This is a genomic window from Zoogloea sp., assembly GCF_041914405.1.
Classification (GTDB): Bacteria; Pseudomonadota; Gammaproteobacteria; order Burkholderiales; family Rhodocyclaceae; genus Zoogloea.
This window is the reverse complement of sequence record NZ_JAYSDK010000013.1, coordinates 76127-117637: the sequence shown is the minus strand read 5'-3', so window position 1 is coordinate 117637 and position 41511 is coordinate 76127. Positions and strand designations below refer to the sequence as shown.

At 59.5% G+C, this 41511-nt stretch carries 39 protein-coding genes and 1 tRNA gene; 3 read left to right on the top strand and 37 right to left on the bottom strand.

Annotated features, from left to right (window positions below):
- Positions 1-87: 87 nt before the first annotated feature.
- From ACE3RX_RS10325 to ACE3RX_RS10300, 6 genes are all read right to left on the bottom strand, one after another.
- A complete protein-coding gene (locus tag ACE3RX_RS10325) occupies positions 88-360 on the bottom strand; it encodes an HU family DNA-binding protein (RefSeq protein ID WP_374483029.1) in 273 nt (90 codons plus the stop codon).
- A gap of 263 nt (positions 361-623) precedes the next feature.
- Positions 624-902: a 30S ribosomal protein S20 gene (gene rpsT, locus ACE3RX_RS10320; protein ID WP_374483027.1), complete on the bottom strand. Its 279-nt coding sequence runs from the start codon at positions 900-902 to the stop codon at positions 624-626.
- Positions 903-1049: 147 nt separating this feature from the next.
- Positions 1050-2234 carry an acetyl-CoA C-acyltransferase family protein gene (locus tag ACE3RX_RS10315; protein WP_374483025.1) on the bottom strand — a complete coding sequence of 395 codons (1185 nt, stop codon included), beginning with the start codon at positions 2232-2234 and terminating at the stop codon, positions 1050-1052.
- Positions 2235-2261: 27 nt separating this feature from the next.
- Positions 2262-3191 carry a CobD/CbiB family protein gene (locus ACE3RX_RS10310; protein WP_374483023.1) on the bottom strand — a complete coding sequence of 310 codons (930 nt, stop codon included), beginning with the start codon at positions 3189-3191 and terminating at the stop codon, positions 2262-2264.
- A gap of 93 nt (positions 3192-3284) precedes the next feature.
- A complete protein-coding gene (locus ACE3RX_RS10305) occupies positions 3285-3902 on the bottom strand; it encodes a CoA pyrophosphatase (protein WP_374483021.1) in 618 nt (205 codons plus the stop codon).
- Positions 3902-4579: a TIGR02281 family clan AA aspartic protease gene (locus tag ACE3RX_RS10300; RefSeq protein WP_374483019.1), complete on the bottom strand. Its 678-nt coding sequence runs from the start codon at positions 4577-4579 to the stop codon at positions 3902-3904. Before ACE3RX_RS10300 ends, ACE3RX_RS10305 begins: the two co-directional genes overlap by 1 nt.
- On the opposite strand from ACE3RX_RS10300, the gene ACE3RX_RS10295 reads away from it, so the two are divergent.
- Complete coding sequence (locus tag ACE3RX_RS10295; RefSeq protein WP_374483017.1) at positions 4503-5282, top strand: type 1 glutamine amidotransferase; 780 nt, start codon at positions 4503-4505, stop codon at positions 5280-5282. The two genes, ACE3RX_RS10300 and ACE3RX_RS10295, sit on opposite strands and share 77 nt — an antisense overlap.
- Positions 5283-5333: 51 nt before the next feature.
- Here the strand turns inward: ACE3RX_RS10295 and ACE3RX_RS10290 are convergent, their stop codons facing one another.
- The 28 genes from ACE3RX_RS10290 to ACE3RX_RS10155 form a co-directional block, all read right to left on the bottom strand.
- A complete protein-coding gene (locus tag ACE3RX_RS10290) occupies positions 5334-5522 on the bottom strand; it encodes a putative motility protein (protein ID WP_374483015.1) in 189 nt (62 codons plus the stop codon).
- A 3-nt stretch (positions 5523-5525) separates the two neighbouring features.
- Positions 5526-6011, bottom strand: a complete 486-nt coding sequence (locus ACE3RX_RS10285) for a YajQ family cyclic di-GMP-binding protein (RefSeq protein ID WP_374483013.1) — start codon at positions 6009-6011, stop codon at positions 5526-5528.
- Between the two features lie 13 nt (positions 6012-6024).
- Complete coding sequence (locus ACE3RX_RS10280; protein WP_374483011.1) at positions 6025-6348, bottom strand: pyrimidine/purine nucleoside phosphorylase; 324 nt, start codon at positions 6346-6348, stop codon at positions 6025-6027.
- An 18-nt stretch (positions 6349-6366) separates the two neighbouring features.
- Complete coding sequence (locus tag ACE3RX_RS10275; RefSeq protein WP_374483009.1) at positions 6367-6600, bottom strand: DUF2788 domain-containing protein; 234 nt, start codon at positions 6598-6600, stop codon at positions 6367-6369.
- Positions 6601-6610: 10 nt separating this feature from the next.
- Complete coding sequence (locus tag ACE3RX_RS10270; protein WP_374483007.1) at positions 6611-7840, bottom strand: argininosuccinate synthase; 1230 nt, start codon at positions 7838-7840, stop codon at positions 6611-6613.
- 50 nt (positions 7841-7890) lie between these two features.
- Positions 7891-8823: an ornithine carbamoyltransferase gene (gene argF, locus ACE3RX_RS10265; protein ID WP_374483005.1), complete on the bottom strand. Its 933-nt coding sequence runs from the start codon at positions 8821-8823 to the stop codon at positions 7891-7893.
- A 15-nt stretch (positions 8824-8838) separates the two neighbouring features.
- Positions 8839-10014: an aspartate aminotransferase family protein gene (locus ACE3RX_RS10260; RefSeq protein ID WP_374483043.1), complete on the bottom strand. Its 1176-nt coding sequence runs from the start codon at positions 10012-10014 to the stop codon at positions 8839-8841.
- A 160-nt stretch (positions 10015-10174) separates the two neighbouring features.
- Complete coding sequence (locus tag ACE3RX_RS10255; RefSeq protein ID WP_374483003.1) at positions 10175-11674, bottom strand: polysaccharide lyase; 1500 nt, start codon at positions 11672-11674, stop codon at positions 10175-10177.
- A 2-nt stretch (positions 11675-11676) separates the two neighbouring features.
- Complete coding sequence (locus ACE3RX_RS10250; protein WP_374483001.1) at positions 11677-12456, bottom strand: hypothetical protein; 780 nt, start codon at positions 12454-12456, stop codon at positions 11677-11679.
- 35 nt (positions 12457-12491) lie between these two features.
- Entirely contained in the window at positions 12492-13490 is a 999-nt protein-coding gene (locus tag ACE3RX_RS10245; protein ID WP_374482999.1) for a polysaccharide deacetylase family protein, read from the bottom strand.
- A gap of 74 nt (positions 13491-13564) precedes the next feature.
- Positions 13565-14917, bottom strand: coding sequence for a phenylacetate--CoA ligase family protein (locus ACE3RX_RS10240; protein ID WP_374482997.1), 1353 nt, complete (start codon positions 14915-14917; stop codon positions 13565-13567).
- A 7-nt stretch (positions 14918-14924) separates the two neighbouring features.
- Positions 14925-16208 carry a glycosyltransferase gene (locus tag ACE3RX_RS10235; RefSeq protein ID WP_374482995.1) on the bottom strand — a complete coding sequence of 428 codons (1284 nt, stop codon included), beginning with the start codon at positions 16206-16208 and terminating at the stop codon, positions 14925-14927.
- Entirely contained in the window at positions 16198-17127 is a 930-nt protein-coding gene (locus tag ACE3RX_RS10230) for a transglutaminase domain-containing protein (RefSeq protein WP_374482993.1), read from the bottom strand. Before ACE3RX_RS10230 ends, ACE3RX_RS10235 begins: the two co-directional genes overlap by 11 nt.
- 92 nt (positions 17128-17219) lie before the next feature.
- Positions 17220-18536, bottom strand: a complete 1317-nt coding sequence (locus ACE3RX_RS10225; RefSeq protein WP_374482991.1) for a nucleotide sugar dehydrogenase — start codon at positions 18534-18536, stop codon at positions 17220-17222.
- Positions 18533-19747, bottom strand: a complete 1215-nt coding sequence (locus ACE3RX_RS10220) for a TIGR03087 family PEP-CTERM/XrtA system glycosyltransferase (RefSeq protein ID WP_374482989.1) — start codon at positions 19745-19747, stop codon at positions 18533-18535. The genes ACE3RX_RS10225 and ACE3RX_RS10220 overlap by 4 nt, the downstream gene beginning before the upstream one ends.
- Positions 19744-21669, bottom strand: coding sequence for an asparagine synthase (glutamine-hydrolyzing) (gene asnB, locus ACE3RX_RS10215; RefSeq protein WP_374482987.1), 1926 nt, complete (start codon positions 21667-21669; stop codon positions 19744-19746). The genes ACE3RX_RS10220 and asnB overlap by 4 nt, the downstream gene beginning before the upstream one ends.
- A 9-nt stretch (positions 21670-21678) precedes the next feature.
- Positions 21679-22884, bottom strand: coding sequence for a TIGR04063 family PEP-CTERM/XrtA system glycosyltransferase (locus tag ACE3RX_RS10210; RefSeq protein ID WP_374483041.1), 1206 nt, complete (start codon positions 22882-22884; stop codon positions 21679-21681).
- A gap of 2 nt (positions 22885-22886) precedes the next feature.
- Entirely contained in the window at positions 22887-24812 is a 1926-nt protein-coding gene (locus ACE3RX_RS10205; protein WP_374482985.1) for an XrtA/PEP-CTERM system amidotransferase, read from the bottom strand.
- Between the two features lie 164 nt (positions 24813-24976).
- Positions 24977-26482, bottom strand: a complete 1506-nt coding sequence (gene xrtA / locus ACE3RX_RS10200; RefSeq protein WP_374482983.1) for an exosortase A — start codon at positions 26480-26482, stop codon at positions 24977-24979.
- A 56-nt stretch (positions 26483-26538) separates the two neighbouring features.
- Positions 26539-27573: a FemAB family XrtA/PEP-CTERM system-associated protein gene (locus ACE3RX_RS10195; RefSeq protein ID WP_374482981.1), complete on the bottom strand. Its 1035-nt coding sequence runs from the start codon at positions 27571-27573 to the stop codon at positions 26539-26541.
- 9 nt (positions 27574-27582) lie between these two features.
- Complete coding sequence (locus ACE3RX_RS10190) at positions 27583-28446, bottom strand: XrtA system polysaccharide deacetylase (protein ID WP_374482979.1); 864 nt, start codon at positions 28444-28446, stop codon at positions 27583-27585.
- The gene (locus ACE3RX_RS10185) at positions 28443-29510 is read right to left on the bottom strand and encodes an XrtA/PEP-CTERM system-associated ATPase (protein ID WP_374482977.1); all 1068 of its coding nucleotides are present in this window, start codon (positions 29508-29510) and stop codon (positions 28443-28445) included. The genes ACE3RX_RS10190 and ACE3RX_RS10185 overlap by 4 nt, the downstream gene beginning before the upstream one ends.
- A 9-nt stretch (positions 29511-29519) precedes the next feature.
- A complete protein-coding gene (locus ACE3RX_RS10180; protein WP_374482975.1) occupies positions 29520-31148 on the bottom strand; it encodes a TIGR03016 family PEP-CTERM system-associated outer membrane protein in 1629 nt (542 codons plus the stop codon).
- Positions 31145-32125 carry an XrtA-associated tyrosine autokinase gene (locus ACE3RX_RS10175; RefSeq protein ID WP_374482973.1) on the bottom strand — a complete coding sequence of 327 codons (981 nt, stop codon included), beginning with the start codon at positions 32123-32125 and terminating at the stop codon, positions 31145-31147. The genes ACE3RX_RS10180 and ACE3RX_RS10175 overlap by 4 nt, the downstream gene beginning before the upstream one ends.
- Positions 32126-32134: 9 nt before the next feature.
- Positions 32135-33703, bottom strand: coding sequence for an XrtA system polysaccharide chain length determinant (locus ACE3RX_RS10170; protein ID WP_374482971.1), 1569 nt, complete (start codon positions 33701-33703; stop codon positions 32135-32137).
- Positions 33704-33763: 60 nt separating this feature from the next.
- On the bottom strand, positions 33764-34369 hold the full coding sequence (locus ACE3RX_RS10165; RefSeq protein ID WP_374482969.1) for an XrtA/PEP-CTERM system exopolysaccharide export protein: 606 nt from the start codon (positions 34367-34369) through the stop codon (positions 33764-33766).
- Between the two features lie 192 nt (positions 34370-34561).
- Positions 34562-35857: a DUF1302 family protein gene (locus ACE3RX_RS10160; RefSeq protein ID WP_374482967.1), complete on the bottom strand. Its 1296-nt coding sequence runs from the start codon at positions 35855-35857 to the stop codon at positions 34562-34564.
- A gap of 32 nt (positions 35858-35889) precedes the next feature.
- The gene (locus ACE3RX_RS10155; RefSeq protein ID WP_374482965.1) at positions 35890-36636 is read right to left on the bottom strand and encodes an ABC transporter ATP-binding protein; all 747 of its coding nucleotides are present in this window, start codon (positions 36634-36636) and stop codon (positions 35890-35892) included.
- Positions 36637-36678: 42 nt separating this feature from the next.
- Here ACE3RX_RS10155 and ACE3RX_RS10150 point away from each other — a divergent pair, with 42 nt between their 5' ends.
- On the top strand, positions 36679-37464 hold the full coding sequence (locus tag ACE3RX_RS10150; RefSeq protein ID WP_374482963.1) for an outer membrane lipoprotein-sorting protein: 786 nt from the start codon (positions 36679-36681) through the stop codon (positions 37462-37464).
- Positions 37465-37466: 2 nt separating this feature from the next.
- Here ACE3RX_RS10150 and ACE3RX_RS10145 read toward each other — a convergent pair whose 3' ends face one another.
- From ACE3RX_RS10145 to rnr, 3 genes are read right to left on the bottom strand one after another with little or no spacing between them, the layout of a single operon-like run.
- On the bottom strand, positions 37467-38144 hold the full coding sequence (locus tag ACE3RX_RS10145) for a HugZ family protein (protein ID WP_374483039.1): 678 nt from the start codon (positions 38142-38144) through the stop codon (positions 37467-37469).
- Positions 38145-38146: 2 nt separating this feature from the next.
- Positions 38147-38896, bottom strand: coding sequence for a 23S rRNA (guanosine(2251)-2'-O)-methyltransferase RlmB (rlmB, locus tag ACE3RX_RS10140; RefSeq protein WP_374482961.1), 750 nt, complete (start codon positions 38894-38896; stop codon positions 38147-38149).
- On the bottom strand, positions 38889-41276 hold the full coding sequence (gene rnr, locus ACE3RX_RS10135) for a ribonuclease R (protein ID WP_374483037.1): 2388 nt from the start codon (positions 41274-41276) through the stop codon (positions 38889-38891). The genes rlmB and rnr overlap by 8 nt, the downstream gene beginning before the upstream one ends.
- Positions 41277-41426: 150 nt before the next feature.
- On the opposite strand from rnr, the gene ACE3RX_RS10130 reads away from it, so the two are divergent.
- Positions 41427-41511 (top strand) — tRNA-Leu (locus tag ACE3RX_RS10130).

The following is a 41511-nucleotide window of genomic DNA, read 5'->3' as shown; positions in this document are numbered from 1 at the left end:
ACCGCCGACATTCGCCTTGTAAGGGCGACGCTCTACCAACTGAGCTAAGCACCCAACTATCGAAGAATTCTCGAAATCAAGAGCTGATTATTGTAGCGCATCTTTCAACGCTTTGCCAGGCCTAAATTTAGGAATTTTTGCCGACTCAATCTTGATTGCGGCCCCTGTCCTGGGATTGCGACCACTCCGAGCCGCCCGCTCCCCCACATGGAAGGTTCCAAAACCCACCAACGTTACGGAGCCACCCTTCTTTAGAGCCTGCTTGACTGCACCAATCGCAGCATCCAATGCCCGCCCCGCAGCAGCTTTCGAAATATCGGCACCAACGGCAATTTGATCGATCAGTTCGGATTTGTTCATACCAGCCCCCTCGTTATCTAAGAAACAAACAGGAAACTCCGACGACAAATGCTGGCGCAATATTACCGGACTGCAGATGCGCCCAGGGATTGGTTCTATATAACGCGCTAAAAATCAGGATGTCAAGACGAGAACTGCTGATAGCCCCGAAACAGCCCAAACCCTTCCCGCTAAATACAAAAGGCCGCATTTGCGGCCTTTTGTATCTGAACCTTGCTGCAACGCATGATCTTCATGATCATGCAGCACACCTAACGATGCACTTAAGCTGCGGCAACAGCGCCCATCGCCTTGATGGCGGCAGACAGGCGGCTCTTGTGACGGGCAGCCTTGTTCTTGTGAATGATCTTCTTGTCAGCGATGCTGTCGATCGTGCTCTGGGAGGTCACGAAAACCTGCTGAGCCACTTGCTTGTCACCAGCCACAACAGCCTTGCGAACAGCCTTGATAGCGGTACGCAGACGCGAACGCAGGCTCATGTTGAGGGCGCGGGCCTTGACTGCTTGACGGGCGCGCTTACGGGCTTGTGCCGAGTTGGCCATCTTTGAGTAATCCTAAAATGAATGCAATAAAACGCGGATTTTAATGGCAAGCACCTTCTCTGGCAAGACTTTTTGCGAGCGCAGATTTTAATGAAAATGCCCTGCACTCACGCGTGCAGGGCATTCATGGGTACTGCCAGTCGCCGCTTAGATGCGCTCGAAGATCGTTGCGATACCCTGACCACCGCCGATGCACATGGTCACCAGTGCATAGCGGCCGCCGACACGCTGCAGTTCATACAGAGCCTTGGTGGCAATGAAGGCGCCGGAACAACCAACAGGGTGACCAAGAGCAATAGCCCCACCGTTCGGATTCGTCTTGGCCGGATCGAGACCCAGCACCTTCGAAACTGCCAGCGCTTGCGCCGCAAAGGCTTCATTGGACTCAATGACGTCCATTTGGTCCAGGGACAGGCCAGCCTTCTTGAGTGCGAGACGCGATGCCGGGATCGGCCCCTCACCCATGACATCGTTGGGCACGCCAGCAACCGCATAGGAAACCAGGCGAGCGATAGGCTTATAACCGGCATTGACCGCAGTAGAACCATCCGCCAGCACGAAGAATGCAGCGCCGTCATTGATGCCGGAGGCGTTGCCAGCCGTCACGGTACCGTCCTTCTTGAAGGCCGGCTTCATCTTCGCCAGGGACTCCATCGTAGTTCCGCGCTTAAGGTGCTCGTCGGTATCAAAAACAACCTCGCCCTTACGAGTCTGCTTCACGATGGGAACGATCTGGGACTTGAAGCGCCCTTCATCGATGGCCAGCGCGGCACGCCGCTGGGACTCAACAGCGAACGCATCCTGCTCTTCACGGGTAATACCGTGCTTGGCCGCGAGGTTCTCAGCAGTGATGCCCATATGGCCAACACCGAACGGGTCGGTCAGAACAGCAACCATGCTGTCGATAGCCTTGGTATCACCCATGCGCGCGCCGGAACGCAGAGCCGGCAGCAGATAAGCCGCCTTGGACATGACTTCAACGCCACCGCCGACACCGTAATCGGCATCACCCAACAGAATGTTCTGGGCGGTCGTTACGATGCCCTGCAGGCCGGAGGAGCACAGGCGACCCACCTGCATGGCCACAGACTCCATCGGCAGACCTGCCTGAATGGAAGCCACGCGGGGCACGTAGGCATAACGGGAATCGGTAGGCATACAGTTGCCCACGGTGACGTAGTTGATCAGCTGAGGATCGACCCCAGAGCGAACAACCGATTCCTTCATCACGATACCGGCCAAATCACTGGCATCGAATTCTGCCAGCGCGCCTCCAAAGGCACCAATAGCAGAACGTACTGCACTCAGAACCACCACTTCACGATTAGCCATGTGACCTCCTCCTCAGAATTGCTACGGTTAATTACCAACCCATCCAGCTACGCCCAGCAGCGCTAGCATAAGAAACAGCAGCACCAGCGTACGCCAGACCAGGCCGATAGTACTTTGCATGAAATCGGCATCGGCTTCGTCACCAACCCCCATTTCCGGGCGTTCAATGACCTCTCCGGATTCGTGTATCGGCATACCCAGCCGTACTCCCAAGGCCCCCCCGCCACTGGCAAGGAGTATACCGGACGCCTTGTCTTTCCATTGTGAGGCCTGCGCCCGCCAACAATACACTCCATCCTCAAAATCGCCGACGATCGAAAATGCTATGGCGGTCAAGCGAACGGGCAACCAGTCGAGAATGGCGAAGATCTTGCTGGAGAATTCACCAAAATCACCGAAGTCATCACTCTGCCCTCTATTGCCCCAAGTCTCGTTGAAGAAATGCGCGAGCCGATAGAAAACGGCGCCGCTGGGGCCCGGCAACAAAATGAACCAGAAGGCTACTGCAAAAACATTACGGTGCGCAGCGACGAGGGCCTCCTCAATCGCCAGCCTTGCAACCTCGCCAGAGCTCGCACCATCATGGTTCCGGCCCCGCCATTCGGCGATCAGGCGGCGTGCCCGCGGAAGCTCTCCCATGCGCAAGGCAAGTTGGATATCCGTAAAGAAATGACTGACCTGCCGAAACCCCATCGTCAAGTAAAGGACCATCACATTGAAAGCGAAGGCCAGAACCGGATGGATGTGCCAGAGGACAAAATAAACCAAGGCCGAGCTGAAGCAGGCAATGGCTATCGCAACCCACCAGGCAACCGCGCCGTGGCGCGCCTCACCATCGTTGAAGCGATCCTCAAGAAAACGGGCAAAAACGCCTAAAGGGGCTTTTACGAAACGCTCCACAGGGAGCGGACGAAGTTGCTCCAGGAGCAAGGCGGCAATCAGCGAAAACAGGGTCATGCGGCGGGGGGCTTTGGCGGGCCCTCATGGTTCAAACCTACAAAATATTGCCTCAAGATACCACCAAACCGTCTCAACACAAACGGAGAGCGCTCATCTGCGTAGGAATCGGTGAAGACTGACCAACATTCCCGCCGTGGCACCCCAAATAAAGTAATCACCATACGGCATTGCGTAATATTCACGATTCACTCCACGCACTTCGACTGAATGCAGGCGGTGGTTTGCGCTATCCAGCAGGAACGAGAGTGGTACTTCGAAAGCCTCTGCCACCTCGAACGCATCCAGCACCAGATCAAACGGAGGGCTCACTAGCCCAACAACGGGCGTCACATCAAAGCCTGTTCCCGTCCGATACTGGGGCAAACATCCCAACAGCTCAACCTTATCCCGTACGAGTCCGATTTCCTCCTCGGTTTCCCGCAGGGCGGTATCAATCGGTGACATGTCGCCGGCCTCTACGCGGCCTCCAGGGAAACTGACCTGCCCTGGATGGTGATGCAGATGATCAGTGCGCCGTGTCAACAATACCGTTGGGGCCTGCTGCCGCAATATGATGGGTACCAGCACTGCCGCCGGTGTCAAGGGCTCCGCGGCGCCGCTCTCCTTGACGGAGGCATCGTGCACAACGCCCTCTGCAAAGCAGGTGCGCAACCATTCCACTGAAGCAACTTTTGACAAATCGGAAGAGGTCGTCATCGGCACAATCATCAGTAACGTTGCCGCAACTGGAGACTAGGCCCTTCGTGGCGCATCTCCATGCGATTGAGAAAACTCATGCCCAGCAGCGCAAAAGGCATATCCATCCCCTGAACAACACCATCCACGTTTCGCAGAACCACATCACCAACACGCACCGAATCCAGCTTGACCTTCCAGGCCTGCGCTACGCCGTTGGCAGTCTGCATCATCACGGGCTCCCCCCTACTTATATCAATGCCTGCCCGCGACGCATCGCCGCGCCCTAGGGAAACATAAGTCGCCCCCGTATCAACCACAAAGTGGATCGCCGAACCGTTGATAGACCCGGGTGCGTGAAATTGCCCTCGACTGTCAGCGTGCACGGTAACCGTCGGCACCCTCCGGCCGTCGCCCCCCAGATTTATAGCCTGCTGCCCGACCACGAGGCGCTGACGACGCCCATCGACCTCAATCACGGCGCCGTCGCCATCCGCAGAGATGATCCTGACCCCTTCCTGTGTCGTCGCACCGACTGCCAGAGCGCGCGGGCTGCCGCCGTTGACTACCACCAGCACCTTCCCAGGGAAAACGCCTGCCAGGGCCACTTCGGTCGCGTTCACGGGAACGGCTATGCAGCCCAGGATGACGCCGATACACTGCAGCCAACGATCAATCGTGAGATTTTTGATGAAACCGGTAGCAATCATTCGACATAGCAGAACTGAAGGTCCGGGTCATTTTGCCACATTCCTGGATCGCCACTCGCTGCCATGGACCCTGTTCCGCATCGATGCCGGCGACGCTCTCCCTGCGCCATCGCAAATCAATGAATTTTCCGGACTCTGTCTGATGGGAGGGCCTATGAGCGTCAATGACGACCTACCATGGATTCCCCGATTGCTCGAACTTATACGGCTCATGATAGCGGCAGATCGTCCGGTGATCGGCCACTGCCTGGGAGGGCAGCTGATAAGCAAAGCTCTGGGTGGAGTTGTCAGCCGAAATCCAGTCAAGGAGATAGGCTGGGGCCTGGTAAGTACCGACGACACCCCGCAGGCATTCCAATGGCTGGGCGATATCAAGCAATTCGAAAGCTTCCACTGGCACGGAGAAACGTTCACGATTCCCCCCGGCGGAGAACGCATTCTCGCCAGCGCAGCGTGCCCCAATCAGGCCTACGTGGTAAATGGCAAACACCTGGGAATGCAGTGCCATGTGGAAATGACCGCAGCCATGATTCACGACTGGTGCGAGAGCGGAGCCGACGAAATCGAAGCCAGCCTCTCCTCCCCCGCAGTTCAGACGCCCAAGCAAATCACAGAGAACCTTGAGAATCGCCTGCATGCCCTAAACACTGCCGCCGAGCAGCTCTACTCGCGCTGGATCACGGGACTAAAGGCAGAAGACTGATGTACAGACAAACAAAAACCGGCTCTCAGCCGGTTTTTGTTTGAGACCCGTTCAAGCGAACGTATCGATGCTTCGCCCGAGTGTTGCCGTCGGATCGGGCGCCGGGGTCGGCGCAGGCAAGGCTTCCAGCATTTGAGCCGCATTCTGCTGCTGCTGATCCAGGGCCTTGCGCAGCATCAGGATAGAAACGGAATCCTGCGCCTGAACCTGCGACGTAGATGCCAGCGCGGAGATACTCATTGCTCAGTCCCGGAAGTTACCGTACTGCAAAGGATAGTCCGTCACTTCCTTTCGGACTAGGGCAATACAATCTTGCAGGATATCCCGCTTCGCCCCGCTGACCCGTACCGCCTCACCTTGAATGCTGGCCTGGAGCTTGAGCTTGCTATCCTTGATCAGCTTGACGATCTTCTTGGACTGCTCCTGTTCAATGCCGACGCGAACAGTGAGTTCCTGTTTGACCTTGTTGCCGCCCACTTTCTGGATGTCGCCGTGCTTGAGACAGCGGACATCTATCTTCTTCGCAGTCATCTCGGGCAGCAGGATCGCCAACATCTGCTCAAGCTGAAAGTTGCTGTCGCCATGCAGGACAAGAAGCTTTTCCTGCTGCTCGACGCGGGCGTCCGTGCCCTTGAAGTCGTACCGACCGGAAATCTTGCGATTCGCCCCTTCGACAGCATTCTTCAGGGCAACCATGTCGACTTCGGACGTGATGTCGAAAGATGGCATGGATGCCTCCCGATCAGCCGAAGTAACAGACGTAGTGGTAGGGCTCGCCACTCACTTCAATATCGAAGCTGGAGTTACCCGGCACATTGAAGCTCTCGCCAGCAGCGGACACTTTCCACTCGCTCTCACCCTTGAGGCGATAGCGGCAGGCGCCCGCCACCGTTTCCATCACTTCCGGCTCCCCGGTGTTGAAGGTCAGGCTGGCGGGCAGAATCACACCAACGGTCTTTTTGCTGCCATCAGCAAAAATGACGGTGTGGCTCACGCACTTACCATCGAAATATACGTTGGCCTTCTTGATGACGGAGACGCCGTCGAACTGAACAGACTGGGTCATAGCTCAACCTTCAAAAATTTATTCAATGCCTAACAGCTTCTGGATGATGCCTTTGGCCATGAAGCCGATAAAACCAACGCCAAGCCCCACGAACATCCAGATCGCACCGTATTTCCCCGCCTTTGACTCCCAGGCAAGCTGGCCAATGATAAAGACCATGTAGGCAATTAGGCCGCCAACGCACAGCTTGAGCGAGATGTCCTCGAACTCGGCGATCGTAAGACCGAATATTAGTGGGGCATTAGGGTCCATTTTTGCTTAGTCAGCCCCGCTTTGCTTTGGCGTTGGCGGCGATCCGCATACGGAGTGCGTTGAGGCGGATGAAGCCGTGGGCATCCTTTTGATTGTACGCACCCTGATCATCTTCGAACGTAGCAATCGTCGGATCAAACAGGGAGTCGGTCTTGGAGTCTCGCGCAACCACGATCACATTGCCCTTGTAGAGCTTGATGCGAACCCAACCGTTAACACTCTGCTGAGTGTGGTCGATCAGGGCCTGCATGGCCTGACGCTCCGGGCTCCACCAGTAGCCGGTGTAAATCAGGCTGGCGTAGCGGGCCAGCAGATCGTCCTTGAGGTGAGCCACTTCACGGTCGAGAGTAATGGATTCGATGGCGCGGTGAGCACGCAGCAGGATGGTTCCGCCCGGCGTTTCATAACAACCGCGGGACTTCATGCCCACGTAGCGGTTCTCGACCAGATCCAGACGACCGATGCCGTGCTTGCCGCCCAGTTCGTTGAGCTTGGCGAGCAGCTCGTGAGCCTTCATGCGGGTACCGTTGATGGCAACCAAGTCGCCCTTCTCGAATTCAAGATCCACATACTCGGCGGCATCGGGAGCGGCTTCCGGCGATACCGTCCAGCGCCACATGGACTCCTCAGCCTCGGCAGCCGGGTTCTCAAGATGGCGGCCTTCGAAGGAGATGTGCAGCAGATTGGCATCCATGGAATACGGGGAGCCACCCTGCTTGTGCTTCATTTCGATGGGAATGCCGTTCTTTTCAGCATAGGCCAGCAGCTTTTCGCGGGAGAGCAGGTCCCACTCACGCCACGGTGCAATGACCTTCACGTTCGGCATCAGCGCGTAGTAGCCCAGCTCGAAACGAACCTGATCGTTACCCTTGCCGGTGGCGCCATGGGAAACCGCATCGGCGCCGGTCTGGCGTGCGATCTCGATCTGGCGCTTGGCGATGAGCGGACGCGCAATAGAGGTGCCGAGCAGGTATTCGCCTTCGTAGATCGCATTACAGCGAAACATCGGGAACACGAAGTCGCGCACGAACTCTTCGCGCAGATCGTCAATGAAGATGTTCTCGGGTTTGATGCCGAATTGCAGCGCCTTGGCTCGCGCCGGCTCGAGTTCCTCGCCCTGACCGAGATCGGCCGTGAACGTAACCACTTCGCACTGGTAGGTGTCCTGCAGCCACTTGAGGATTACCGATGTATCCAGCCCGCCCGAGTAGGCAAGCACAACCTTCTTTACGTCGCTCATGTCCCGCTTTCCGAATATGAGTAAATGAGTCCTAACCGCTTCCGACCGCGCTACGCGCAGTCACCCTCGATCTTCCCGATCAGGAGATATTCCATTAATGCCTTCTGCACATGCAGACGATTTTCCGCTTCATCCCAGACCACTGATTGGGGGCCATCGATGACTTCCGCAGATACTTCCTCACCCCGATGGGCAGGCAGGCAATGCATGAACAAAGCGCCTGGATTGGCGATCTTCATCATGTCCTCGTCCACCTGCCAGTCAGCGAAGTCGCGCATCCGCTCTTCGTTCTCCGCCTCGAAGCCCATGCTGGTCCATACGTCGGTGGTCACAAGGTCAGCCCCACGGCAGGCCTCCATCGGATCATCGAAGTGCGCATAGTGACCCGTTCCATACAACCCAGCCCGCTCAGGTTCGACTTCATAACCCGGTGGGGTAGATACATGTACATGGAAATCCAGCACCTCGGCGGCCTGCAGCCACGTATTGCAGACGTTGTTCGAATCCCCGACCCAGGCCACCGTTTTGCCCTTGATCGAGCCACGATGCTCGATGAAGGTGTAGATGTCGGCGAGAATCTGGCAAGGGTGATATTCGTTGGTCAGCCCATTGATCACGGGTACGCGGGAATATTCCGCGAAGCGCTCGATGATCGACTGCTCGAAGGTGCGGATCATGACGATATCGCTCATACGCGAAATCACCTGCGCCGCATCCTCGACCGGCTCACCGCGACCGAGCTGAGAGTCCCGCGTATTCAGATAGATCGCGGAACCACCGAGCTGCTGCATCCCGGCTTCGAAAGACAGCCGCGTGCGCGTGCTGGCCTTCTCGAAAATCATCACCAGTGTGCGATCGAACAACGGATGATGAGGCTCGTAACGCTTGAAACGTTCCTTTATCCAGCGGGTGCGGGAAAAAAGATAATCGTATTCGTCACGAGAAAAATCGTTGAACTGTAAGTAATGTCTCGGTGCGTTCATGGCACTCGTTCTTGGTTATTGTGCTGCTAGAAATCCCTTGATCAGCGGCGCCAACCCGTCCACCAACGCAGCTGCTTCCCGTTCGCTGAAGTTCAGCGACGGCAACAAGCGTACAACCTTGTCCGCAGTCACATTGATCAGATAGCCCGCATCAAGAGCCTGCCCTACCAAAACACCACAGGGCCGATCGAGCTCGACGCCGATCATAAGACCCGCGCCCCGGATATCGAGCACGCCAGGAACGCCTTCAAGGGCCTTGGCCAGACCATCGCGGATGCTTTGACCGATTCGCTCCGCATTGGCGAGAAGGTTTTCCTCGTCGATGACCTCCAGGGTAGTCAGCGCAGCCGCGCAGGCCAGAGGATTGCCACCGAAGGTGGACCCGTGATTGCCAGGCTGAAAAACCCCCGCTGCGCGGCCAGCGGCCAAACAAGCTCCGATCGGAACCCCGGAACCCAACCCCTTGGCGAGGGACATCACGTCAGGCTTCACCTCGGCGTGCTGATGACCAAACCACTTGCCGGTACGTCCAACACCGCACTGCACCTCATCGAACATCAGCAGCAATTCCCGGTCATCGCACAGCTTGCGCAAGGCGCCGAGATAGGCCTGCTGGGCGATGTGAATGCCGCCTTCGCCCTGAACCGGCTCAAGCAGAATACCCACTACATCCGCACGGCCATCGAGAATACGCTCAACAGCGGCCAGGTCGTCAAACGGAACCCGGAGGAACCCGCCGACCAATGGGCCAAACCCAAGCTGCACCTTCTTGTTGCCTGTTGCCGACAAGGTTGCGAGAGTCCGCCCGTGGAAGGATTGCTCCATCACGACGATGACCGGCTCGGCAATGCCGCGCTTGTGTCCGTAAAGACGCGCTAGCTTGATGGCGGCTTCGTTTGCTTCACACCCCGAATTACAGAAGAACACTTCATCCATGCCTGACCGCTCGGCAAGCTTGTCGGACAAGGCTTCCTGCAACGGGATCTGGTACAGATTCGACGTATGAATGACGCGTGAAGCCTGCTCCGAGATTGCACGCACCAGACGGGGGTGATTGTGACCGAGCGTCGATACGGCAATGCCTGACAGGGCATCGAGATAACGCTTGCCGGAAACGTCAAACAGCCAAGAACCCTCCCCATGGCTAAATGCCACCGGAAGCCGTCCGTAAGTGTTCATCAGGTGAGACATGAAGCAACCTTGTTCCGATTTTCGCCAATCGCCGACATAGCGCGCCACGTCAGCACCAGAAAGGCGAAACGGCGACTCGCGCCGCCGTTGAATTTAGAAAACCGCTACAGGATTCTACTGGACAACAACCCGCCTGTACAGCGCACGCTCCACGGCCCCATCACCTGGTCGCGGGCTGACGCATCGGACCGATATATGACTTCGCAATGACCACATTGTCGATGTATAGATCCATGTCTCGCGGCGGCGGCGTCATGCCCCCGTGATAGATATCAAACCATACGGTCTCGATCTTCAGTTCGGGGACGTTGCGCAGCCTCAAATCCTTTTTCTCAAATGCCAGACGGCCATCGATCCATGCCCGCAGGACCCCATCTTTCTGACCCGGCGTATTCAATTTCAGATACTGCTCAACGCAATACCAGCGATTACGCTGCAGGGCCGCCAGACGGCCGAGTCCCCACCTAAGACCGTCCCCAGACGGTTCCGCCATATCCGCATGATACGCATACGTTCCAATCGGCGTGGTACCAACCAACGGATTCTCACGCCCCGCCATCACCGAGAACGAACCCCGAAGCGACCAGCCGTTGTCACCCGTGCTCTTCCTCATACCCCAGCCGGCCTTCCCATAGGTGCCGGCGAAACCCGGCAACTTTCCACCATCCACATCAGGAGACCAATTACTGCCAAAACGCAGGTAATAACGGAAATACGCCTCCTCCGGCTCCCGCCCCTGCTTGCCGCTGAATGCATAACGCAGATCCGCACCGAGATTCACTCCCTTTTTTAAGCGAATCTTCAGTGCATGCCCTTTGAGTGGCGCAAATCCACTTTCAAGGTCTTCCGTTACACGGGACATCGCCATGCGCAGATCAACAAATGACCACTCACTTGCCCATGCGACACTTTCGAAGCCAGTCTGAAAATAGACATCGGGATCTTTGCCCAAAGACTCTTCATCAACATACTTAGCCGCAAGGCCAAGCCGCGCAGTCGCATCAGGGCTAACCGGAGGACTCACCGCAAACACTCCCAGGGTGACCTCCCCCCCATACTGCCTGCCCAGCGTCAAGCTCAGCGTCATGCGACGAACACTTTTCTCTCGTACCGTTTGCGGCAGTGCGAAGCCAAAAACACCACGAGCACCACCACCGAGTTTGACGCGCGTCTCCCGCCCCAAGCCCTTTACAGTACTGCAATCCAAGTATGCGTCCGCAGTTGGAAAGGCGATATCTCCACTCCCGTCGGCGAATTCGATGGTCAGGATCGGGCGGGAGGCCATTTCTGGACTTTCCCTGCTGACAACATCCAGGATGCCGTTGCCCTTTATTGCTGAAATCATCGTACCTTTTGAAAGATCGGCCCTGCCAGTTATCCAGTCCTTGAACAGCGCCGTCAAATCCAGCTGGATCGTTCGCCCCTGATAATTGGCAGGCACAACCGTTGTGGAATACGGCTGACTGCCAAATTTTTGATGTGCCGCATCCTGCCAGTCACCGCCCTTGCGTGCCCATTCGCCACCGGCTCCCGCATTGAACGCCTGGCACGTCACGCCATCAGAACTATCCGACAATGAATCAGCAGCCCGAGCATTACCGACTGCGGACAAGGACAATAGCGCAGCGAGAAGAACGCGGCCAGACCGGAAGTAAATCACACTCACTCCTCGCGCGGCTGGTCAGCCTTTGGATCGCCGGCCTTTTCAGTCCTTTCGGCGGCTTTTTCCTCTCCGCTCCCGACTATCGGGGTTTCGGCCGCCTTGGCCGGCAGCGGACGCCATTTCCCTGCCTTTTCGAGCTTCTGCCGAAGGCCAGGCAGCGGGTACCCCAACCCATAGGCAATATGGGCCGCCGTCAATGCATCATCATACCGGCCCAGAGTGATCCAGCCGAGTCCGAGGTTATACTGAAAATTTGCATTGCCTTGGGGCGCATTCTCTCGGGCCCTCTCCAGGCGCGCAGCCGCGCCTTTCGTATCGGCAAGATCGGCCAACCACATGCCATACAGCAATTCAACAACCCCATCGTCCGGCGCAATCTGCAGACCGGCCTCAAAAGAGCACTCGACTGTTCTATCTGTCCCCCGCGGACGATTGGTCTTTTCCCGCTTGGCAAGTCTCACCAACGTCGCGAGCGCACGATGATGATTGGGGAAATACCTAAGCGTATAAGCCAAATCGCCGCCAAAAAAGACTGTCGTAGCTGCCTTTGTAAGACTCTCGACCCCCGGCCCAAAATGATAGGCCTCGACAACCCGGATGACATTTGGAGGCGCCACGCGATAATCGTAAACTGCGTGGCTCTGCGGCCCCTCGGACGGGCACGATACAACACCCGCGGCAGATGCTGCGCCGCCCCCGACTACGAGCATCACCGCAACCGTAGCCCTCACGACCTTACCCCGCCAATACGACATCAATTCCGCCTGAGATTTGCGCATGAATACCTCGAATAATCGATTGCGTGCTTGCAAAGTCACGACGCCAGTGCAGGAGTTGCCAACTGGGGCGCATTGACCCTCAAAAAGTTCTGAGCTATGCGCAGACAGAATCTGCCAGGCTGCCTCTCCCACGGAGTAAATCTTGGCAATTCATAAATACCGGATTCACGCCCCACAGATCCCCATGACGTTGTAAAGGCCGCTTCATAGCCGGCCCGCTCTATCATGCGCACGTTCTGCGCAGTATAGTCCGTCCCCGGCTTACCATTTGGATAGGCAAAAAAACGGGGCGCTTCACCGAGTAGGTCCGCAAGTTGCAGGCGGTTCTTGACAACTTCGTCCATTGCCTGATCTTCATCTAGAACCGCTAGAATTGGATGATGGGTCGTATGACCGCCAATCGCCATACCGCCTCCAGATAAGCCGCGCAACTGTCCGGTCGTCAACATCAAGTCTGCGGGCAGCGCGACGGCAGCCTCTTCCCGCAGTCTATCAAGTGCTTCACAGCGCCCGTCCAGCGAAAGGTACTTGATGCGTTGCAGCAAGGTCTGAATCAACGTGCGCCGCTGGGCTACCGTGGAAAGCGCATATCGCCCCAGCCCCATCCAGTCTAGATCCAGTTCATTCAGTTCCGTCCGACGCACTGTTTCGATAACTGCATCATTGAACATCACTCCACCATCGAGATAGCCGGAAGCAATGAAAAAAAGTGCTCGCACCCCATGTTTGCGCAAGATGGGATAAGCGATGGTGAAATTATCCGCATAGCCATCATCAAATGTGATGACGAGCGTACGGGGAGGCAACTTACCCGCCTGCCACGCCTCAATGGCCTCTTCCGCAGAAAGAATATTGAAATACCTTACGAGTACGCCGATCAGTTCGTCGAACTGGGCCGCGCATATCTCACCAGGCTGCAACGGATCAGGTTCGGGTACGACGCGGTGAAATATAAGGGTCCCAAAGCGTGACGACCGCCCCCCGAACAGAGACGCAAGGCCGCCTAACATCAATGGGAGATCACGGGTAATCACGCGGCACGGCCTCAATAAAGAAAACAAGTTGCGAACGAATCAATAGGACCGCTCGATTGACTGGATGCCGTAGCCTACGGTTTTACGTGGCTGACGACATAGCGCGTCTTGCCCGATTTCTCAGGGGGGATTTCGGACACGGAACTGATGTCAACCTGTACCGACGCCCCCAAACGAGCAGCGAAATCACTTCGGATGCGCTGACGTTCATGCTCTCCAAAACGCTCGTCGGCGACGACAAGAACTTCGGTGCGTTCGATGCTGTGCTGAACGATCTTGAACCGCTGCACCCCGGGCAAATCCCTGACCGTATAGATCAGGGCCAGTGCATGGATGACGGTACCGTCTGCACCAGTAATGAAATCGGTGGTCCGCCCCTGCACTTCTGCAAGAACCGGCAGCTTGATTCCGCAGGAGCACGGCTTATTGGCAAGCACCCCTACGTCGCCAGTCTTGTAGCGTACGAAAGGAAAATCCCTCGTCGCCATGTGCGTCACCACAATCTCACCGGGCACGCCTGGCGGTACCGGCGAGCCATCGGGCGCAACGGTTTCGACGACTATATCCTCCGCCGAAATGTGCAGGCTTCCATGAGGACATTGATGCGCAATGAAGCCGGCATCCCGGGCGCCATAGCCATTCGCCACCGGGCATCCGAAAATCTCGCTGATTGACTGCTTCTGATGGTCATACAGCATCTCCGACGTAACGAATGCCACCTTGATCCCGAGATCGTTCAAGGGGATCTGCCACAGACGCGCCCGCTCGGCGAGGTGCGCCAGCGCCGAGGGATAGCCGAACAACATCTTCGGCCGGACCTTGCGGATCTGCGCAAGCATTGCCCGTACCTTGTCGTCAGACATCTCGAAAGCCGGCAACAGCCATGACCGGAGCAGTCGGTCACGCAAAGCCTTCACCCGATCCTGGGCGCCTAATTCAATAGGCGACCCCCACAACACGATCTCCGGATCACCGATATCCACGCCCCACCAACGGGTGGCTCGCCACTTGGCCGCGACATCATGGCTCTTGCGCGCCTTCCCAATGTAAAAAATCAGTGGCTCGCCACTCGATCCTCCGGTGTTGTAGCGCGTCACCGGCCCCGAATCATCGGCCCTTAATTTGTCCACGTTCTCACGGATAAGTGGCTTGGTTAGAAATGGTAAGCGCTGCAGATCTTCCAGCCCCCGGTACGCGGCCGGATCAAACCCCTGCTCGCGAAACAGATCCCGATAGTAGGGAACGTGAGTTCCGATATCCATCAGGAAGCGCTTCAGTCGCTCGTTGCGTAGCGCCAGTATCTGCTCTCGCGGCAGATACTGGGTCTTCTCAAGGTCCTTCCGGCGTGCAACCGAATCGTGGGACTTCAAGTGCTCATGCAACGGAAAAATCGCGCCCGAAGCGACACTGGTATAGATGGAACCCATATTCTGACTAACCCTTTCTTGCGGACCGAGCGCCAGCACTCAAAGCACGAAAACGCTCGACCAGAATGCGCACACGCGCTTCCCATGCGTTTTCCCGCGCATAGGACATGATGTACTGGCGATCCCAATCCCGCACCAGCGCGGCAGCAGTTGCATCACGCAAGGCTGCCCTGTCTCCGAAGGGAACCACCGTTCCCAGATCAGCGGAACACACGACCTCGGCATTACCTCCGACGGCCGTTGTCACGACAGGCAAGCCACACCCCATGGCCTCGAGGAACACGTTGGCCCACCCCTCATTCCGCGTGGACAAGACAAACACATCGGCACAACTCAAGGGGAGTGCCAACTGCTCCGGCGGCAGAGGCCCGGTGAAGATCACGTGCCCGGAAAGACCAAGGTCGCGAACCTGTCCACGCAAGGCATCCGACATGTCCCCTTCCGGACTACCTCCCCCTACGATGACATACCGAAGCTGCGGGAACTGCCCGATCAACTCGGGCAGAATCTCCAGCACCCGGTGAAATCCCTTGCGCTCGACGAGCCCGCCCACGGAAATCAGCACCGATGCATCCGCCGGGATATCCATGCGCCGCCGCGCCTCATCGCGAGGGATCGCGGTGAACTTGCCGATGTCCACACCATTCCCGACCACCTCGATATGATCGGCTGCGGCCCCTGCCCCCACCAGCAGTTGGCGCAGGGAGTCCGACACGCTGATCACCTGGTCCGCCTCCCGGACTGCGGACACGACTTGAGGCGCCAAGGCGGGATCCTTCAGCTGGCGTGTCTCGGTACCGCGTAACGTAATAGATGTCGGCCAGCCGAGCCACCTTCCAAGCAGAACTCCAGCCCGTCCATTCGGATAGGCAAAATGGGCGTCAAGAATGCCCTCCCCGTAGCACCGCCGGAGCCTCAGCAACAAAGGCAGGGTGCACAAGGCCATCGACAGGCCGTCCAGGCGCCGCAGCACGCCGGGCAGCGAGAAAAATCGCGGAAAAAACACCTCCACGCCATCCTGCTTCTCAAAGCGCCCCGTGTCAGGTCGATAACCCGGACGGAACCAGCGGATCAGCGACTGCAACGGAAACCAGGGCTGCGGGGAGATCACGACAAGCCGAAAAGCGGGCCGCAGACGAAACACGCGCTCCCGTACAAACAGCCCAGCCGTCGGCTGAATGCGGCTGGGAAAGAGGGAGGACAACACGTAGATCGTCCTGCTCCCCTGCTCCTCCGGTGCAACGGGGAGTTCGGTATCGTTTCCGATCGTCACTTGCGCCTCACCCGGCATGCACCGCTTTCCTGCGTTGACGCGCCGCCCACCACCAGCTCACCGCGGCGCCGGCCGCAAACACCCCGGCCACCAGCAGAGTGACGAGGCGCAAGCGGATATTCTCCAGCTGCTGGCGCTGAACCTCATTGTCGCGGCTCTCCAGAATCCGGATATGGGGATACAAGCCTGCCCCGAGCGCCAGTAGCTGCTCTGCGCTCCGGCCGGCTTTCGAGGCCAACCGGACCAGACTTGAGCGATCGTTCTCGAAGACATTGTTCCCCCACCACAAATACCACTCAGGCAAGCCTCGGCGGTAGTAGTCGATAGCCTTCTCGGGATAGCGGTAACCCGGCGGAGACGCCGGTGCAACAGGAATCATCCTCGGAGCTCCGCCCGACAACAGGACGTCACGAACCTCGAGCGCCGACAACGGACGTCCGGCTGCATCCACGAAATAGAAGTTGTTGAACACGTCGAGCATGATCCAACGGCCGCTGCGCCGGTCCCAGATCTCATTGAAGACGTGGCCATGCCCGCCGAAGCCATCGAACGAAAAGGCCCAGGAGCGGGAAAACACCCCGGAGGCCTGGGCAAGCGCAGTGAACACATCCGAAAAATCGGCGCAGTAGCCTTCCGCGTTGTCCGTGATGCGACGGTAGGTCTCCGAAAGGCTCGACTGAATGGGATTTCCGGGAGCGCGACCCGGCTGACGCAGAATCTGGCCAATCCGCAATGCCGTGCCCCAGTCATCCCCCTCGATGCGTAAACTGAAACGCCGGGCCAGATCAGCAAACTTCGGATCCGTGCTGGCAGGTGATCCAGCACGAAAATCGGGCGGCAGCGCCGCGGGTGTCCAGACCGCGTTAGCAGGCTCCGCGTCGAGCAACAATGCATTACGCAGACGGACCAACTCGGACGAAGCCGTGAGATGGGGCACCAGACTCGCCGAACAAAGTACGACGACCGCCAGACAGCCCCAGAAGAGCAGCCGGGCTCCCCGCTCGAGGGGGCCACGGGGCACCGGACACCTCACCAGCACAGGCCCTGGACACGCCCCCTAATTGACGCCTTGGACTTGATGCCAACCAGGTCCAGCACATACTGGTCGTCCCTCACGTACGTCGCCAGGGCGTCCTGGATAGACGGCGTGGACAGCCCCAGCACCAGCACCTCGGAGCTCTTGATGACTTCCTCGACATCAGCATTGAGGAGTTCGCCGATATGCGGCACATGGCGCTCGATGAAGCTCTTGTTGGCGCCCAACAGACGGGACAGGTGCACCTCGGGATCGTAGACTGACAAATGCACGCCCTTGCCGATCAACTGCTCCGCGAGCGTCACCAGCGGGCTTTCACGCAGATCGTCGGTACCGGTTTTGAACGACAAACCGATGAAGCCGACCTTCCGCTTGCCGGTCGCCAGAATCCGCTCGATCGCCAGATCAACGTGATTGCGGTTGGACGGCATGATGCCGGCCAACATCGGGATTTCCACGTCGTGCTTCTTGGCAAGATAAGTCGTAGCTCGCAGGTCCTTGGGCAGACAGGAGCCCCCAAAGGCGAAGCCGGGCATCAGGTAAGCGCGGGAGATGTTGAGCTGCGTGTCCTGGCAGACCAGATCCATCACCTCAAAAGGATTGACGCCGAGCGCCTCGCACAGGCGTGCAGTCTCGTTGGCAAAGGTGATCTTGAGAGCGTGGAAGTTATTGCAGCAGTACTTCATCATCTCCGCCGAGCGGACGGAAGTATCGAGGAACTTGCAAGGCAGATGGCCAAACAGTTCCTTCAGGCGCTCGATGGGATAGGCATGGTTGGCCCCGACAACCGTGAACGGCGGCTTGTCGTAATCGCGGATGGAGGACCCTTCACGCAGGAACTCCGGCTGGAAGCACAGGTGGAAACCCTCGCCATCCTTCTTGCCGGAACCCGCCTCGATGATGGGGCGCAGCACATCCTCGACGGTGCCGGGCACCAGTGTCGAACGGAACACTACCACGTGGGGCGTGCTCTTCTCACGGATCGCCTGCCCCATGCTGTCGGCCAGGCGCAAGACGGCCCCCTGGTCCTGGCTGCCGTTGGCGGCGGACGGGGTCCCGACACAAACGAGGGAAATATCGCTGTTCAGTACCGCATGCACCGCATCGGTCGTTACCGACACGCGGCCACTGGCCACCACGCTCTTCATCAGGTCGACCATGCCCTCTTCGACCACCGGCGTCTTGCCGTCGCGGATGAGATCGAGCTTGGTCTGGTCGATGTCCACACCGATCACCTCATGACCGTCGCGTGCGAGGCAGGCCAGCGACACCGCGCCGACGTAGCCCAGGCCAAAAATACTGATCTTCATTTGCGTTTTCCCTTGTTTTCCTGAAACTGTTTGACGCAGCGCTCGATGATCCCATCGAGCCGTTCCATTGAGCGCGGCCAAGCGTGATGACTCAGCATGCGGGCACGCCCGGCGTCAGCGAGACGGCTTCGTTCGGCGGGATCGGAACAGATCCTTCTGATGGCTGCAGCATACGCGTCCGGCGTGTCCGCAACGAGGAAATGCTTCTCGGCTTCGGCATCGACGCCACCAGCGGCAATGCTGCTGGTCACGACTGGAACCCCCATGGCCATCGCCTCGAGGATCTTGTTCTGCGTACCCCGAGCGATATTCAGCGGCGCAACCATCAGAGCGGCCCCACGTACGTACGGCCTCACATCGGGCACCGAACCCGTCACCGTAACCCCTTCCAGCTCACCGAGCTTACGAACAGCCGGAGACGGGTCAGCGCCAACAATGAGCAGCTTCATCTGCGGCCGCCCCTTCCTGAGCAATGGCCACACCTGCTCGCAGAAGCGGAACATACATTCCTGGTTCGGGTAGTAATCCATTCGACCGATAAAGCTGATCGTATCCGGGTCGTAGGGCGTGCCATCCGGACTGAAGAAGGACGCATCCACACCATTGGGAAACCAGTCGGTCGTCAGGCCGGTGTTGTAGGAGTTCAAGGTTTCCCATTCGGCGCGGGTGGTTGCAGTACCCATGTCGAACTTTCCCGCCAGGCGCTTTTCAGCCGCCAGCATTTTCAGGCCCTCCAGGCGATAGCCCAGGGACAGCGGAAAGGATTTGTAATTGGCATACTCCAACCACTTCTGGGAATCCATGTCACCGTAATCGATAATCTTCGGTACGTCGGTGACGTGCTCCACATACTGGGCAACTGACGAGCAATGGACAAAGATGAGATCCCACTGCTGGCTGGCTAGTAGATGATCAATCTTGCGCTTCAAATCCGGCGAGTAAAAGAAGCCCATCGACGACGGAGTGACGAGCGGCAATCGCGCCACCATGCGCACCACCTGCACCGGATTGCTCACCAGGCCGACTTCGAATGCCTGGCAATGGGGAGCAATGCCCCTGCCCTCCTCGGCCTCTGCCGTGGAACGGGCCAGGGAACACACGGTAACCTTATGCCCCTTCTCCGTCAGGTGGCGGATCATGTTGAAAGGACGAATCTTGCCCCCCCGCTTCGGCGGATAGGGGAAACGGTGACAAACGTAAAGGATGTTCATTGGGTGTAGCTCTTGAGCTCGGCCGCGACATCGCCGGGCTCACGCCGGTCGAGATAGATCCGGCTCCAGATCTCCAGGTTCATCAGGGACAGCAGGCCATCCGTGCCATCGGCCCGGTTGGCCTCGTGATCGGCCATCAGCGCGGCGATTGCATCATGGCGGAACAAGCCGCGCCGGGCGACAGACTCCCGGGACAAAAGCTGCCGCAGGACGGGTGCCAGATCACGCTTCAGCCAAGCCCCCATCGGCGTTCCAAAGCCCCGCTTCTTGCGATCCAGGATATCCGCCGGCAACAGGTCGGCAAGGCTCTCCTTCATCAAATGCTTGAGGCGCCCCCCCTTGACCTTGAGCGAAGCCGGAATCGACGCTGCAAGCTCGACAAGTTCGTGATCCAGCAGCGGAACCCGACACTCCAGGGACACCGCCATACTCATCTTGTCAGTCAGCAGCAGCAGGTCGTCGGGGAGCTGGGTTTCCGCATCCACAGCAAACATACGGTTCAGATCATCATTGGATCCAGCACGGGCAAAGGCATCACCCAAGGGGTCTGGCGTACCGGCTCCCGGCTCCAGCAACATCCCCGACACGACGTCCCGGGCCAGCACCTGGAGGTAGCTCCGATAGCGGTCATCTGCATGCATGTCGGCGGAGGCAATGAAGCCCTTGGCCAGGCGCAAGGTGTTGAGAAGACCGGAGTGCCGGTCACTGGGCAGGCGGTTGGCGACAGTCCTCGCCACCGAACGCACAAAACCTGGCAGACGATGGAAGCGCTCGGCGTAATGCCCGCCGAGATAACGGCGATAGCCGCCGAACAGCTCATCCCCGCCGACCCCGGACAGGATCACCTTGACGTCGCGCCGCGCAAACTCCGACACCAGATAGGTCGTGATGAACGCCGTGTCCGCCACTGGCTCATCCATGTGCCAGAGCAACTTGGGCAGCAGGGACACCACATCGGGCTTGACGACGATCTCATGATGCTCGGTGCCGAACAGCTTGGACACCTGCCGCGCATACGGCAGCTCGTTATACAGGCTCTCCGCCACACCGCCTTCGAAACCAATGGCGTAGGTGCGGATCGGCTGCTCTGAGTGGCGGGCCATGAAACCCACCACAGCGCTCGAGTCCACGCCCCCGGAAAGGAAAGCCCCGATTGGTACATCGCTGACCATCTGCATGCGCACCGACTCTTCGAGCCGTGCCTTCACGCGGGCGATCCACTCGGCCTCAGAAACACTTCGTTCAATCACGCTCGGCAGGCGCCAGTAACGCCATTCCCTGACCTGATTGTTCTCGATGGCCAGCAGGGTTGCCGGCGGCAACTTGCGGATGCCCTTGAACATCGAGCCTGGTGCGGCGGCATAGCCCAGATGCAGGTAGCTGGCCAGTTGGGCGCGGTCCAGCTCGGCGCTCACGCCGGGCAGCGCCAGCAACGCCTTGGCCTCGGTTGCGAAGGCCAAGCGTTGCCTATCCTGAAGCACGTACAGCGGCTTGACGCCGATACGGTCGCGTCCAATCAGCAGCCGCTTTCGACGGCCGTCCCAGAGCGCAAAGTCGAACATGCCATTGAGCCGATGCACGAACTCGTCGCCGAAGGCATCGTAGGCATGCAGGACGACCTCACTGTCCGAGCCCGTCTTGAAGCGAAACCCCAAGCCCCGCAACTCTTCGCGCAGCTCCCGGAAATTGTAGATTTCCCCATTGCAGACCAACCACAGGCTGTCGTCGGCATTGGAAATGGGCTGGTGCCCGCCGGCCAGGTCGATGATGGACAAGCGGCGCATCGCAATGCCACAGGGGCCCTCAATATGCTGCCCCTCGTCATCCGGACCGCGATGAACAGTCTGATCCCCCATCGCGGAAAGCATCGCGGGCTCAACCCGCTGCCCGTCAAATCGGTAAAGCCCGTGAATGCCGCACACCTTGCAACCTCAGAAATTCAGGACGCGCCCATAGCTCGCCAGGGCACGTCGATAGACTTCACGATAACGGGCCACGCTGTTCTCCCAGGTCCGCTCCACTTCGACAAACTGCCGTGCCTGTGCCTTCACCTTCGGCCAGGCACCTCGCTGCGCCAATACATCACTGATGGCCGCCGCCAGTGCATCAGCATCGCCGGCACGGAAAAGGAATCCGGTCTCGCCATGGCGGATCAGCTCCTTGTGCCCGCCCACGTCGGAGGCCACGAACATGCGCCCCTGCGCCATGGCTTCCAGCGGCTTGAGCGGGGTAACGAGTTCGGTCAGGCGAATCGGCAAACGCGGATAGGCCAGCACATCGATGAGTTCGTAATAACGCTGCACCTGCGAATGAGGTACCCGTCCGGTAAAGATCACCCGCTCCGAAAGGCCCAGGCGCTGAACCTGTGCCTTGAGATTTGCCTCTTGCGGACCACCACCGACCAACAGGACACAGAGATCCGGATAAGCCGGGATCAGCTTGCAGGTTGCGTCGATGAGCAGGTCAAGACCCTCATAGCCGTAAAACGAGCCTGCAAAGCCAAGCACGGTCTTGCCGTCCAGCCCGAGGGAGGCACGTAATGCCGGATCCGGCTCGGCACCGAACTGGAAAGTAGCCACATCGACCGCATTCGGAATCACGGTGATCCGATCGTCCGCCACGCCACGCACGCGGATATCGCCACGCAAGCCTTCACAGATCGTCGTCACCTGATCAGCGCGCCGCAAGGCGAAACTCTCCAGCCCCCGCGAGACTCGGTAACGCAGGCTGCCCTCGGTGGTGGTTCCGTGGTCCACCGCCGCATCCTCCCACGACGCGCGCATCTCATACACCACCGGGATCTTGCGCTTGCGCCCAACCCACAGGGCCGGCAAGGCGTTGAGAACAGGGGAATGGGGATGAAGAATGTCCGGCTTCAGCTCATCCACCAGTTCATCCAGCCGCGCTGCGGTCAGGCGCATCTGGGCCACCAGGCCTTCCTGGCCGGAATTGGCGGTCCGATAAAAAGTCCAGCCATCGGCCTCCTCGCGCCCTCCCGTGCTTGCGCCTTGTTTGGGCGTCGTCAGATGGAAGGTCTCCCAACCGAGCTTGCACTGCTCACGGAGAATGGAAACGGTGCGGAAGGCGTAACCACTATGCAACGGCAACGAGTGGTCCAGAACGTGCAGAATGCGCAGACTCATGCGGCCCCCAGGATCGGGGCTGGCTCGACGCCCAGTTTGCTGTTGCGCAGGAAGGCCTCGAACATCAGCAGCGTCCACAGCGGTGAGCTGTAGTCACGCGCTCCGCTCTGGTGGGCATCCACCAAGTGCTGGAGATACTTGCGATTGAACAGTCCGGTGGAAGCCAGCGTGTCCCCGAGCATCGCGCTACGCACCCGGTCCTTGAGCGGCCCACGGAACCAGCGCGCCAACGGAACCGAAAAGCCCATCTTGGGCCGGTACAGCACATCGTGAGGCAGCATAGGCTCCATCGCCTTCTTGAACAGATACTTGCCTTCCTGCCCCTTGATCTTCAGGTGGGTCGGCAAACTGGCCAGCCACTCCACCAGCGGGTGATCCATCAAGGGCTCGCGCACCTCCAGGGAGTGCGCCATGCTGGCCCGGTCGACCTTGGTGTTGATGTCGCCGACCAGGTAGGTCTTGATATCGAGGTATTGCACCAGGGCCAGCGCGTCGTCGGTACCCGCGTTCTCAGCATGACGCCGAAACACCTCAACTGCGTTGTAGCCAGCTAGCTGGTTACGGAATGTCGGGGAAAACAGCTGGCGACGCATGTCATCGCGCAGGATGGACACCGAATGGAAGTAGGCCTGCACGGAATCCCGCGCCAGCGACTGGAAGGTGGTCTTCGCCCGGAACACCCGCGGCGCCCAATCCGCCTTGGGATACAAGCGGCCGAGCAGCCCGAACACCGGCTTGCGAACCGAATACGGCAGGCCGCTGCGCATCCGCTCCTCCATCATGTGGAAACGGTAGCGCCGGTAGCCCCCCATGTTCTCGTCGCCGCCATCGCCGGACAGGGCGACCGTCACGTGCTTGCGGGCCAGCTGGCAAACCCGGTAGGTCGGAATGGCGGAACTGTCGGCGTAGGGCTCGTCGTAAAGGGCCGCTAGCGTATCGATCAGGTCGAAATCGTCGGACTGGACGGTCTCGACACGGTGGTTGGTGTGGTAACGGTCCGCCACCATCTGGGCGAACGCCGACTCGTTGAAGGCCGGGTCGTCGAACCCGATCGAACAGGTATTCACCGGCTCGCCGGAAATTCCCGCCATCGTGGCCACCACCGCACTCGAATCGACACCGCCCGAGAGGAAGGCACCGAGCGGCACTTCGGCGATCATGCGCAGACGCACCGACTCCCGCAGGCGCTCGGTCAGTTCGGCCGTCGCATCCTGCAGGCTGAGGCGGTTATCGAGCGTAAAGCGCACATCCCAGTACGGCTTCGGGGCGGGGATCGGCTGTCCGTGACGAATGGCCAGGGAAAAGCCAGGGTCGAGCTTGCGGGCCCCCTTGAAGATGGTGCGCGGCTCGGCAACGTAGCCCAGCGCAAAATATTCCTCGACGGCCAGCGGATCAATGGTCTTGTCGAGCCCCGGGTGCTGCATCAGCACCTTCAGCTCCGATCCAAACGCCAGGGCCCCATCGGGCAGCACCGCGTAATACATGGGCTTGACACCCATCCGGTCACGCGCCAAGAAAAAGGTCTGCCGGTTGCGATCCCACAGCGCGAACGCGAACATGCCGCGAAATCGCTTGACACAATCTTCGCCCCAGGACTCCCAGGCGTGGACAATAACTTCGGTATCGCTCCGGGTATGGAAACGGTGCCCCAGGGCAGTCAGCTCGGGGATCAGCTCCTGGTAATTGTAGATCTCGCCATTGAAGACGACGACCACCGACCCATCCTCGTTGAACAGCGGCTGCTGGCCGGTCGAGATATCGATGATAGACAAACGGCGGTGGGCGAAGGCGATGCCCGGCTCGAAGTGATAGCCCCCTTCGTCCGGCCCCCGATGCTGCTGGATGTCGTTCATGCGCTGGATGAGCTCCCGCGCAAACGTCTGCTTGCCCCTCGTATCAAAGAGTCCGGCGATACCGCACATAGTTCTCTACCTGTTGTCCATCGATCTGCCACACAACGGCAGCCCGATGCCTATTGAATGATTCCGGCGGGGCGGCATTCTACCCCGAGTCAGCGGGATTCCTGCGCGAACTCGGCATGCATTTTTCATCCCGACCAACGATTCATATGGATGCATCATTGCGGCTATCCCCCCCCGATCAAGGCCTGGAGTAGCGCCTTGGCATTCGCACGCTCAAAAGCCTCCAGAGACTCAGCGGCGCGCTGCTCATCAGTGCCACTCGCCCAGATGGCTACATAAGCTGAAGTATCCGGGCGTCCCATCAGCTTCGTCACGGCCAGTAGGGCCTTGGCGAGATAATCGTTAGTCACCAGACGGCCATCGATCCAGTAGCCCGACAGGACGACGACCTGACTGCCGTGCCCGGCCAGTACCGAGCGCCGCCAATACCCGCTGCCGGAATCCGGCCCTCTCCCGTCCGCAAGCCAGCTCCAGTCACTGTCAGAAGGCAGGAGCAGCTGGTTTGCACTCTGCACGAGCTCACTGCCACTCCGCTGCTGCCCATAGACCGCCACATACGCCGACACCTGGTGGCGACCATCCGAAAAATGGCGCAGCAGATCCTGCCTGAACCCGGTGAATGAGGGTTTGAACGAGCTCGATGGCGCTGGCACCTCTGACCATCCGGCGTCGACCTGTAATGCCGGAACCATGGGAACCAGATGCGCATGCGCAGCCTCATGGCGCTCCAGCATACCAAGCACAACCGGCCAGATTGCGACGGCGATTGCGATCGGTGCAACCCCCGCGAGCAGCGTGGAAAGCTTCGGCGTATCCACTTCGGCCGGCTGCACATCCGATGATGCCGTCGCTGGATTGACATCCTCCCGCCAGCGACCACCGATCCAGAACATCAGCATGATGACGACGCCAAAGAACAGCCAACCATAGATCAGATGGTCAACCCCCGTCGCGAGCGTGTTGTTGCTCAGATAGCCCAGCATCACGATCATGTAGGCGCGCAGCCAGTTGGCCAGGATCGGAACGAGAAGTGCACACACCATAAACAGCAGACGCCGCCGCAGCGTCCGGTAGTTGAGGTACGCATAAAGCGCCCCGACCATGAACGACGCGATGAGGTAACGCACACCACTACACGCCTCGACGACCGACCAGCGCCCGTTCGGCACGATGAAATGCAGTCCCTCCTGATATACCGGCACACCGGACATCCTCACCGCCGCGACGGTGAACATCGCCGTGTATTTCATCATGACCGGCAGCAGGAACTCGCCGATGGGTACTCCGAAAAACAGGAATAGGATCGGAAAGGCCATCACCCTGGACAGGCGCGCCCCCAGCACCCCGAGCAGGCTGAAGACAAGAAGCAGCGACAGCGCCACGTGCGTTGCCGAGGCGACACTGGCAAGCTCCCCCAACAACCACAACAGCCCCGCCAGCAGCAGTGGCACGGACATGATCCAGCGGGGCCGCACCACCTCTCCGCTCAACCGGTCGCGACTACGCCACACCAGCCACGCGAAGATCGGCAACACGAGTAAGCCGTGGGCAAAGGTATCGGAACGCCACCAGATCTCGAATACCGCCGCGGCCGTCCCGTGATACCACGCCAGGACCCATGCAAACACGGCTCCCAGGACGATGAGGGTGTAGCGAACCGAGGTATTCACCAGGCCTCTCCTGACTGCCTCAACCGGACCGGACGTTTCTTGGAGATCAACCATGCCTACCCCAGATTGCGCACCAACACAGGTCCGAGCCAATTGGCCACGCCGATCGGAAGTCGCTTCCAGAGCGCGATGAAGGCACGGTATTTGGGGTTCATGGGATTGTTCTGCGGGATCGAATCCCGCTTGAAAAGACGATACTCGTAGGACAGCGAAATGGGCTCAAAGCCCCAGTTCTTCTTGAAGTGATAGGGTCCGGTACCCACCTTGCTTCGTCCGTAATCGAAAATCCGGCATTCGCGGGCAACCGCATGACGCATCAGTTCCCAGTACTTGAAATCGTTGGCAGCCAGATCACGGGCCGCTACGTCGTCCCCTGCGTAGTAAGGCAGGATTTCATCGCGGAAATAAAAGCTCAGTACCGACGACAGCGGTTTTCCTTCTGCGGAGCTCACCGTCAGGATGTCGCAATCGTGACCGAAAACCTTCAGCAAGGCTTCGAAGAATTTCTTCGGCAGTGCCGGCGTGCCGTGCCGCAGCACATTGTCGGAATACAGCGCAAAAAAACGGTCGGCCGAACTGTCGATTTCGCTGAGCAGTCCGTTCTTGATGCCCTTGCGCACCATTGCCCGCTGCTTGCGCGGTATGGCCTGCATGTTGGCCTCATCGTCTGCCTGGATCTCCTTGCGGAAAGTCACATACAGATCCTGCCGCGGCCATTCCGCATGACGCTCGGTGAGGTTGCGGTACTCAAGATGCTGCACCCCGGCGCTTTCAGCCAGGGTTTCAGCGGCGGCCTCCAAGGCCATCACAGCCTCGGCATCGCTGCCCGCGATACCACCATATACGGCGAACGGCAACGAGGTCAGCGCATGGCCGAACAATGCACTCTTGACTTCGACCAGCGGGAGAACGGCAACAATTCGTCCTCCACGCTCAGCCAGCAGATAATGGGTACGATGACGAAAGACCTGCTGCATGAGGTCCCGCCATTCAATCCGATGGAAAAAAGTTGCATCAGGACAGGCAAAAACAAACTCATTCCAGCGCGCAGCGTCACCGTCTGCATAAGGACGCACGATCACATCAGACATGGGAAAACCTTAAGCTGCCGGCCGATTAGCCGGGAGAAATACCTCGTCCATCCGCCCCCAGGCGAAATCCTGCAAAAGACGCTGCAGACGGGCCTCGGTACGCGACAGATTGACGTAATGACGAAAGCGCGTTTTGGCGCCCGCCTGCTGCACCACCGGTTGCTCCGGATCGATCTCCCAAGGGTGGAAATAAAAGATCGCCGGTTTTCCATCCTCCTCATTCACCTTCCGGATACCCCAGGCCGAAACTGGGTAAGGCAAGAGCCGGAAATAGCCCCCGCCGCCCACCGGCCAGTTACGGCCGAGACGACGCACCGTGCTGATGGGAATCTCCACCAGCCCAGCCCCGACCACATACGGGAAACGGGGTGCATCTGGCACGCCATAATGGTCGTGCTTGACCGGATACACGCTCGAACTGTAGCGATACCCTGCCTCCTCGATACAGCCGTGAGCCCAGGGGTTTGATGCTCCGACGGAAAAGCTCGGCGCCCGATAACCATTCACCTCACGACCGGAGATGTCCTCCAGCACGACCTTGGCCAGCTTGATGTCGGCGAGAAATGCCTCCGGCGTTTGCGCGCTGGCCCGTTCGTGGCCATATCCATGGCTGGCCAGTTCATGGCCCTCGTCCGTAATCAGCCGGATCAGCGCCGGATAGCGTTCCGCGATCCACCCCAAGGTAAAGAAGGTGGCCTTCGCCCCGTGCTCACGGAGCATTTCGAGGATCCGCTGAACATTACGCTCCACACGACAGGGCGTGTCGTCCCAGACATCCTTCGGAAAATGGGAGGCCAGTGCAGAGACCTGGAAATAGTCCTCCACATCGATGGTCAACGCATTCCGGACACGGGACTCATCAGCGACACTCATTTTGAACCCACGTCGTTTTCCGGCCTGGAGGCCTGCTGCGCCGTCCCGATCAACTGGGTCAACGCGTTAAGAGTTGTCGACAAGGTCCGTTCCAGCAGGGCGAGCCGCTCCTCGATACGCGCCGCATCGTAGCCCGGTCCAATCTCGGCCAAAGCACGCGCGGCCTGGGGATTGGCCAGAATGCGTTGCAGATCGACCCCTGCTGGCGTTTGCCCGAAGGCTCTGGCCGGGTCTGCGCCAGTGTCAGGCACCACTTGCTCTTCGCGCATCTCGGCCGCCGTCTGCTCGACGGTGTCGCTTGAAATACGCCTTTGCTCGCCCAGGAAGGCCGCCAGCATGATCCGGTCGCACAGCGCATTGATACGACGCGGAATCCCCTGGCTGTGCTCGAAGATGCCCTTCATTGCCTCAGGCTCGAAGGCGGGATTCCCGCTCCACCCGACACAATTCAGCCGATGCTCCACATAGGCTTGCGTTTCCTGCACGTCGAGGGGACCGAGGTGGTAGGACGCAATCACGCGCTGGCGAAGCTGAACCATCTCCGGACTCTGCATGATCGTCCGGAACTCTGGCTGGCCGACCAGAAAACTCTGCAGCAAGGCGTGATCTTCCAGCTGGAAGTTGGACAGCATGCGCAACTCTTCAACGGCACGCTGGGTCAGGTTCTGCGCCTCGTCCACGATCAGCAGGGCACGCTTGCCCTGGGCTGTCATGGAAACCAGAAAAGCCTCGATCGCCAGCAAGAGGTCACTTTTTGACAGATTCTTGCTGGGAATACCGAACGAGGCCGCAACGAGGCGCAGGATGTCATCTGCATCGATCTGGGTACTAACCAGGTTCGCAGCAACGATCTTGCCCGGATCGAGTTTCTCTAGAAGGCTGCGCACCAGCAAGGTCTTGCCGGCACCGACTTCGCCTGTGATGACGATGAACCCTTCATTCTGATGGAGTCCATACTCCAGGTACGCCATCGCCCGACGGTGACCGCGGCTGCCGTAAAAGAAACTGGGATCCGGATTGAGTTGAAAGGGCTTCCCTTTCAAACCGAAATGGGCTTCGTACATATAGGAGGATCAGAATGTGATGGCAACCGTTGCGATGGCTGCGTTCTCACTGTAATTGGTGGCTCCGTCGCCCTTGAGGCTCCGGAAGCTCAACGTGCCATTGGCCCGTTGCGAGAGCTTGCTGACGACCCCCGCGTTCACCCGACGCATGCGGCTAGTCTGGGCAAGGGTGGCATCACCGGCATCACGATGACTGTTGGAGAGGGTCAGCCCGATATTTGCCGACAGCCGCGGATTGATAGTGTGGCTCAGCGTCACCGAGCCGCTCACTTCCCTGATCCGGTTCGAGTTCTGGAAATCGCCTCCAAACACCGAGAACGACTGTTCGGTCTGGCGGTCCCGCTCCGAGTGAGAGGCCGAAAATACCAGAGTATTGCGCGCTCCGAGCAGGCTCAAGCCCACCCGAAACCGCTTGTCCAGGAACAACCCGTTGGACAGGACCGACTGGCTGATACCAATATTCTCCGGCAGGCCACGGTCAGCAATGTACTGGCGCACAAAGGCGTCACGTTCGACGGCATCAGGGTGGCTATTCTTGGCCAAGGACATCAGGAGTTCGTAGGTGTCCACCTCGGAAATCGCAGCCAGGGCCTGGCTGGTGGACATCACGTCCCTCGAATATCGCAAATTGAGCGCATACAAGGGGCTGCGGTGGTCGGCCGAAATCAGGACCCCAGGACCGAAGTAACGCTCTTCCCACAGCGCGGTGACCTTCGTTGCCTGACTCAGTGTCCAGTCGGCACCCAAGCCATAAATGCTCGACTGCTGGGTATCAACGGTACGGATGTTATTGCTCTCGACCCCACCGATCAAACGCAGCTGCAACGAGGCACCAGGCCGGGCCAAGCCGGCGAAGCGGACACTCTGCTGCTTCAGGTCACGCCGGCCGGACGTACTCATGACGCTGTCGGAACCGACTACGCTCCAGCCGAGATTGCCGAACGCGGCAGGGTCGCCAATGTTGAACGACACGACATTACGCGTCGACTGCTTGAAAGCGCCCGTGGAAGAATCCGTTTCACTGAATAGGTACCGCAATTCGGCATTGCCGTTCACGCCGAAGCGCTGGACCCAATACGGGGCCACCACGAAATTGCGGACCTCACTCAGATTGCCCGTACCCGTGACGGAGTCGCCAGGTCGGGGGCCGAAGGCCGAAATTGTCTCCCGACTCACCGAAGCGTTCAGGTCGATGAAGCCATGCTGCTTCCACGCCTCAACCCGCCCCGCTCCACGCATCGTGAGGAAGCCCCGGTTACGGCTCTGATCCTCACCATAGAAGGCGCCATTGAACATGGCCTGCAGGTTTCCCTGCACGGCACCGCTCTTGGACGCGACGCTGAGACTCGGAGTGATCTGCGTGATGTAGTCCGAACGCGCCTCAGAACTCTTGGCCAACAGGACATTGTCCGTAACCGTTTCGGTTACCCGTAGGGACGGAACGATCGTCAGGCCACGCGCAGCCCCAGGCTGTGCTGCGCCCCCCTGCGCAACGCCACCACCACTGCCGGGCGCAGCCGGATCAGACAGGGAGGGCAGTTGTTGCGCGGAAGCAATGCCACTGATGAAAAGGGCGAGTGTCGTCAGGCAGCAGGGAAACAGGAACGGCTTGTGCTCGGATTGACGGCGAACTCTCACGTGTTCTCCTTCGATCCATGCCCATAGCCGTACCCATAGCCGTAACCGTACCCATAGCCATAACCATAGGAATCACTGCTGGCATGCTGGGTCTTGTTCAACAGCATCAGGCGCACCGGGCAGGAATCGATCGTCGCCAAGGCCTGCTTGACGGCCGCGCGGGTGGTTTTGTTCGCCTCGACGACCATAACGATCTGGCCCATATGCGTCGCCAGCACACGGGATTCCGTGGTGACGAGCAGAGGCGGAGAATCGAAGACGATGATCCGGTCCGAATACCGCTCGGCCAGTTCCGCCAGCAGGTTGTTCATCGCATCACTGGCCAGCAGTTCTGTAGCCCGGGGATGAGGCGTACCCGCCGGCAGGAGACTCAGCTTCTCGATGTTGGTCCTGAGCAGGACGTCACCCAGTTCGACGTCCTTTGACGTCATGACATCCATCAGGCCTTTGCGCGGCGGCAGGCCCAGCACATTCAACACGGACGGCCGCGAAACGTCGGCGTCGATCAGCAGCACCGTGTGATCGAGCTCCATCGCCATGCTGATTGCCAAGTTGATCGAGCTGAAGCTCTTTCCCTCCCCGGGAAGAGAACTCGTCACCATGATCAGATTGGCGTTCTTGACCTCGGCTGCGCTCTTGCCTTGCACGTTACGCAGGAGAGGACGCTTGATGATCCGGTATTCGTCTCCGATCAGGGACCGCGGCGCATTCGGGGTCACGATGCCCAAGGAGTTCAGGCGGTCCAGATCGATCTCGACATAACGGTCGCTATTGACCGGCGTGTTCAGGGGAGCCGGCGATGGAGTCGTCGGCTTCGGCGTCTCAACAGTTGGCACAGCTGCAACCGTCGGCGGCGGCACATCAGCAGGCGCTGGCGGGGCCGTCACGGCCTCCTGCACTTCGGTCTGGGGCTCTGCAGCTGCGCCGGCTTTCTGGAGTTGTTCAAGCCGCTCGACGGCTTTCTCGATGATGCTCATGTTCTACCCTCAAGCCATCCTGACCAACATTAACGAGACCGTCATGGCCGTAAAGAGGCCAACAAGAGTGGCCACGCCGATCAGAAAGGCGATTTTTCCGCGACGCTGCTTGTGTAGCCAATCGGCATCAGCCAATCGGCTCACCGAACCAAGGACAGCCAGGCCTGTTGCTTCCCTCAAGGCGTGCGTATCCGCAAAGGTCGGACGAATCTGGCTCATCAGGAAGGCCACCGCCGCACCGAGCAGGAGGGCAACGATGCCGCCCGCCGGCATCAGCAGCAAACGGTTTGGCGCCGTCGGCTTGCTGGGTACGGTCGGAGGATCGATCAGCCGGAAATCCGCCACACCGGACGTCGCCCCCATTTCGACTGCCATCGAGGCCGACTCACGCCGGGCCACCAGAGCATCGTAGTTGCGCTTGTTGATGTCGTAGTCGCGGTTCAGCTGGGTCAGTTCCGTTTCAATCTGGGGCAGCATGCGCGAGGACGATGCCAGGATCTTGACCCGGTTCTCGTACTCTGCAACCCGCGCCTTGAGGGACGCCACGTTCGCCTCGGACTCGGCCAAGGACATCTTCAGCTGCTGATAGACCGGGTTGGAATTGACGGACGACGCGGCAGCAGTGGGGCCGCCAGCCGCAGCAGCTTTCCGCCGGGCCTGAACCTCCTTGGCCTTCTGGGCTTCCAGGGTCTCAATCATCTTCCGCGCACCAACAACATCCGGGTGCTGATCGGTGTATTTCTGCAGCAGCGTATCAAGGCTCTTTTTGAGCGCATCGATACGTCCATCCAGTTCGGGAACCGACACGGTAGCCAGCGACGCGCCAGACGGATTCTCAGCCAACAGGACGGGATCTTCCCCTGTGATCTGACGCTTCAGAGCGTCCCTGGAATTCTCCGCCTCACGCAAGGCCAGGCGCGCCTGATTCAGCTGCTCGTTGGCCTCGTTCATCTTGGCAAAGTAGTCGCGCCCCCCGCCAAGCGTGTTCATGTTGCGCAGCTTATATTCCTTCAGGCGGTTCTCAGCCTCCTCGAGCTTCTGCTCATAGCTCTTGATCTGCTCATCGATGAACTTGCGAGCCGAATCTGAGTCCTTGCGCTTGTCGCCAAGCCCCGACTCAACGAACATGGAAACCAGCGACTGCACGACGCGTTTGGCACGCTCGGCATCCGTGTCCGTATAGACGAGGGTGTAAAGGTTGTCGCGCCCCGCCACACGAATTTCCAGGGCCTTGGTGACCTTGGTGATCAGGACCTCCCGGTCTTCCTTGCTCTTCACGGCAAGATCCAGGTCGGCCATACGGATCAACTTCTCTACGTTGGGACGACTGATGAGCGTACGGCTCAGGATGCTGATCTGCTGATCGACGTTCGGCTGAACCGCCAGGCCCGACATCAGCGGCTTGAGAATCGACTGCGTATCTACATACACTCGCGCCGACGACTCGTAGCGGTCGGGCAACAAGTACACCGTGGCGGCCGCAATCGGCCCAACGATCCACGCAACGGCGAGCCCCCACCAACGGTAGAGCCACATGCTACGCAGGACGATCGACAGCTGTCGAAGAATGTCTTCCATCAGGAAATTCCGAAAACTGACCTCCCGGGCCATCCCGGGATGGTCACATCAAGAAACGGATCAGAACCAGCTCTGGGGAATGATCAGCACATCGCCCGGCTTCATTTCCACGTTGGCGGACACATCGCCACGTCTTACGAGGTCCTTGATTCGAACCGTGTATTGCTTGTTACCTTCAGCGGTACGCAGCAGGGTCGCATGGTTGCCGTCAGCAAAATCGGTGATGCCGCCAACCGCGATCATCACGTCGAGCAGGGACATCTGCTGCCGGTAAGGCAGCGTCTGCGGCCTGGCTGCCTCGCCGAGCACACGGATCTGTTCGGAGAAAGGCCCAACGAAACCGGTAACGATGACCGTGACGACTGGATCGCGGATGTACTTGGCCAGCGCCTTCTCGATTTCCCGCGCCAGTGCAGTCGAATCACGGCCGGCAGCCGGGAGATCCTCAACCAGCGGGGTCGTGATCTTGCCATCAGGACGCACAGGAACCGACATGGACAGCTCTGGGTTGCGCCACACGACGATATTGACCGAATCACCGGGGCCGATCAGATAGTTGTAATCGCCATTCGCCACGGTTGCCGGAGCGGGCGGATAGGTTGTAGCGCAGCCCACCAGACCTGCGGCGACACATGCCAGCACACCCATCGTGAAAACACGTTTCATAAGGTACTTCCCCTCAATTCGGCCAACCCTCAGCCATCCAATGATAACGAGCCGATATTACGGCAGCCCACAAGGCCAACCCGGAGAAAAACATCACGCCATGGGAGAAAGGCCACATGCCCACGCCATTTTTCCTATTGGCAATGCGTAGCTGCTTAACATGCCGATTGCACGACCGCAGCTCCTGCCGCCTCAAAAATACCACCGCGCCTCCGTGTAGACGCGATCCTGCTGGTCATATCGACCAAACAGTCCTTCGGGTTTTCCTCCGAAGATGTCGGCGCCAAAAGTCATTTTCCAGCTCTTCGAGGCAGACCAGATCACCTTGGGTCGGAACATGTAGTCCGTGCGGCTGAACATCGAGACCAATAAGGCCTCAGCCTCCCAGGCCTTGGTGATCTTGGTGTTCAGGAGAATGCTCCCGCCAGCCTCGGTACGCTCCAGGCCGGTGAAAGGGTCATGATCCAGCATCCGGCGGGCAAAGTATTGGAGATTCACCCGGCCGTCCTTGAACGCCGGGATATCCACCCCCACCACGTAATCCAGCGTGTTCTGCGCAACCAACCCAAACTGCGCAGTCGGGTTGTAACTGGTGAACTTGCGGCCCCGGGTATGCACGACCTCGCTCTTCAGGACGAAGTCGCCAAAATCCTTGGCCAGGGTTCCACCCACCTGGCTGATTCGCTCATGGCGCGGCTCAAACTCGTTGGCGCCCACCATGTAGAAGGTCTGGGCCACATCCTCGCTGCGATAGTAGAAACCGGACAGATCCCAGCCCCCCACCAGACGGGACAATCGCCCACCCCAGTTGGTGTTGCCAAGCGAGGAATCCGGCTTGACCTCCCCCCGCACATTGGCACCCTTAGGCAAGGGATAAAACTCTGCGCCGGGCTTGCCGATCTTGTCGTAACTCGGCACCGGAATCCACACGAGCTCGGCATGCGTATCGCCGAAATAATATTCAGCCCGGGCTGCCCACTGGGGAATCCGGAGTTGTTCAAAGTCGGGCAAATAGAAGGTGCGCAGATCCCGTGCAGACACTACGTCGGCAAAGAACAGTCCGACCATTTCGCCCCAGATGATGTGCTGGCGACCAATGCGGAAATCCACGTCGCCAGCGGAAAAGTCGACGAAGGTTTCCCTTAAACTGAACTCGTACTGCTGGTCTCGCCTGACCTGGTCCGGATAGATGCCTGAATCGATCCCGAAAACGGCATCCGCATCGGCTCGCCCGGAAATCTTCCACTTGAAGCCAGCCCCTCCCCCTTGGGCCGCCAATTCGGCACGCCCGCGCGCCATCGACCAGTGCTCAGGCCTGGCGTAGGTCCGGGCCAGATCAAACTGCAGGTGGCCACTCGTCTGGACCGACTTCGAACCCTCTAGATCATCATCCAGACCGAGATCCGCATCGGCGGCAAGCGCATGCCCACCTGCCAGCAGGCAGGTCAAAGCCAACCCGAGGCTGCCGGGTTTCAACGTGAATCTCATCACCTTCCCCTCTTTTCTATTATCTAAATGGATCAAATATCGGGGTCATCACCCGGCGTCCGGCGGTCCTGCACGAAGATCCACGCTCCATCGCGCTTCAAGCCGAGCGCCGTGATCTTCCCGTCCTCCATGCGCACCAAGCGATCCGCACGGTTCATCACCCGTTTGTCGTGGGTGGAGAAGACGAAAGTGGTGCCCGAGTTCTGATTGATATCGCGCATCAGGTTAAGGATGCTCTCCCCGGTTCGCCGGTCGAGGTTGGCCGTGGGCTCGTCCGCCAGCACGACGCGGGAGTTCGTCACCAACGCCCGGGCAATCGCCACGCGCTGGCGCTGGCCACCTGAGAGCTGGTTCGGGCGGTGACGGGCATACTTGCCCAGGCCCACCATCGACAGGTAGTGGGCCACCCGGTCCTGCCGCTCTTCCTTTGAGACCTCCGGCATCTGCAGCAGGGGGTACTCGACGTTCTCTTCGGCAGACAGCACCGGCAACAGATTAAAGGTCTGGAAAATAAAGCCGATGGTCCTAGCCCTGACACCGGCCAGTTCGTCCGGAGTCTGACCGGAGACATCCTTGCCCTCGATTTCAACCGTCCCCTTGCTTGGTGTGTCGATGCATCCCATGATATTGAGAAGTGTCGACTTTCCGCTCCCCGAAGGGCCGGCAATCGCCATGAACACACCAGGCTCAACAGTCAAGGACACCCCCTCAAGAGCTGTCACTTCCTGCTCACCGAGCTGATAAACCTTGCTTACGTTGTCAACACGAATAATTGGCATCGGTGCGCGAGTCTATGTTGTTTGCTTTTCAAGGATAACATTATGAGCCTTAAATTTTCCCTTCCTCAAATTCTGGCACGCTGTGCAGCCCTCGCCCTTGCGGGCGCTGCTCTCTGCGGCAGCGGGATATCCCATGCCGATGACGTGGAACTTGCCCGCAGCGTCGTCGCCAAAGCCGACGAAGTGCGCTTCCCCCGCGACGGCTTCCAGGTGGTCATCGACATCAACTCGAGCACACCCGGCGAGCAGGCAGAAGATCGGAAGTACCGGATCCTCTCGAAAGGCAACGAGAACACAATCGTCCAGACCCTGGAACCGGCCAGCGACAAGGGCCAGGCCATGCTGATGCGCGGCCGCGACCTGTGGGTCTTCATGCCCAATGTCTCTCAGCCTGTGCGACTCTCCCTCGCCCAGCGCCTAACCGGCCAGGTTGCCAATGGGGACTTGGCACGCGCGAACTTCGCCGGCGACTACGAACCAAAGATCCTGCGCACGGAGACGATCGACGGGGAAAAGATGTACGTGCTTGAACTCGCCGCCGTCGACCGGGGCGTCACGTACGCAAAAGTGCTGTACTGGGTACGCCAGTCGAACAACTGGCCCCACCGGGCGGAGTTCTACTCTCTGTCCGACCGCTTGCTGAAAGTCTGCAAGTACGAAAAATACCAGAGCCTTGGCGGCCGCGTACGCCCCACCCAACTGATCATGGAAGATGCACTCAAGAAGGGGGAGGTCTCAGTGCTGCGCTACTCCCAGATGACACCCAAGGACTTGCCAGATCGGGTCTTCACCAAACAGTACATGGACAAGCTCAACCGGGTGGACTGAAGTCAGGCGATGTTCCCGGGCAGCCCTAACGGACCGCCCGAAAGGCCGTCGAGCACCGCCTCTGCCGCCGCCTCCAGCTCTTCAAGGGAAGGCGGCGGGGCATCGAGCTCCAATCGGCGGAAGACTCCGGCGACACGGATATCGATACCCTCCCAGTCAATACCGAGAAGTTCGACACCAACCGGCACGCGCGAGACCAGGCGCTTCAGCAGCGTCTGCTCATCTGCTCCGCCAAGACCATGCGAAAAGACCTCCGCCTCGCTCCAGCCCATCCGGCCAAACCCGGCAATGAAGCGGACCTTGAGGGGATCCAGGCGATAAAACCGGAAATCCCCAAACGCCAGAAAATCCTCGGACTCAGGGCTGTAGCGCAGGAAACGCTCGCGCCCCAGCCCATCCAGTTCCACCGCCGCCAGCCGTCCGAGCAGGGTCATGCGTGCTTGCTGCAGTGGCCCGCCAGCCCCATCGGCGACGAGCAGGCTAACCCGCGGATCCGCCTTCACGTTGCGCGTATGCTCGGCCAGATCGCTCAGCAGGAACATCGGCCGGCACTCATCATCCAGCACATAAGGCAACAGGGTCACATAGGGAAACCCCGGCTCAGTGACCGAATGGGAACCGAGAGCCCCGCTACTGCACTGACGTAGCAGACGGCGGGCCTCCCGGTAGCCGATCTTCACGCTCAAGCCGCGCTACGCTGGCGACGTGCCTCGAACAGACAGAGGCCGCTGGCCACCGACACATTCAGGCTTTCGACGGTCCCGTACATCGGGATGCGCACGAGTTCGTCGCAGGTTTCGCGGGTCAGTCGTCGCAAACCATCCCCTTCGGCACCAAGAACCCAGGCAGTCGGCCCCTTCTGGTCTACGGTATAGATGGACTTCTCAGCCTCCCCGGCGGCCCCCAGCACCCATACGCCCGCCTCCTGCATTTCCCGCAGGGCCCGGGCCAGATTGGTTACCGTAATGTAGGGCACCGTATCAGCGGCCCCGCTGGCCACCTTCACCGCAGTCGCATTGAGGCCGACCGCCTTGTCCTTGGGCGCGATGACAGCGTGCGCACCCGCAGCATCGGCAACCCGAAGGCAGGCACCGAGATTGTGGGGGTCCTGGATGCCGTCAAGCACCAGCAGCAAGGCGGGTTCGGTCAGGCCATCGAGGACATCAGGCAGCTTAAGCTCCTTGCGACGGGAGTCGACACGGGCTACGACGCCCTGATGCCGGCGGGTGCCCACCATTTTGTCTAGACGCTCGCCTTCCGACGGAATTACCCGCGCCCCCAGTTGCTCGGCATGGCGCAAAAGATCCCGGGCCCTGGCGTCGTTGCGCTGCGCATCGGTATAGATTTCAAAAATGCCTTCCGGGTCATGGCGGAGCTTGGCAAGCACCGCATGGAAACCATAAATGAGGCGGGAATTGGACTGATCAGACACGAGCTTTCACTTTCTTCTTTGCTCCGCCAGCGGCGCTCTTGCGCGGCTTGGCGGCCTTGGTCTTCTTGGAGGGTTTGCCTGCCTTCGACTTGCCGGGCTTTGACGGCGCCGCTTCCTTGGCGCTGCTTCTGGCCTTTTTCTTCGCACCAACGCCGGGAGTCGCTTCGACAGCCACATCACTCTTCACGACGCGCCGACGAAGCTCGACCGGAGCAAGGGGAGTCTCAGCCGCGGGCACGACAGCAGCCACACCCGCCCGTTCACGCTCGGTCTTGCCGACCCGCTCGGTCGGCCGCCGCGGCCCCTGGATCAGGCGGAAGTCGATCTTGCTCGCTTCCATATTGACCCGTACCAGCTGGACGCGCACCCGGTCGGACAAGCGATAGCGCTCTCCGGTCCGCTCGCCGACCAACGCGTGATGCGCCTCGTCGAAGTGGAAGTAGTCACTACCCAAGTCGGAGATATGCACGAGGCCTTCGACAAAGACATCGTCGAGGGCGACAAAGAGGCCGAAAGGTACCACCGCCGAGACGCTGCCGTCGAACTCCTCGCCGATGCGGTCCTGCATGTAGTAGCACTTGAGCCAGTTCTCCACGTCCCGGTCGGCTTCATCTGCCCGCCTTTCCGTCATCGAACAGTGCAGGCCAATCTCGTCCCAAACGCCTCCCTCCTGGGCCGGTGTGTATTGCTCGCCCGTCAGCACCGCTTTGATCGCCCGGTGGACGAGCAGATCCGGATAGCGGCGGATGGGCGACGTGAAATGAGTGTAGGCCTCGTAGGCAAGCCCGAAATGCCCTACGTTGTCCGGGCTATACACCGCCTGGCGCAGGGAGCGCAGCATCACCGTCTGCAGCAGCTGCAGATCCGGACGATCCTGAATCTTTTCGAGCAGCTTCGCGTAATCAGAGGCATGAGGCTCCTCACCTCCGCCCAGTTGCAGCCCGAACTCACCCAGGAACTCCCTCAGCTTGGCCAGCTTCTCCGGCGTGGGCCCTTCGTGCACCCGATACAGGGCCGGATGCTCATGGGCGCTCAGGAATTCCGACGCACACACGTTGGCCGCCAGCATGCACTCCTCGATCAGGCGGTGCGCATCGTTACGGCTCTCCGGCACGATCTTCTCGATCTTGCCGTTGTCGTCGAAGATCATCCGGGTCTCCTGGGTCTCGAAGTCGATCGCCCCCCGCTTGGCCCGTGCTTTCAGCAGCACGCGGAACAGCTTGTCCAGGTTCTGCAGATGGGGCAGCAGCTCGCCGACGCTGTCGATCGCCGCCGGATCCTGATCGTAAAGCGCGGCCGCCACCTGGTTGTAAGTCAGGCGCGCCTTCGAGAACATCACCGCCGGGTAAAAGCGGTACTGCTTGATCGCCCCGGTCTGGGAAATCGCCATGTCACACACCATGCACAGGCGCTCCACCTGCGGGTTGAGCGAACAAAGCCCGTTGGACAGCTTCTCCGGCAGCATCGGGATCACCCGCCGCGGGAAGTAAACCGAATTGCCACGTTCGTAGCCTTCCCCATCCAACGCCGAACCGACCGTCACGTAATGGGACACGTCGGCGATCGCCACCACGAGGCGGAAGCCACGGCCCTGCTTCTCACAGTAGACGGCATCGTCAAAGTCCCGCGCCGTCTCGCCGTCAATGGTCACCAAGGGCAGGGCCGTAAGGTCTGCCCTGCCCTTCCAGTCCATCTTGCGCACCTTGTCAGGCAGACGCCGAGCCTGCTCCTTGGCGGCTTTGGAGAACTCGAAGGGCAGCTCATGCTTGCGCAGGGCGATCTCGATCTCCATGCCGGGATCCGCGTAGTTGCCAAGCACCTCGACCACTTGGCCGATCGGCTGCGCATAGCGGGTAGGCTGCTCGATCAGCTCAACCACCACCACCTGCCCAGCCGCCACCTTCTTCTTACCACCAGGCGCCAGCAGCACTTCCTGCGCGATGCGCCGGTTCTCCGGCACAACTCGGGCCACGCCATGCTCGACCAGCACGCGGCCGACGATGCGCGTATTGGCGCGCTCCAGCACTTCGACGATCTTGCCTTCCGGCCGCCCGCGCCGATCCGTACCCGCCAGACGGACCATCACCCGGTCGCCATGGAGGACTTCGCGCATCTCGTTGGGGCTCAGAAAAACATCCGGCCCCTCCTCGTCGGTCACGACAAAGCCGTAGCCGTCCGGATGCCCCTGCACGGTGCCGCGGATCAGGTCCGCCTTGGATGGCAGCAGATAGTCACCACGCCGGTTGCGCATGACCTGACCATCCCGCTCCATCGCGAACATGCGGCGCTCGAAGAACTCGAGTTCGACCGGCAGGATGTCCAGCGCCGTCGCCAGATTGGCAAACGCCAGCGGCACACCATGCTCGGCGAGCGTCTGCATGATGAACTCACGGCTGGGTAGCGGGAAGTCATACTTCTGGCACTCGCGCTCGAAGAAGGGATCGCTGCGGCGCAGCTTGCTCAGTTTTTTTGTGTTCTTTGATTTAGATATTGACACGGATAATTTCTACTCTATAATTCTTGGCTCGTTGCCCAGATGGCGAAATTGGTAGACGCGCTAGTTTCAGGTACTAGTGCCGCGAGGCGTGGAGGTTCGAGTCCTCTTCTGGGCACCA

Bases quoted from the DNA above. Each gene is read 5' to 3' on its own strand.
- ACE3RX_RS10325 (WP_374483029.1), bottom strand. From the start codon at position 360: ATGAACAAATCCGAACTGATCGATCAAATTGCCGTTGGTGCCGATATT.
- rpsT (WP_374483027.1), bottom strand. From the start codon at position 902: ATGGCCAACTCGGCACAAGCCCGTAAGCGCGCCCGTCAAGCAGTCAAG.
- ACE3RX_RS10315 (WP_374483025.1), bottom strand. From the start codon at position 2,234: ATGGCTAATCGTGAAGTGGTGGTTCTGAGTGCAGTACGTTCTGCTATT.
- ACE3RX_RS10310 (WP_374483023.1), bottom strand. From the start codon at position 3,191: ATGACCCTGTTTTCGCTGATTGCCGCCTTGCTCCTGGAGCAACTTCGT.
- ACE3RX_RS10305 (WP_374483021.1), bottom strand. From the start codon at position 3,902: ATGATTGTGCCGATGACGACCTCTTCCGATTTGTCAAAAGTTGCTTCA.
- ACE3RX_RS10295 (WP_374483017.1), top strand. From the start codon at position 4,503: ATGCAGCCCAGGATGACGCCGATACACTGCAGCCAACGATCAATCGTG.
- ACE3RX_RS10300 (WP_374483019.1), bottom strand. From the start codon at position 4,579: ATGATTGCTACCGGTTTCATCAAAAATCTCACGATTGATCGTTGGCTG.
- ACE3RX_RS10290 (WP_374483015.1), bottom strand. From the start codon at position 5,522: ATGAGTATCTCCGCGCTGGCATCTACGTCGCAGGTTCAGGCGCAGGAT.
- ACE3RX_RS10285 (WP_374483013.1), bottom strand. From the start codon at position 6,011: ATGCCATCTTTCGACATCACGTCCGAAGTCGACATGGTTGCCCTGAAG.
- ACE3RX_RS10280 (WP_374483011.1), bottom strand. From the start codon at position 6,348: ATGACCCAGTCTGTTCAGTTCGACGGCGTCTCCGTCATCAAGAAGGCC.
- ACE3RX_RS10275 (WP_374483009.1), bottom strand. From the start codon at position 6,600: ATGGACCCTAATGCCCCACTAATATTCGGTCTTACGATCGCCGAGTTC.
- ACE3RX_RS10270 (WP_374483007.1), bottom strand. From the start codon at position 7,840: ATGAGCGACGTAAAGAAGGTTGTGCTTGCCTACTCGGGCGGGCTGGAT.
- argF (WP_374483005.1), bottom strand. From the start codon at position 8,823: ATGAACGCACCGAGACATTACTTACAGTTCAACGATTTTTCTCGTGAC.
- ACE3RX_RS10260 (WP_374483043.1), bottom strand. From the start codon at position 10,014: ATGTCTCACCTGATGAACACTTACGGACGGCTTCCGGTGGCATTTAGC.
- ACE3RX_RS10250 (WP_374483001.1), bottom strand. From the start codon at position 12,456: ATGCGCAAATCTCAGGCGGAATTGATGTCGTATTGGCGGGGTAAGGTC.
- ACE3RX_RS10240 (WP_374482997.1), bottom strand. From the start codon at position 14,917: ATGGGTTCCATCTATACCAGTGTCGCTTCGGGCGCGATTTTTCCGTTG.
- ACE3RX_RS10235 (WP_374482995.1), bottom strand. From the start codon at position 16,208: ATGCCGGGTGAGGCGCAAGTGACGATCGGAAACGATACCGAACTCCCC.
- ACE3RX_RS10225 (WP_374482991.1), bottom strand. From the start codon at position 18,536: ATGAAGATCAGTATTTTTGGCCTGGGCTACGTCGGCGCGGTGTCGCTG.
- ACE3RX_RS10220 (WP_374482989.1), bottom strand. From the start codon at position 19,747: ATGAACATCCTTTACGTTTGTCACCGTTTCCCCTATCCGCCGAAGCGG.
- ACE3RX_RS10205 (WP_374482985.1), bottom strand. From the start codon at position 24,812: ATGTGCGGTATCGCCGGACTCTTTGATACGAGGGGCAAGCAGACGTTT.
- ACE3RX_RS10195 (WP_374482981.1), bottom strand. From the start codon at position 27,573: ATGTCTGATGTGATCGTGCGTCCTTATGCAGACGGTGACGCTGCGCGC.
- ACE3RX_RS10190 (WP_374482979.1), bottom strand. From the start codon at position 28,446: ATGAGTGTCGCTGATGAGTCCCGTGTCCGGAATGCGTTGACCATCGAT.
- ACE3RX_RS10185 (WP_374482977.1), bottom strand. From the start codon at position 29,510: ATGTACGAAGCCCATTTCGGTTTGAAAGGGAAGCCCTTTCAACTCAAT.
- ACE3RX_RS10175 (WP_374482973.1), bottom strand. From the start codon at position 32,125: ATGAGCATCATCGAGAAAGCCGTCGAGCGGCTTGAACAACTCCAGAAA.
- ACE3RX_RS10170 (WP_374482971.1), bottom strand. From the start codon at position 33,703: ATGGAAGACATTCTTCGACAGCTGTCGATCGTCCTGCGTAGCATGTGG.
- ACE3RX_RS10165 (WP_374482969.1), bottom strand. From the start codon at position 34,369: ATGAAACGTGTTTTCACGATGGGTGTGCTGGCATGTGTCGCCGCAGGT.
- ACE3RX_RS10160 (WP_374482967.1), bottom strand. From the start codon at position 35,857: ATGAGATTCACGTTGAAACCCGGCAGCCTCGGGTTGGCTTTGACCTGC.
- ACE3RX_RS10155 (WP_374482965.1), bottom strand. From the start codon at position 36,636: ATGCCAATTATTCGTGTTGACAACGTAAGCAAGGTTTATCAGCTCGGT.
- ACE3RX_RS10150 (WP_374482963.1), top strand. From the start codon at position 36,679: ATGAGCCTTAAATTTTCCCTTCCTCAAATTCTGGCACGCTGTGCAGCC.
- rnr (WP_374483037.1), bottom strand. From the start codon at position 41,276: ATGCAGACGCTCGCCGAGCATGGTGTGCCGCTGGCGTTTGCCAATCTG.